The organism is Kitasatospora fiedleri, from assembly GCF_948472415.1.
Classification (GTDB): domain Bacteria; phylum Actinomycetota; class Actinomycetes; order Streptomycetales; family Streptomycetaceae; genus Kitasatospora; species Kitasatospora fiedleri.
The window spans coordinates 4,550,108-4,607,060 of the sequence record NZ_OX419519.1; the positions used below are offsets into that span (position 1 = coordinate 4,550,108).

Consider the following 56,953-nt stretch of genomic DNA (forward strand, 5'->3'; position numbering starts at 1 on the left):
TGGCGGGCTGGCTGGCCCGGCTGGAGCGGCTGCCCGCGCTGGCCTACCTGATCGGCACGGTCTGCCGGCAGTGGCAGGAGATGTACACCGAGATGTTCGCCCGGCTCGCCGCCGACCGGGCCGGCCTGGTGGCCGAGATGTGGGGCGGCACCGACCCGGGCGCGCTGGACTCCGTGCACGGCGACGCCGGCGACCGGCACGCCCAGGGCCGCTCGGTGGCGCTGCTGCGCTTCGAGAGCGGCGCGGGCGTGGTCTACAAGCCCAAGGACATGCGGCACGCGACCGCCTTCCTCGGCCTGGTCGAACGGCTCAACCGGGAGCTCTCCCTCGACCTGCCGCTGCGCACCGTGCTGCTCCGCTCCGACCGGGGCGACGACGGCCACGGCGCCTCGCTCAGCACCGACTGCTCCGGCGACTACGGCTGGGAGGAGCTGGTCCCGTCCCGCCCCTGCGCCGACCGCGCGGGCTTCGCCCGGTTCTACCGCCGCCTGGGCATGACCATCCGGCTGGTGCAGCTGCTGGAGGGCCGCGACCTGTGGGCGGACAACCTGCTCGCCGACGGCGAGCACCCCGTCCTGATCGACCTGGAGTGCCTGCTCTACCCGCGCGTCCAGGCCCCGCCGGTGCTGACCGCCGGACAGCACGGCCTGCTGGACGAGCTGGAGACCACCGTGGTGCGCACCGCGATGGCCTTCCAGGCGTGGACCCCGGCCGGACGCACCGACGCCCTCGACATCGGCTGCCTGTCCCGGGTCGGCAGCCTGGAGAGCGCCCCCGGCGTGCCCGCCCTGCCGCTGCCCGCCTACCGCCCGGTGCACGACGGGCAGCCCGCCGACCCGTGGCAGTACACCGACGAGGTGGTCGACGGCTACCGCGAGATGCACGCCGCCCTGCACCGGCTGCGCGGCGAACTCGCCGACCCCGAAGGGCCGCTGAGCGGGTTCCGGGGCATCTGGGTGCGCTACATCTGGCGCCACACCTGGGACGGCTACAAGATCCTGCGGGCCTCCACCAGCCCGTTCGCGCTGGACGACGGCGCGACCCGGGAGACCGTCATCGCCGGGGCGCTGCGCGGCGCCGTCACCGCCCGCGCGGGCGACGCGGCCCGCGGCGACCTGCTGGAGGTGGTGCTCGCCGAACTCGACTCCTTCCGCTCCTTCGACATCCCGTTCTTCCGCTCGCTGACCACCTCCTCCTCGGTGTTCACCGCCGACGGCCGGGAGATCCCCGGCCACTTCCAGTCCACCGGCTGGCAGCGCCTCCAGCTGCGGGTCGCCGAACTCGACGGCTTCGACCTGGAGGGCCACGTCGCGGTGCTCTCCGGCTGCGCGGACGCCGCCCGGGCCGGCACCGAGCGGCCCCCGGCGGCACCCGCCCGACCGCTGCGCGCGGCCCAGCCGCCCAGCCCCGGCGAACTGCTGTCCGCCGCCACGGCACTCGGCGACCGCATCCTCGCCGACCGGCGCCCCACCGGCTGGCTCGGCCAGAGCTGGTACCCGGGCACCGGCCTGCGCCAGGTCGAGGCGCTCGGCCCCGACCTGACCTCCGGCACCCTCGGCATCGCCCTGCTGCTCGCCGAACTCTGGTCCGCCACCGGCGAACCGCGCTTCCACCGGGCCGCGCACGGCCTGCTCGCCGAGGCCACCGCGCTGATCGACCCGAAGGAGCCGATGGCCTTCGCGTTCGCCGGCGACTCCCGGCTGGCCTCCGGCGCGCCCGTCCCCGGCGGCTTCTTCGGCCCCGGCGCGATCATCCACGGCCTGGCCCGGGGCGGGCTGCTGCTCGGCGAGGCCGACTTCCTCACCGCCGCCCAGGCCCTGGTGCCCGGCGCGCTGTCGGTCGCCGAGTCCGCCTCCAACCGGCCCGGCCGCCCGAGCCGGGTCCCGCACGCCGACGTGCCGCTCGGCAGCGCGGGCCTGCTGCTCAACCTGCTGCGCCTGCGCCGCGCGGGCGGCAGCCACCCCGACACCGACCAGGGCATCCGGGAGCTGGCCGCCGGCGCGCTCGACCGGCTCGCCGACGAGCACACCCCGTTCGACTTCCTGGAGCTCGTCCCCGGCGGCGCCGACTCGATCGCCGCCGCGCTCGCCCGCACCCTCGCCGAAGCCCCCGCGCTGCTCACCGACCCCGAGGACCTGCGGACCCGGCTGCACGCGCACCGCTTCGCCACCGGCACCCGCTCCGGGCGCCTCGCCTGCCTGGACACCGCCGTCTCGCTCGGCGCCGACGCCGTCGACCAGGCCGACCTGGGCGCGCTCACCCCGCCCGTCACCGGCCCCGAACTCGCCGCCCTCACCGGCCGCGCCCTGCTCTCCGCCGCCACCGAGGCGCTCACCGCCGCCGAGGCGGGCCTGGTCCACACCCTGCCCGAGGACGTGGAGGCGCTGCTGCCCGGCCCGTTCTACGACGGCCGCGAGGCCGCCGCCCTGATGGTCCGCGAACTGCTCACCCGCCACCGCCTGCACGGCACCTGGTTCCCGGACCGGGCCGCGCACGACGCCGTCAACCTCGGCGCGCTGGACGGCACCGTCGCCGTCGGCCTGCTGCTGCTGCGCCTGCACGACGCCTCCGCCGCCCCGCTCGCCACCCTGCGCTGACCGCGCGCCGCTTCGAGGAGTACCCGCCATGTCCGAACTCATCGGCTTCAAACGCCACTTCACCCCGTACGTGGTCGACGGCGAGGCCGTCTACCTGGTCTCCGAGCGCGGCGTCTCGGTGGTCGACGGCAGGCTCGCCCAGGCCCTCGCCCCGCTGCTGGACGGCACCCGCACCGCCGAGCAGATCGGCGCCGCCCTGGACGGCGTCGTCCCCGCCGACAAGCTGCGCGCGGGCGTCGACAAGCTCCGGGCCGGCGGCTGGGTCACCGCCGCCGACCCGGCCACCGACCGCCCCGGCGCGGCCTTCTTCGAGATGGCCGGGCAGGACGGCGACACCGCGATGGCCGCGCTGCGCGGCGCCACCGTCCGGGTCGAGGTGTACGGCGAGCTGGACGCCGCGCCGTTCCTGGCCGCGCTGGCCGCGGCCGGCGTCACCGTCGACCAGGACGCCGCGTTCACCGTCGCGCTCACCGAGGACTACCTGCACCCCGGCCTGGCCGAGCGCAACCGGCGGGCCCTGGCCGACGGCCGCCCCTGGCTGCTGGCCCGCCCGGTCGGCTCGATCGTCTGGGTCGGCCCGGTGTTCAGCCCGGACGCCCCGGGCACCGAAGGCGCCGAGAACACCGAGGGCGCCGAGAACGCCGAGAACGCCGAGGGCACCGGCGGCTCCGGCTGCTGGGAGTGCCTGGCGCACCGGCTGTCCGCCAACCGGCAGTCGCTCAGCTACCTCCAGCACCGCCTCGGCCAGGACCAGCCGATCTCCACCGCCGGCGCCCACCTGCCCGCCACCCTGGCGCTCGGCACCCAGCTCGCCGCCCTGGAGACCGCCAAGTGGCTGGCCGGCGCCCGACCGTCGCAGCCCGCCGTCACCACCCTGGACACCGTGCTGCTGGAGAGCGAGAAGCACGTCCTGGTGCGCCGCCCGCAGTGCCCGTCCTGCGGCGACGACGCGATCATGGAGCGCCGCCAACTCGCCCCCGTCGCCTTCGATTCCCGCCCCAAGGCGTTCACCGCCGACGGCGGCCACCGCTCGGCCTCGCCCGAGGACATGCTGGAGAAGTACCGCCCCCAGCTCAGCCCGATCACCGGCGTGGTCACCACCCTGGTCCCCGCCGCCCGCACCCCCACCGGCCTGCGGGTCTACGTCTCCGGGCAGAACCTGTCCCGGCAGAGCGGCGACCTCAAGCAGCTGCGCACCGGCCTGCGCTCGGTCAGCTGCGGCAAGGGCCGCACCGACGTGCAGGCCCGGGCCTCCGCGCTCGGCGAGGCCATGGAGCGCTTCTCCGGCGTCTTCCAGGGCGACGAGGCCCGCCGCACCGCGACCTTCGCCGAACTCGGCGACGCCGCGATCCACCCCGCCCGCACCCTGCTCTACTCCGACCGGCAGTACGCCGAGCGCGACCGCTGGAACGTCAAGCAGTCGATGTTCAACGTCGTGCCCGTCCCGTTCCGCGCGGACGACCCGATCGAGTGGTCCCCGGCCTGGTCGCTCACCGAGCAGCGGCACCGCTGGCTGCCCACCCAGGCGATGTACTACGGCTACCGGCACAGCGGCCGGTTCTACGCCGCGGGCGACTCCAACGGCTGCGCGGCCGGCACCTCCTTCGAGGACGCCGTGCTCCAGGGCTTCCTGGAACTCGTCGAACGGGACGCGGTCGCGCTGTGGTGGTACAACCGGGTCCAGCGCCCGGCCGTCGACCTGGACTCCTTCGGTGACCCGTACGTCGACCAGCTCCGCGAGGTCTACCGCGGCCTGCGCCGGGAGGTCTGGGCGCTCGACCTGACCGCCGACTTCGGCATCCCGGTGGTGGGCGCGTTCTCCCGGCGCACCGACGCCCGGCCCGGCTCGGGCACCAACGAGGACGTGCTGATCGCGTTCGGCGCCCACCTCGACCCGCACATCGCGCTCACCCGCGCCCTGACCGAGATGAACCAGTTCCTCGGCCCGGTCGCCGGGGACGAGCACGGCAAGGTCAGCTACGCGGGCGCCGACCCCGAGCAGAAGGCCTGGTGGACCACCGCCACCGTCGCCAACCAGCCCTACCTGCTGCCCGACCCGCACGCCCCGCGCTCCACCCCCGCCAGCTGGCTCCCGCTCGCCGGGGCCGACCTGGCCGACGACCTGGCGCTCGTCCAGAAGATCGTCGAGGACCGCGGCATGGAGTTCCTGGTCGCCGACCAGACCCGCCCCGACGTGGGGCTGCCCGTCGCCCGGGTGATCGTCCCCGGCATGCGGCACTTCTGGGCCAGGTTCGCGCCCGGCCGGCTCTACGACGTCCCGGTCCGGCTCGGCTGGCTGGACGCCCCGACCCCGGAGAGCGAGCTCAACCCGATCCCCATCTTCATCTGACCGACGCGCGGGGCAGCCGGGCCCGGCTGCCCCGCCCATCCGGGGAGGTCCCCATGACCGTCATCGAACACCTGCCGCCCGCCCCCGCCACCGGGGGCCACCGCCCGCTGCGCCGCCTGCTCCGGCTGCGCCCCGAGGTCGAGGTCACCGCCCAGGGCGCCGACGTCGAACTCGCCCACCCCTGGGGCCGCCAGCGCGTCCACGCGCTCGGCGAACGCACCGTCGCCGCCCTGCTCGACCTGACCCGCTCCGACGCCGACCTCGACCTGCTGGCGCTCGACCACGTCCGGCTGCTGAAGCTGCTCGAACGCTTCCCGTACCTGGTCACCACCACCGTCGCCGACCCGCTCGGCACCCCGCTGGCCACCGCCGTGCCGATCGCCCGCTCCGCCGACCTGCCCGGATTCGCCCGCCCCACCGGCCGGTTGGTGCTCTCCCGGTTCGCCTACCTGCGCCGGCTGCCGGACGGCCAGGGCCAGGACGGCGAGAGCTGCGTCCTCGAATCGCCGATGGCGCCGTTCCGGCTCACCCTCCACCAGGCCGCCGCCGGGGCCTTCGTGGCGGCGCTCAGCGCCTCCCGCACCGCCGAGGAGGCCGCCCTGCTCGCCGGAATGTCCCCCGGCGAGGGCGAGGCGCTGGCCGGACTGCTGGCCGGCGGCGGCTTCCTGGACGCCGGGCAGGGCTCCGAGGCCCCGCTCTGGGACTTCCACGACCTGCTGTTCCACGCCCGCAGCCGCCCCGGCCGGCACGACTACCCCACCGGCGGCGTCTTCGCCCACCAGGACGTCCCGCAACTGCCCGCGGTCTCCACCCCCGGCGCCCGCGAGGAGGGCGAGGGCATCGACCTGCCCGTCCCGGACTGGGACACCGTGGTCGCCCGCGACCCCGCGCTCAGCGAGGTCCTCGAAGGCCGCCGCTCGGTGCGCTCCTACGCCGACACCCCGGTCACCCTCGACCAGCTCGCCGAACTGCTCTACCGGGTGGCCCGGGTCCGCCGGGTGATCCCCGGCGACCCCGCCGACCCGCACGGCTACGACGGCGTCGAGCGCCCCTACCCGGCCGGCGGCGCCACCGGCGAACTGGAGGTCTACCTCTCGGTGGTCAAGTGCGTCGGCCTGGAGTCCGGCGTCTACCGCTACGACGCCGCCGCCCACCGGCTGCGCCCCCGCCCGTTCCAGCACCCCGGCGAGGAGGCCGCGTTCGGCGAACTCGTCACCGCCGCCTGGCGCGCCACCGCCTGCACCGTCGACCCGCAGGTGCTGCTCACCGTCACCAGCCGGTTCGGCCGGCTGTCCTGGAAGTACAGCCAGATCGCCTACGCGCTGACCCTCAAGCATGTCGGCGTGCTCTACCAGACCCTCTACCTGGTGGCCACCGCGATGGGCCTGGCCCCGTGCGGACTCGGCTCCGGCGACACCGACGCCGCCGCCCGGGCGCTCGGCCTGGACTGGACCGCGGAGTCCTCGGTCGGCGAGTTCCTGATCGGCAGCCGCCCGGCCGGGGTGCCGCGCACCGCGCACGGCTTCGCGGACGTGGTGGCCGCCGCCCGCGCCGGGGAGGGCTTCGGCGAGAACTTCTGACCGACCCGCCGCGCCGCACTGCACCCGGCCGCGCGGCGCCGTGCGCGCGACACCCGGGCCCACCACGCCCTGGCGCGCGACACCCGGGCGCACCACGCCCTGGCGCGCGACACCCGGGCGCACCACGCCCTGGCGCGCGACACCCGGGCGCACCACGCCCTGGCGCGCGACACCCGGGCGCACCACGCCCTGGCGCGCGACACCCGGACGCAGGCACGCCTGCGACCCGTCAGCGGGAATCTGACGGGTCGTCGGCGAGCCTGCGTTCTTGTCCTGCCGTGTCCTGCCGTGTCCTGCCGTCCTCGCGGCCTGCCGGGCCGCGGTCCGCCGGCCTACAGCCAGCCGCACTCGCGGGCGATCCGGATCGCGTCGCAGCGGTTGCGGGCCCGGGTCTTGGCGATCGCCGCCGAGACGTAGTTGCGCACCGTCCCCGGGGAGAGCGACAGTGCCGCGGCGGCCTCCCGCACCGTGCTGCCCGCGGCGATCTCGCCCAGCACCGCCAGTTCCCGGCGGCTCAGCGGCCCGGCCTGCCCGGTGCGCACCACGTCCAGCACCAGCCGCGGGTCGTACACCCGGCCGCCGCGGGCCAGTTCGCGCACCGCCGCGATCAGCGCGGGGGCCTGCACGTCCTTCAGCAGGACCCCGGCCGCGCCCTCCACCAGGGCCCGCCGCAGCTCCGCCGTCCGCGGCAGGGCCGGCACCAGCAGTAGCACCGCCGCGCCCGGCGCCGCCTGCTGCACCTGCCGGGCCAGTGCCGGCCCGTCCGGCTGCTCCGGGTCCAGCCCCAGCACCGCGACCGCGGGCCGCACCCGGGCCGCCGCCGCGACCGCCTCCTCCCCGCCGGCCGCCTCGGCGACCACCGCGAGGTCCTCCTCCCGGTCCAGCAGGGCCCCCAGGCCGGAGCGGAACAGGTGGTGCCCGTCGGCCAGCAGGATTCCGGTCGAGTCCGTCGCCGCCGCGATCCCGGGGACCGGGAAGCGGTGGGCCGTGGCCCGCTGCACCAGCGGGCGTTCCAGTGCGGTCGTCATCCGCGTGCCTCTCCGGTCCGCTCCGGTCCGATCAGCCCCAGCCCCAGGTCCCGGACTGCTGCGGGCCGCTCGGGCTGCCGGACGGGGTCGGGGTCGGGCTGCCGGACGGGACCGGGCTCGGGTCCGAGACGCCGCCGCCGATCACGACGTTCTGGGCCCCCGCGTCCGCGGGCTGCTGCGGACCGCCGGCGACCGCCCCGTCGGCGGTGACGACGGCACCCGGTCGAGCCGGGCCGGCCAGTTCGGCGGCGGTGGCGACGCCGCCGACCGTCAGCGCACCAAGTACCGCAATCGTGACAATTCGGATGTTCAGCGACATGGGAGTGCCCGATCCTCTCGCGTTCGGCTGATGCCCCGGGCTGCCACCGGGGCGTGTGGTGTGAGCCGTCGTCAGGTGGCCGGTGCGATCCGCGTCCCCCGCCGGGGGCTGCTCCCGCTTCCTCGCTCCGTCGTCCTGCCGACAACAACGAGAGTGCTCCCGGTGGCACCTCCGTGTCAGTAGTCGGAGCTGTCACCACAGTGCCGTGACACTGTGGTGCCAGCTCCACCACCGGGTTGTTGATGTACCGTCAGCTACGGGCGCTGTCCTGCCACGTGCCCAGCGCGATCCACGGGTCCGCCTCGCAGAGCGCCACCGACCAGCCCGCCAGCGGCCCGTCCGGCCCCACCAGCGCCGCCGCGCCCGCCCGCAGCGCCCACTCCGCCGACAGCAGCGAGGCCGCCGTCAGGAAGCACATCGCCGCCAGCCCGTCCGCGACCTCCAGCACCCGGACGTGGCACACCCGGGCCCCGTCCAGCGGCAGCCGCAGCAGCGCGGCCCGCACCGGGCCGGCCCCGGCGGACACCGCGCACCGACCCGACACGGGCGGCGGGTCCAACTCCAGGCGGATCGCGTACATCCGTCCAGCGTGGCAAATCCGCCCCCGATCCGCGCGGTACGACGGGTGTCACATCCCCGCCTGGCACGAATATGACAGTTGCCTGGCGCTCTTCACGGCTCGCCCACCTGTACGACAGAATCTCCGCAAGCCAGTTCTCGACGGTGACCGGTCAGCGCTAGTCTGACGCCCGGTCAGCAGGAATCCGGGGGGCGCGCCACGGCGCGCTGGAGGTCGACATGCGCAGAACCACGCGGACGGACTCGAGCCGGGGCACGCGGAAGAACGGATCTTGACCGCCGGCGGCCCGATCGGGCTCGACCCGTTCGGCGAGGCGGTCTACCGCGCCATGCTGCTGCACCCCGACCTCGACACCGGCGGCCTGGCCGGCCACCTCGACTCCACCGAGGCCGAGGTCGGCCACGCCCTCGACCGGCTCGCCGACCTCGCCCTCACCCGCCCCACCAGCTGCGGCACCCGCTGGCGCGCCGTCAACCCCGAACGCGGCCTGGCCGCCCTGCTCGCCCACCAGGAGGCCGAGGAGGCCCGCCGCCAGCGCGAGGCCGAGCGCAGCCGGGCCGCGATGGCCGGACTGATCGCCGAGTACGCCAGCCTCCACGCCCCCGGCGCCGACGGGCAGCGCGGCATCGAGATGCTCTCCAGCCTCGACCAGGTCCGCGACCGGCTGATCCAACTGGCCTCCGACGCCACCGCCGAGGTGCTCTCCTTCGCCCCCGGCGGCCCGCAGCCCGCCCCCGTCATGGAGGCCAGCCGCGCCCTCGACCAGGAGACCCTGGAGCGCGGCGTCCGGATGCGCACCGTCTACCAGGACAGCGTCCGCAACGACCCCGCCACCGTCCAGTACGCCCGCTGGCTGCACGGCCTCGGCGGCGCCGTCCGCACCACGCCCACCCTGCCGCTGCGCATGATCGTGGTCGACAACGCCACCGCCATCGTCCCGATCGACCCCGACGACCCCCGCAAGGGCGCCGTCCTGCTCCAGAGCCCCGGCGTGGTCGCCGCCCTGCGCGCCCTGTTCGACCAGGTCTGGGAGCACGCCCGCCCGCTCGGCGAGAAGAGCCCCCAGCGCGACCCGCACGGCCTCACCGGCCAGGAGCGCGAACTGCTCCGGCTGCTCGCCGACGGGCTCACCGACGAGCGCGCCGGCCAGCGCCTGGGCGTCTCGCTGCGCACCGTCCGCCGGATGATGGCCGACCTGATGGTCCGGGTGGACGCCCGCAGCCGCTTCCAGGCCGGCATCCAGGTCGCCGCCCTCGGCTGGCTGGAGGCCGCCGAGGACGCCCCCGCGTGACGGCAGCGGCCCCCGCCCCCTCGGCAGGGGACGGGGGCCGCCGGCACGGGCCCGGCGGACTACCGGTAGTAGCCGGTGATGTCGGCGATCAGGTCGACCGTGCCGTCGTTGTTGTACAGGTCGACCTTGCCGTTCAGCACCGGGACGACGACCAGGTTGGGGATGGTCTGTCCCGGGGTGAAGTTGAGGTTCGACGCGGACGTGCGCTGCTGCCCGTCCGGGTAGACCGCGACGTAGCTGGAGCTGGTCGGGTTGGTCGCCGTCACGTTCAGCACCACGGCCTTCGCGTCCGACGGCACCCCGGCCCGGCCCGCGACCTGCAGGGCGACCGTCCGGCCCGCGCCGACCTTGGCCTGCGGGGCGCCCAGGCCGGAGCGGGTGTCCATCAGCCGGACCGGGCCCGCGCTGACGAAGGACGCGCCGCCGCCCTGGGTGTAGTACCCGGAGACGTCGGCGATCAGGTCGACCGTGCCGTCGTTGTTGTACAGGTCGACCTTGCCGTTCACGACCGGGACGACGACCAGGTTGGGGACGGTCTGTCCCGGGGTGAAGTTGAGGTTCGACGCGGACGTGCGCTGCTGCCCGTCCGGGTAGACCGCGACGTAGCTCGGGCTGGTCGGGTTGGTGGCCGTCACGTTCAGCACCACGGCGGTGATGTCGTTCGGCACGCTCCGGCCGCCGCCCAGGCCCGCCCCCGCGACCTGCAGGGTGACCGTCCGGCCCGCGCCGACCTTGGCCTGCGGGGCGCCGGTGCCGTCCCGGGTGTCCAGCAGCCGGTACGGGCCGGCGGTGGACAGCTTCGAGGTGCCCGACGGCGAGTAGTAGCCGGTGATGTCGGCGATCAGGTCGACCGTGCCGTCGTTGTTGTACAGGTCGACCTTGCCGTTGACGACCGGGACGACGACCAGGTTGGGGATGGTCTGCCCGGTGGTGAAGTTGAGGTTCGACGCGGACGAGCGGGGCTGCCCGTCGGGGTAGACCGCGACGTAGCTGGGGCCGGTCGGGTTGGTGGCCGTCACGTTCAGCACCACGGCGGTGATGTCGTTCGGCACGCTCCGGCCGCCGCCCAGGCCCGCCCCCGCGACCTGCAGGGTGATCGACCGGGCCGGGCCGACCTTGGCCTTCGCCGCGCCGGTGCCGTCCCGGGTGTCCAGCAGCCGGTACGGGCCCGCCGGGGTGTAACCGCTGGGCGCGGGCGCGTTGTTGGCGACCACCTGGACGTCGGAGGACTTCAGGTACGCCAGCCGGTGGTTGAACCGGATCGGGTAGTAGGTGTCGGTGCCGACCACCCGGGTGCGGTCCTTCGGCGCGTCGCCGTTGATGTTCTGCGCGTAGAAGAAGTCGCTGTCCAGCGCCACCGGGCTGCCCGCCAGGTACCCCTGGCCGGCCGGGACGGTCGCGGTGTACGCCACCGGCGCCAGGTTGGCGGTGCTGATCTCCGCCGGGTACGCCGACAGCTCCGGGTAGGTGCGCCCGTACACCGGGATCGAGGCGGCCCCCGGCTTCGCGGTCAGCACCACCTGGCCGGCCCGGTCGTCCGCCACGCCCGCCGTGAAGCCCGGGTTGGCGAACCAGGCCTTCTGACCGCCGTACCAGATCGCCGTCCAGTCGCCCTGCTGGTCGGCCACCACGAAGCTGGTGCCGGCCACCGCCTTGGCCCGGACGTCCGCGGCCTGGGTGGTGCCGCCGTTGACCAGGGTGCCGCTGTTCGGACCGGTGTACAGGTAGACGAAGTTCTCCGGCCGGGCCGGGACGCCGTCCACCGGCGGGGTGTTGCTGCCGTCGAAGGCCGGGGCGATGGTCACCTTGCCGCCCGGCAGCAGCACGCCGCCGCCGTTGGCCCGCACCGGCGCGCCGAGCAGGTCCATGTAGTGGTTCCAGTCCCAGAACGTGCCCGGGTCCCAGTGCATGCCCGAGATGGTCTCCTGGGTCGGCCCCGGCACGTCGTCGTGGCCGATGACGTGCTCGCGGTCCAGCGGCACCCCGTACTTCTCCGCCAGGTAGCGCACCAGGGTCGCCGAGGACTGGTACAGCTGCTCCGAGTACCAGGGCTGGCTGCCGGTCGGGAGCGCGTAGCCCTCGTGCTCGACGCCGATGCTGTGCATGTTGACCGTCTTGTTGCCGGCCTGCCAGGCGATGTTCTTGTCGTTCACCAACTGGGTGACGTGGCCGTCGCTCGCCCGCACGATGTAGTGCGCGCTGGACTGGGACTTCGGGTCCTGGAAGGTCCGGATCGAACCGGCGTACCCGCCCTCGGTGTCGTGGATCACGATGTACTGGACCCGGTCGCCGTCGGCGGGCCGGTTCGCGATCGTGTAGTTGCCGTACGAGGTCGGGTCGGCGGGGTTCGTCAGGTCGTACGCCGCCTCCTGGAAGTCGCAGTTCAGCGCGGCCGGGCACTCGATCGGGTGCGGCTCGGGGTTCGAGGAGAGCGGGGCCAGCGCCGGTCGCGCCGAGCCGCGCGAGGCCGCGGCGGTGGCGGTGGCGGTGCCGGTGGCGGCCTTCGGCGCGTCCTTGCCGCGGACGGCCTTGTCCGCGCCCCGGGTGGGGGCGGGGGCGGTCGCCGGCAGCGCGGGCAGCGAGCCCTGGCCGTCGGAGGAGCTGCGCGGCGCGGTCGCGGTGCTCGCCGATCCCTGCGACACCCCGGTGTCGGCGGGCAGGTCGACCCGCTCGCCGTCCGCGGTGGTCCGGGCCGCGCCGAGCCGGATGGTGTTGTACACCCGGTCCGCGAAGGCGTGGCCGCTCGCGTCGTCGGTCGCCTCGCTGAACCGGGCCACCGACTCGTACCAGGCGGCGGGGTCACCGGAGAGCGGCCGCCCCGCGTCCTTCTGGTACTTCACCAGCAGCGCCGCCGCACCGCGGATCGACTGCGCCGGGTCCGACTTCAACTGCCCCGCCGGACGGTCGATCAGCTTCGCGGCGCGCGCCAGCGTGTGCAGCGCGGGGGAGTCCTCCACCGGCACCGGATCGGCCTTCGCGGCCGGCTCGGTGCCGTCGCCCCGCCCGTCCACCTCCGCCCCCGGGCCCTGGGCGAGCGCCCGGGCGACCGCGGCCGGGTCGACCTCGGTCAGGCCCATCACGTTGTAGTTGCCGGTGGTGCTCGGCTGGCCGCCGTGCTGCTCCCAGCGGCTCTGCTGGTACGACAGCGCCAGCAGCACGCTCTGCGGGACGTGGAACTCCCCGGCGGCCGCGGCGAAGGAGCCGCGCAGCTTCTCGCCGGGCGCCGCGGCGGCGGCCCGGTCGTCGGCCGAGGCGAACACGGACAGCGCGGTCGCCGAGACGACGGCGGCGGCCGTCAGGGCCAGCGGTATCCGCAACCGGTGCGAGCGGCGGTGCCGCCCGCCACCGGCCGATGGGTCCTGGTGGGCAGTCAACAGGAGTGCGCCTTCCGGACGAGTCCGGCCGCGGGACGGCCGGTGCAGGGGGGAAACGGACCCGGTACGCACGACGAGGCACCCCCGGGGCGAGCGCTGACGCTAGCACCGATCGATACGCACCCGGACGGTCGGAGGTTGCGCGGCGCCGGTGGAGATCCGGTGAAGGTCGCTCCGCCCCTGCTCCGGGTACCTGCCGCCCCTGCTCCGGCCCCCGCTCGGGTCGCCGATCCGCCTGCTCCGGCCCCCGCTTCGACTGTCGGCCCCTGCTTCGGTCGCGCCGGTCGACGGCCCGGCCCGGCCCGGGCTCAGCTCCGGCCCGGGCGCCGCCGCCCACCGCCGCGCCGCCTACCGCCGGTGCTTGCCGCTGGTCGGGGCCGGGGTCGGGTACGGGATGCGCAGCTTGCGGGCAAACGGGGCCACCGAGGCGCCCACGCCCAGCGGGCGGGCCAGCACGAACAGCGAGAGCAGCACCGCCAACGCGCCCGCGGCCAGGCCCGCCAGGCTGCCGAACAGCCCCGCGCCGAACCGCCCGGCCAGCCAGTGCGCGGCCAGCGCGCCCGGCGCGCAGGCCACCAGCAACCCCAGGTGCAGGACCACCAGCCGGCCGCCCTCCAGCCCGCTGCCGCGCCGCCCGTCGCGCCGCACGCCCAGGTCCACGGTGGCGTTCGCCCCCGGCGCGAAGGCGTCGGTGCGCAGCACCATCGTGGCGTCCGGCCCCCGGCCCGGCCCGGCCTGCGCGGGCACCGCCGCCGGGGCGGCGCCCCGGGACAGCCGGCGGCCCAGCGCGATGCCGGTCACCGCCACCGAGACCAGCGCGGCCGTGGTGTGCGCGAACGCCATGCCGACCACCTTGTAGCGCAGCGGCAGCGTCTCGTACGCCACCCAGCACATCAGCGCGTTGGTGCCGGTGGTCACCAGGGTCAGCCAGAACGGGGTGCGCGCGTCGCTCATCGCGTAGAAGCCGCGGGCCAGCGCGTACTGGGCGCAGAACGCGGGCAGGCCGATCGAGAAGGCCATCAGCAGCGAGGCCACCACCATCGCGTCGGCGTGCACGGTCGGCCCGGAGCCGTAGCCGTACGCGGCCATCGCGATCTGCGGGGCCAGTGCCAGGAAGAGCACCGCGGCGGTGACGATCATCGCGGCCGAGGAGCGCAGCATCCCCGACAGGTCCTCGCCGATCTTCCGGTAGTCGCCCGCCGTCGCGGCCCGCGACATCCCCGGCAGCAGCGCCGTCACCAGCGAGATGGTGATCACGCCCTGCGGGACGACGAACAGCTGGTACGCGTTGGCGTAGGCGGCGTAGCCGCGTCCGCCGACGATGTGCGCGTCCGCCGCCGCCTTGCCCGCGCCGGTGCCCAGGCTGGTGATCACCGCGAAGGACAGCTGGGTGGCCACCACCAGCAGCAGCGCCCAGCCCGCCGAGCGCAGCGGCCGGGTCAGGCCCGCGCCGCGCCAGTCGAAGCGCGGCCGGAAGCCGAAGCCGGAGGAGCGCAGCGAGGGCAGCAGCGCGGCGGCCTGCACCACGATGCCCAGGGTCGAGCCGAGGCCGAGCAGCAGGGTGTCGCCGGAGGTCACGTCGCCGACCTGGTAGGCGTGCCGGCCGATCACCAGGTAGATGCCGAACACGCCGATCGCCACGACGTTGTTCAGCACCGGCGTCCACATCATCGCGCCGAACCGGTCGCGGGCGTTCAGCACCTGCCCGAGCAAGGTGAACACGCCGTAGAAGAAGATCTGCGGCAGGCAGTACCGGGCGAAGTCGATCGCCAACTCGCGCTGGGCGCCGTCGAACTGCGAGTACAGGTCGACGATCTGCGGGGCGAACAGGAACGCGCCGACCGTCAGCACCACCAGGATCACGCCGCACAGGGTGAGCAGCCGGTCGGTGTACGCCTGGCCGCCGTCCCGGTGGGTCTGCATCGCGTGCACCAGCTCCGGCACGAACACCGAGGCCAGCGCGCCGCCGATCAGCATCATGTAGACGATGTTCGGCAGCGAGTTCGCCACGTTGAACGCCTCGCCGACCGGGCCGTTGGTCAGCGCCGCCACGATCACCGCGCTGCGCACGAAGCCCAGCGCCCGGGAGGCCAGCGAGCCCAGCGCCATGATCAGGCCGTTGCGGCCGGTGGAGGCGGGCTTCTTGGCCGCGGGCTCCGGCCCGTCCGGCTCCTCGCCCGCCCGCGGCGCCGGCACCGGCCGCTCGGCGCCCGGCGGGGGGGCCTGCGGCGCGGGAGCCTGCGGTGGGAAGGGCGGCCGGCCGTACTGCTCGAACGCCTGCGCGGGAATCCGGCCCAGCTGCACGGTCGGCTGGTCCTGCCCCGGGTACGGTCCGTCCGGCGGCGGGTAGTACGGGTCGCCCTGCGGGTGCGGACCGCCCTGCGGCGGCTGCGGCTCGCCCTGGCGGTACGCGGTGTCCGGCCGGTGCGGTCCGCCCTGCGCGTGCGCGGCGCCCTGCGCGTACGGTCCGCCCTGCGGGCGGTACGGGTCGCCGGGGCCGTCCGCAGTGTGCAAGGTCATCGGACCCCCCGTCGATCGGTGCCCGTCCGGCGTTGCGTGGGTGAGTGCGGGAGATTCGGCCCTGGTCCGGACTCCGCCTGCCGGTTGCAGGGTGCACCAGCCGCAGAAGTCTGCCCCACTTCGGCACCCGATGGGGAGTCGGGTGCCGACCGGCGAGCTGTTCGAGCCGGTCGCACCGGTGTCCGGGGGCCTTGCCGCACCGGCCGTGGAGCGCCGTTTGCGCCCGGAAACACGCGGAATGCTGCCCGCGGGGTTCCCCCGCGCGGAGGAGGCGGACGACACGGTGTGACGTTGCTCACGATCCGTCAGGAACGCCCCGGATCGCGCTCCGCGGCGGGTTCCGCCGGCGGCGGCGCGGCCAGCACCCGCTGCACCCGGGGCCGGTTCCGCCGGTGCAGCAGCCGCACGTCCCGGCCGAACCGGCCCGGCCGCCACAGCTCGACCGCCAGCGCCGACCCGGCCAGCACCGCGACCGCCGCCGCCCAGCCCGCCAGCACGTCGCTCGGCCAGTGCACGCCCAGCGCGATCCCGGTCCAGCCCGCCGCCAGCACCACCAGGCCCGCCACGGCGCCCGCCGCCACCCGCACCGGCCGCTCCGCCCGCGGCCACACCAGCACCAGCAGCGCCCCGCAGGTGACCGCCGAGGCCAGCGCGGGCCCGGACGGGAAGGACCCCCCGGAACCGGCGGCCACCGGATCGGCGAGGTGTGGCCGGGGGCGGTCGACCAGCGCCCCGCCCGCCCGGCCCGCGGCCCAGCCCAGCAGCGCCACCGCCACCGTCCAGCCCGCCGGCACCCGGGCGCCCAGCGCCCACAGCCGCACCGCGACCGCCCCGAGCAGCGCCCGCATCACCCAGGTCGGGCCCAGGTCGGCCAGCGTCTGCAGGGCCGCTGTCCACACCGGGTGGCGCAGCGCATAGCGGTGCAGCAGCGCCACCCAGCCCCGGTCCAGCCGGGCCAGCGGCGGCCAGCCCGCCCGCACCAGCACCAGCAGCGCCGCGAACGCCAGCACACCCGCCAGGGCGGGCCAGGCACAACGGAGCGCCCCCGGGCGTTGTACCCGTGGAGGGGCCGCAGGACGGCCGGTGCCCCGGCCGCCGCCGCCCGGGCACCCGGCGGCCGACCGGGAGGCGGGGTCGATGGGCTGGTGCATGACAGAAACCTTCCCAGCGGCAGGAGGCGAACCGGCGCTGGTCCGATCGCGATTCGGCATCGGTTGTGCGGACGTGCCGCGAAGGCCCCGCACGGATTCGGTGCCGATCGTCCGGTGCGCACCGTGCGGGGCGCGTCACGCTCCGTCTATCGTTCGAGTGAAAACCGGCAGGATACTGCATCACCGGTGGAAAGCTGAGCCACTTGGGAATGTTGTCCGTTTTCTGTGCGTTGGATCGTTACGTGTGAGCCACGAACGGGCCCACACGGTTGTGCCGAGTGGCGGAACGGAGCGCCCCCGGCAGCGTCAGTGAGGGAGCAAGCATGGCCACCCGTGCCGTCGTACGCGACAGGGCCGATCGGACTCGCACCGCCCGCCCGACCAACCTCGAAGCCGACCGCGACCTGGTCGGCATGTACCTCGACGAAATCGCCAGGACACCCCTGCTCGACGCCGCCGAGGAGGTCGAGCTGTCCCTGCGCATCGAAGCCGGGGTCTTCGCCCAGCACCTGCTCGACGAGGAGGAGCGGCCCGACGGCGTCACCACCGAGGAGCTCCAGGCGATAGCCGACGACGCCGAGCGCGCCAAGGACGTCTTCATCCGCTCCAACCTGCGCCTGGTCGTCGCCGTCGCCCGCCGCTACCCGCGCAGCGGCCTCCCGCTGCTCGACCTGATCCAGGAGGGCAACGCCGGCCTGGTCCGCGCGGTGGAGAAGTTCGACTACTCCAAGGGCTTCAAGTTCTCCACCTACGCGACGTGGTGGATCCGGCAGGCGATCACCCGCTCCATTGCCGACCAGTCCCGCACCATCCGGCTGCCCGTCCACCTGGTCGAGGAGCTCGGCCGGATTCGCCGGGTCCAGCGCGAGAAGGCCAAGGAGCTGGGCCGCGAGCCCGATCCCGCCGAGATCGCCGCCGAGCTGGACACCACCGAGCAGCGGGTCAAGGACGTCCTGGACTGGGCCCGGGACCCGGTCAGTCTCAACATGTCGGTCGACGACGAGGGCGAGACCCAGTTCGGCGACCTGGTGGAGGACACCGGCGCGGTCTCCCCGGAGGACGCGGTCATGGTGATGATGCGCCGCGAGGAGCTGGACGACCTGATCGGCCGCCTCGACGACCGCACCGCCTCCATCATCCGCAGCCGCTACGGCATGGAGGACGGCCGCGAGCGGACGCTCACCGAGGTCGGCAAGCAGCACGGCCTGACGCGCGAGCGGATTCGCCAGATCGAGAAGCACGCCCTCGCCGAACTCAAGAAGATCGCCGACCACGCGGGCTTCGAGGCGGCGTAGCCCGCCCCGGCGGGCGGGCCGCCGGGGCCCGCGGCGGTCCTACAGTGGAGGCATGACCTCCCCGGACGCGCAGAAGCCCGAGCCCCGGCCCGAGACCGGCCGCCCCCGGCCCCGACTGGTCTTCACCGACCCGTTCGACCAGCAGACCTCCGACGACACCGACCGCGGTTGGGGCGACACCTCGGAGGAGCGGGGGCTGGACTGGTACCGCAGCCAGCGGCCCCCGCACCACGGCGAGAAGTAGCGGGAACGGCGGGATCAGCCGCGGCGCACCAGCGCGTCGCGGATCTCGGCGAGCAGTTCGACCTCCTTCAGTTCGACGTCCAGCGCCTCGTCCTCCACGGACTTGCGCTTCCGCATGAAGTGGTTCATCGGCAGGATCAGCAGGAAGTACACGACGGCGGCCGTGATCAGGAAGCTGAGCGCGGCACTGAGCACCGAGCCCCAGAGGATGAAGATGCCCGAGGTGACGTTGCCGGCGTCGTCCACCGTGCACGGCCCCTTGAGGCAGGAGCTGTAGGCGGCCAGGTCCTTGGTGCCGAACAGACCGACCAGCGGGTTGATCACGCCCTTGACGAACGCGTTGACGACGCTGGTGAAGGCCGCGCCGATGACGACGGCGACGGCCAGGTCCACCACGTTGCCGCGGAGCAGGAATTCCTTGAAGCCTTTCATGCCGCGTCGAACGGCGGACGCCCCCGAAGGTCACGGGTGAACCCCCCCACCATCAGGTTGACGCCCGAGCACAGCCGACCACCCCACCCGCCGCCCCCGACCCGGGCGGCGGCGCCCCGCAGAGCAGCACGGCGGACAGCGCCAGACAGGCCACGGCAAGCAGGCCGGAACCCCGCCGCAACGCCCGCCACAAGCGGTGGCACCTCGACCCGACACCAAGGATCGGCGGGAAATCAGGCACCTCACGACGCGGCGGAACGAGCACGGCGGGCAGCACGAAAGAGGTCACGACAGGGCCCTCCAGAACGAAGCACACGACCCCGGACGGAGCCGCCACAGCCATCCTGCGACCCACCCGGACCACCCCGCCCCGCATTCCCCCACCCTGTGGAAAACCCGCCCCTGTGGAAAACCGACCTCACCCCACCGAGCGACCCCCTACGCCATCCAGCCCCATCCGCCCCTACCGTCCGGAGGAACCCGCGTAACCCGCCCCCGTCGGCAACGGATCGGCGGTTCCCGGCGGTACGTCAGACCTCGTGGAAGCAGCCGGACTTGACCGCCGTGACGAAGGCGGCGAAGGCGTCGGTGGCGAAGAGCAGGGCGGGGCCGTGGGGGTCCTTGGAGTCGCGGACTGGGACGATGCCGTGGGTGGCGCTGAACGCGGGTGCGAACTCGACGCAGTTGCCGCCATTGCCGCTGTAACTGCTCTTCACCCACCGGGCGCTGGACAGATCGATGTGGGTCATACGAGTTCCTCCCGTGGCGGGTTGCTGTGGCGGCCGGCGGAGCCGCTTGGCGCTGGCGATCGTGCTTTCGGGGCGGAGCACGTCAGGAGAGATTTCCCGACTTCCGGTGCGATGGAGCCCGCAGACGGACCGCGCCGACCTGCGAGGCCGGTGGGTCAGACCTCGGTGAAGTGGCCGGTCTTGACCGCCGTGACGAAGGCGGTGAAGGAAGCCTCGTCGAAGAGCAGGGCGGGGCCGTGCGGGTTTTTGGAGTCGCGGACCGGAACGATGCCATGGGCGGCGGTGAACTCGGGCGCGAACTCGACGCATTCTCCGCCGTCAGAGCTGTAGCTGCTCTTCACCCATCGAGCATTGGGCAGATCGATGTGGGACATGTGAGTTCCTCCTGCGGCGATCGTGGCGTGAGCCAGGGGAGGCTTCCCGGATTGGGATGCGCAGAAGCCCCGTGCGCCTGAGTGGCTTGGCTGCGCGCTACGCGGTACTGGTTTTAAGTCAGATGCCTTGGAAGCGCTCGGTCTTGATCGCCGTGACGAAGGCGGTGAAGGCGGGCTCGGTGAAGAGGAGGGCGGGGCCGTGGGGGTCCTTGGAGTCGCGGACGGGGACGATGCCGTGGGTGGCGGTGAACTCCGGCGTGAACTCGACGCAGTTGCCACCGTCGGTACTGTGGCTGCTCTTCACCCACTGGGCATTGTGCAGGTCGAGGGGTGTCATGCGAGTTCCTCCCGTGGCGATTGCAGTGGTGGGCCGGTAGGGCTGCTCGGCGCTGGCGATCGTACTTCGGGGTGGAAGCGACGGGGTGAGGTTTCCCGTTATCGGGCATGAAGAAGCCCCACGCGCCCAAGTGGCCGGACTGCGGGGCTCGGTGGTTCTGGTGCCGGGTCAGATCGATTCGAGGTTTCCGGTCTTGATCGCCGTGACGAAGGCAGCGAAGGCGTCGGTGGCGAAGAGGAGGGCGGGGCCGTGGGGGTCCTTGGAGTCGCGGACGGGGACGATGCCGTGGGTGGCGGTGAACTCCGGCGTGAACTCGACGCAGTTGCCACCGTCGGAGCTGTGGCTGCTCTTCACCCACTGGGCATTGTGCAGGTCGATGTGGGTCATGCGAGTTCCTTCCGAGCAGTTCGGATCATGGCTAGTGAAGGGGCCGTTGGGAGGGACTCCACCAGAAGCCGATCGTAGCGCTTGGACCAGGAGGCAACAGTCTCCCGGTTCCGCTCCACATGTCCTCGGGCCAGGGATTCCGCATAGCCGAGCACCGACCTGTCGGGCAGGGTGAGCAGGACTACCGACGTTCTGAACGGTGCCCACTCGCCCAGTGTGAACGGAGCGATCTGCAGCACGATGTGAGGGCTCGCTGCCATGGCCTCAAGATGCGCAAGTTGGTTCGCCATGACTTCGGGTCCGCCTATGACCCGACGGATGCACCCCTCGTCCAGCACCGCGTGGACGATAGGTGCGGTAGGGCGTTGGAAGATCTGTTGGCGGTTCAACAGGAAAGATACTCGCGCCTCCGCCTGGGCTTCGGTGATGTCTCCACGCTGCACCGCCGCCATCGCCAAGGCCGAGGCGTAGGCGGGCGTCTGAAGCTGCCCCGGAACGATGCCCAACTCAAAAGTGCGGAGCATCCGGCACCTCGCCTCTGCTTCGACGTACTCCGTGAACCCTTCCACCAGACTCGCGTTCGAGTAGAGCCGCCAGAGTTCCTGGAATCGCGAACCGGTGCCGAACACCTCGTCGGCTTTTACAGCGAAAGTAAAAGTCAGGGCCCGCTTACCTCGTTCGATGAGCGAGATGTAGCCGTTCGTATAGCCCATGTGTGCGGCCAACCTGACCTGCGACCACCCACGAGCTGCCCGTGACCTGGCAAGTTCCCGGCCGAAGCGCAGGGCGGGAGATGTCACCACATCAACTTCGTTGCCGGTTTCCATGGTTGTCCCCCTTTGACGGGCCGGAACAGTCAACGGTCAAGCTCTGGTGAGCGTAGCCGTTCCTGCCGATGCTTGTGACGCAGAGAACGCAGAAAGAAGCGGACGGTGACCGGCGCGTGGGGGCTCGCTCCAGGCGTGCGCGCGGTCCGGGCCGTCCGAGGGGGCGTGAGCGCTCTCCGAACTCCCCTTGCACAGCTCAACCAGCCGTGAGGTCGATCGCCATGCCGAACCACCAGGGCCCGGAGCCGAAAGCGAAGTTGACGATCCGGGTCTACACCGTGCGGGCCGACGGAGCCCGGGTGCAGGTCTCGTCCTGCACGTCCGACGAGGAGCTCTTCCTGCCGCTGGTCTCCGCGCTGGTCTGGCCGGCCTGCCGGTGCCCGCGCTGCGTCGACCGCGACGGGGCCCAAGCACCGGACGCGGCCTGACCGGCCGGTCGTCCCGCCCACCCGACACCCGATACCCGAACGAAGGGATGCACGTGTTGTACACCGGACAGCCACCGGAGGCGGTCGATGCCCTCCGGCGCTTTCTGCGCGCAGGGTTCGCCGACTCCGAACAGGCCGCCGACCTGCTGGAACGGGCGTTCCGGCTGGCCCGACTCGATCCGCCGCCGGGGCTGTCGCCGGTCTACCGGGCCGAGGTGCCGCCGGAGTCCGGCGGCGTCGCGCTGGGGTGCGCCGGGCTGCCGTGGGTGCAGCGGCTGGCCGAGGCGCTGCTCGAACTCGCCCTCCTGCGCGGCGACCTGTCCTTCGTCCGGCCCGGTTCCGAGGACCGTCCCGCACTGGAGGTCGCCTCATGAGCGGCGGTGAGCGTGGCGGAGCCCGGAGGGTCACGTCCGGAGTCCGGGTGGCGGCGCCGGCGGTCCTCGTCGCGTCCGGCCGTCCGCACTGATCCGGTGGGGGAGGCGGAGGCGCGGCAGGCCGCCCGGGACCGGGCGTGGGCGATCGGCGAGAAGCTGGCGGCGGCCGGTGGCGGGGAGGCCCGGCTGACCACCGTCCCCGGCGGCTACCGGGTCGAACTCCACCTGGGCGGGCCCGCGCCGGACGAACTCGGGGTGCTGGAGGCCCTCGCGCTGGGCGACCGCTGGGGGCACCGCCGCTCGCCCCCGTCGCGCAACGGCGGGGTCGCGAGGGAGACGGTGTGGAGCGAGGTCCGGGAGCCGTCCGGTTGAGAGCGGCCGCGGCGGGACGGGGAACGGCCGCCGCAGTCCGTACCGTCAGCGCGGAACACCGGGCCCGCGCGGGACCCGGTGTCCGCGGAGCGCCGCGGTCAGCTCGCGCTGGAGGCGGAGCTGCTGGAGCTGGAACTGGAGCCGGAGCTGCCGGAGCCCGTCGAGGAGGACGAGGTGCCGCCGCCGGACGAGGCAGGCGAGGAGGACGGGGACGTCGAGGTCGACGACGAGCCCACCGAGCTGCTGGAGCTGGAGCGGCTGTCGGTGCGGTAGAAGCCGGAGCCCTTGAAGACCACGCCCACGGCCGAGAAGACCTTGCGGAGCTTCCCCTGGCAGTCGGGGCACGTGGTCAGCGCGTCGTCGCTGAACTTCTGCACCGCCTCGAGGCCGTTGCCGCACTCGGTGCACTGGTACTGGTACGTGGGCACTTTCCGCTTCCTCCTGCACTCCCCCTGGCACTCTCACGCTATGAGTGCTAACGACGGTCCATGATGCGGCATTCCGCTGGAGGAGTCCAGCGGCTCAGCCGTGGCGGGCCGCACCGACCGGCTCCTCGCGGACCGCGCCTCCCCGGGCCACGGTACGGGGCGCGGGGGCCGGAACGGCGAGCAGGCGGCGCATCGTGACGAGCGCCACCAGGCCGAGGCCGGAGCCGGCCAGGGCGACGGTGAAGCCCAGCGAGGGCCCGGAGCGGTCGATCAGCTGCCCGGCGGCGGTGGAGCCGAGCGCCAGGCCCAGGCCGATCGCGCCGGTGAGCCAGGTGAACGCCTCGGTCTTGGCGCCGTCCGCGACCAGGGTCTCCACCAGGGTGTAGCCGGTGATCAGGGTGGGCGCGATGGCCAGGCCGCAGAACAGGCCGGCCGCGGTCAGCGCGGCCAGGTTGGGCATCGCCCACAGGGTGGAGCAGCCGAGCACCAGCAGCGCGTAGCAGGCGATCATCCGCCGCCGGGGGGTGGAGCGCCAGGGGACCAGGCCGTAGAGCACGCCGGCCACCATCGACCCGGCCGCGAACAGGCCGTAGACCAGGCCGCTGAGCCCGCCGGAGCCGGCGTCCTCGGCGAAGGCGGTGATCGAGACCTGGAGGGTGCCGAAGACGGTGCCGAGGCCGAGGAAGGCCCCGGCCAGCAGGCGCACGCCGGGGGAGGAGAGCGCGGAGACCCGCCGGTGGCCGGGGGCGGCGGGCCCGGTGGGCGCGGGCGCGGTGTCCCGGCGGGCGGCGAAGGCGAGGCCGCCGAGCAGGGTCAGGGCGGCCTCGGCGGTGAGCCCGACGGACGGGTTGACCAGGGTGGCGATGCCGGTGGCCAGCATCGGGCCGAGGACGAAGGTGAACTCGTCGGTGACGGACTCGAAGGCGAAGGCGGTGTTCATCAGGGCCGGCCGCCCGCCCAGCCGGTGCACCCAGCGGGCCCGGACCATCGCGCCTACCTGCGGCACCGCCGCACCGGCCGGCGCGGCGGCCAGGAACAGCGTCCAGTCGGGGGCGCCGGCGTGGGCCAGCACGATCAGCGCGGCGACCGCCCCGGCGTGCACCAGCACGGCCGGGACCAGCACCGCGGCCTGGCCGTGGCGGTCGGCGAGCCGCCCGGTCTGCGGGCCGATCAGGGCCTGCGCGACGGCGGCGGCCGCGGCGACCGCGCCGGCCAGGCCGTAGGAGCCGGTGGTGTCGTGGACCAGCAGCACGACGCCGAGGCTGAGCATGGCGTACGGCAGCCGGGCGACCAGCGCCGGGAGCAGGAAGGTCCAGGCGCCGGGGGTGCGCAGCAGCGCCCCGTAGCCGGAGCCGTGGGTGGTGGTGTCGTCGACCGGTCGGCGCGCCGCCACGGTCGGTCCTCTCTGCTGCCTGGTAGCGCCGCGGTCGGGGGTGGGGACCGGTCCGGCGCCGAGAGTCGTCCTCTCGCGCGTCGACCGGGGTTGTTACCGGGCCCGGGCGAGGTGCCGCGGGGCCCGGCCGCCGAGCGGTCGCGCCGACTCTGCATCAGGCAGATACGGAAAAGCGGGTGTATCGGATGTATCGGGGTGTTCCGGCCTTCAGCTTAGCGGTTCAGCCGGTCTTCTTCCTGGCGATGGAAGGCTTCCCGGCGAGAGAAGCCTTCCCGGCGACGGAAGGCTTCCTGGCGAGGGAGGGCGCCCGGCGGGACGTCCGCGAAACGGCGGACGGGCCTTCCGCGTGCTCCAGCCACCCGGCGAGCTTGCCGCCGCGGTCGACGGCGCGCAGCCGGCGCTCGGCGGCCTCGGAGACCTCGTCGGTGGTGACCACCAGCAGTTCGTCGCCCTCGCGCAGCACCGTCGTCCGGTCCGGCACGAAGCTGGAGCCCTCGCGGACCACCAGGGTGACGGCGGCGCCCTTGGGCATCCGCAGCTCGGAGACCTCGACGCCGGACATCCGGGAGCCGGGGGCGAGGTGGACGGAGAGCAGGTGGCCGTGCAGCTTCTCCAGCGGGGCGGACTCGATGCCCAGGTCCTGGCCGATGTCGCCCTCGCCGATCCGCAGCCACCTGGCGACCAGCGGCAGGGTCGGGCCCTGGAGCAGGGTGAAGACCACGACCAGGATGAAGACCACGTTGAACAGCTGCTGGGCGTCGGTCGCGCCGGACACCAGCGGGATGGTGGCGAGCACGATCGGCACCGCGCCGCGCAGCCCGGCCCAGGACAGCAGCGCCTGCTCCTGCCAGGGGACCCGGAACGGCGTCATGGTCAGCAGCACCGACAGCGGCCGGGCGACGAACACCAGCACCGCGCCGGCCACCAGGCCCGGCACGACCGCCGCGCCCATGCTGGTGGGCGTCACCAGCAGGCCGAGCACCACGAACATGCCGATCTGTCCGATCCAGGCCAGCCCGTCGGCGAAGCCGCGCACCGCGGGGCCGTGCGGCAGCTTGGAGTTGCCGAGGATCACCGAGGCGACGTAGGTGGCGAGGAAGCCGGAGGCGTGCAGCAGCGAGCCGCCCGCGTAGGCGAGCACGATCAGCGCCAGCACCGCGATCGGGTACAGGCCGGAGGAGGGCAGCGCGACCCGGCGCACCGCGTACGCGCCGAGCTTGCCGACCGCATAGCCGACCGCCCCGCCGACCACCAGCTCGACGATGATGGTGCCGACCAGCACGTACCAGGGGTCGAGCTCGCCGGTGGCGGCGAAGGCGACCACCAGGATCACCACGGGCGCGTCGTTGAAGCCGGACTCGGCCTCCAGCAGGCCGGTCAGCCGCTTGGGCAGCGGGACCATCCGCAGCACCGAGAAGACCGCCGCGGCGTCGGTGGAGGAGACGATCGCGCCGAGCAGCAGCGCGGTGCGCCACTCCAGGCCGACCAGCCAGTGCGCGCCGGCGGCCGTGACGAACACGGAGACCGCGACGCCCAGGGTGGCCAGCACGGCGGCGGCCGGGACCACCGGCCTGATGGACCGCCAGCTGGTCTTGAGCCCGCCCTCGGCGAGGATGACCACCAGGGCGGCGTAGCCCAGGACCTGGGTGAGCTCGGCGTTGTTGAAGCTTATGCCGATGCCGTTCTGGCCGAGGGCGACGCCGATGCCGAGGTAGATCAGCAGCGAGGGCAGCCCCGAGCGGGTGGAGATCCGCACCGCCACGACGGCGAACAGCAGGATCACGGCGGACTCGAGCAGCAGGGTGTTCAGGTGGTCAACGGTCACGCAGGGGCACCTCGGGGCAGGGAGGGGGCTTCTGGCAGATCGTTACTCATCCTAACATTTTACTTGATCTTTACGCCAGCCCCTCCGCCCGGCCGCACCCGGTAAGGTCCCTGCGGTGCCGTCGAACCGCCGGGGCGTCCCCCGTGCACGGCCGCCGGTGCGCTCGCCCTAATGTGGTGACCTGTCACGGCCGCACGCTCCCTCATACAAGGACTCGGATGCCCCGCTCGAAGAAGTTCCGGCGCGCACGTCTGATCATGATCCTGCTCGCCGTGCTGCTGGTGGCGGGTCTGGTAGGCGGCGGCTGGTGGGCGGTGGACACCGTCCGGTCCTCCTTCCCGCAGGTCAGCGGCACCGTCAAGGTGGCCGGCATGTCCGCGCCGGTGGACGTGGTCCGCGACGACAAGGGCGTCCCGCAGCTGTACGCCGACACCGACGCCGACCTGTTCCGCGCCCAGGGCTACGTGCAGGCCCAGGACCGGTTCTGGGAGATGGACGTCCGCCGGCACATCACCTCCGGCCGGCTCTCCGAGATGTTCGGCTCCTCCTCGGTCGAGCAGGACACCTTCCTGCGCACCATGGGCTGGCGCGAGGTCGCCGAGAAGGAGTGGAACGAGGTCCTCTCCGAGGAGACCAAGCGCAACCTGACCGCCTACACCGAGGGCGTCAACGCCTGGCTCGCCGAGCACCCCGGCGGGGCCGGCGCCTCGTTGGAGTACGCGCTGCTCGGCACGGTCAACTCCGGCTACCGGCCCGAGAAGTGGGACCCGATCGACTCGGTGGCCTGGCTCAAGGCGATGGCCTGGAGCCTGTCCGGCAACATGCAGGAGGAGATCGACCGCTCGCTGCTCGCCCAGGACTTCACCGCCGAGCAGATCGACCAGCTCTACCCCGGGTACCCGTACGACCGCAACGGCACCATCGTGAAGACCGGCAAGGTCTCCGCCGACGGCACCTACACCCCCGGCGCCGGCGACACCGTGCCCCCGCCGGCCGGCGGCTCCGCCCCGGCCGAGAGCTCCCAGGCCCGGGCCGCCACCCAGGCGCTGCTGAGCGGCCTGTCCCAGCAGGTCGGCGCGCTGCCGCAGTTGCTCGGCCCGCAGGGCCAGGGCATCGGCTCCAACTCCTGGGTGGTGGCCGGCGCCCACACCACCACCGGCCTGCCGATGCTCGCCAACGACCCGCACCTCGGCCCCGGCATGCCGTCCATCTGGTACCAGATGGGCCTGCACTGCCGCACCGTCTCCGCCACCTGCGGCTACGACGCGGCCGGCTACACCTTCGCCGGCATGCCCGGCGTGGTCATCGGCCACAACAAGGACATCGCCTGGGGCTTCACCAACCTCGGCGCCGACGTCACCGACCTGTACCTGGAGAAGGTCACCGGCCCCGACACCTACCTCTACGACGGCAAGGACGTGAAGTTCACCGTCCGCAAGGAGACCATCAAGGTGGCCGGGGGCGAGGACCGCACCATCACCGTCCGCACCACCCAGGACGGCATGCCGCTGATCTCCGACCAGTCCTCCGAGGAGCAGAAGGTCGGCCGGTACGCCCCGGCCGGCAACGCCGCCCCCGACCGGGCGGCCGGCTACGCCGTCGCGCTGCGCTGGACCGCGCTCGTCCCCGGCCACACCATGGACGCCGTCTTCGCGATCGACCGGGCCACCGACTTCACGTCCTTCCGGGCCGCCGCCAAGGACTTCGCCGTCCCCGCGCAGAACCTGATCTACGCCGACACCAAGGGCAACATCGGCTACCAGGCCCCCGGCCTGATCCCGGTCCGCGGCAAGAAGAACGACGGCCGCTACCCCTCGCCCGGCTGGGACCCCGCGTACGCCTGGAACACCGCCTTCCTCCCGTTCAAGTCGCTGCCCTACGCGTACAACCCGCCCGAGGGCTACATCGTCACGGCCAACCAGGCCGTCGTCGACCAGAGCTACAAGCCGACGCTCACCACCGACTGGGAGTACGGCACCCGCGCCAAGGAGATCACCGACCAGATCCAGGCCAAGCTCAAGAACGGCGGCAAGGTCTCGCTGGACGACATGCAGTCCATGCAGCTCGACAACACCAGCGTGATGGCCAAGGAGCTCGTCCCGCTGCTGCTCAAGGTCAAGATCGACGACCCGTACGTGCGCGAGGCCCAGGACCTGCTCAAGGACTGGAACTACCACCAGGACGCCGACTCCGCCGCCGCCGCCTACTACAACGGCGTCTGGCGGGCCCTGCTCACCCTCGCCTTCGGCCAGAAGTTCCCCGCCGACCTCCGGGTCGAGGGCGACTGCCTGCTGGTGCGCCAGAAGCGCGACAACACCCTGCCCGACGACGCCCTCGGCGGCGCCGCGCAGGCCGTCACCGAGTGCGGCACCCGCGAGCCCGCGCAGGCCCAGCCGGACGGCGGCGACCGCTGGATGGAGGTCGTCCGCCAGCAGCTCGCCACCCCCGACTCGCCCTGGTGGGACTACATCGACTCCGACCACCAGCAGCAGCACGGGCTCGGCAACCTGCTCGCCGAAGCGCTCAAGGACGCCCGCCAGGACCTCACCTCGCGCCTCAGCAAGGACATCTCCACCTGGAGTTGGGGCCGCCTGCACCAGCTCACCCTCCAGGAGCCCACCCTCGGCAGCGACGACTCCTCGATCGCCTCCGGCGTCGTCCACAAGCTGCTCAACCGGGGCCCCTACAAGCTCTCCGGCGGCAGCGCCGCCGTCGACGCCACCGGCTGGAACGCCGCCGCCGGCTACGACGTCGACTGGATTCCCTCCATGCGGATGGTCGTCGACCTCAGCGACTTCGACGCCTCCCGCTGGATCAACGTCGGCGGCGCCTCCGGCCACGCCTTCCACCTCCACTACAACGACCAGACCGACCTGTGGGCCTCCGGCCAACTCCTGCCCTGGGCCTACACCAAGGACGCGGTCGCCAAGGCGGGCAAGGACACCCTCACCCTGACCAACTAGTGCGGACGCCCGGCGCCCGGCGCCCGGCGGCACGCGTCTCCGGAGGCCGGGGAGCGGACCGCCGGGGGCCGCTCCCCGGCCTCCGGACAGGGCCTAGAAGCGCGTCACGCCCTCCGGCGTCACCACCGCGTGCACCGGCAGGTCGTGGGGTTCGGCCGGGAGGGCCGGGAGCAGCTCGCCCGGGTAGAGCAGGGTGGCCAGAAGCGGGCGGGCCCCGGCCCGGGTCAGGCGGGCCAGGACCCGGTCGTAGGAGCCGCCGCCCCGGCCGAGCCGGGTGCCGCGCGGGTCGACGGCCAGGCCGGGCAGCAGGACCACGTCGGCGCCCAGGACGGCGTCCGGGCCGAGCCGGGGCGCGGTGGGTTCGAGCAGGCCGCGGCCGGCGGGGGAGAGGCGGTCCTCGCCCTCGTACGGCGCCCAGTCCAGGTCGTTGTCCGGCAGCAGCACCGGCAGCAGGACCCGGACGCCCGCCCCGGCGAGCGCGGCCAGCAGCGGGCGGGTGCCGGGCTCCGCGCCGACCGAGACGTACGCCGCGACGGTGCCGCCCGGCGGCACCAGCGCGGCGGCGTGCCGGGCCAGCGCCCCGGCCGCGGCGGTGCGTTCGGCCGCGTCGAGCGCCCGTCGTTCGGCCAGCAGGCGTGACCTCAGCGCCGCCTTGTCGTTGGACAACCGATCCGCAGTCACCGTTCGATTCCCTCCAGCTCCGTTCCGTGCACTGACACGAGCCTGACACGCCCCGAGGCCGCCCCATGCCCACCCCCCTCCTGCTCCAGGCCCTGGCCGCGCTCGGTGCGGCCGCCCCGGCCGCCGCCGGCGTCCTCGCGCTGCGCCGGCGGCGGGACCGGGCCGAGCGGGGCGGTCGGGAGGCGGAACTCCTGGCGAAGATCGCGGAACTGACGGCGGAACGCGACGAACTGGTCCGCACCGCCTCCTGCGACCCGCTGACCGGGGTGTGGAACTACCGGCACCTCCAGCTCACCCTGGACCGCGAGATCGAACGGGCCCGCCGGGCCGAGGCCACCGCGATCGACCCCCGGCCGCTGGCGGTGCTGATGATCGAGGTCGCCGGGTTCGACGCGGTGGTCGCCGAGCACGGCCGGGCCCGCGCCAACGCGATGCTCCGGGACCTCGCCCAGCGCCTGGCGATGGAGATCCGCGGCTGCGACACCCTGGGCCGGTACGGCGGCGAGGAGTTCCTGGCGCTGCTGCCCGACACCGGCCCGGAGGGCGCCGCCCAGGTCGCCGAGCGGCTGTGCTGGTCGGTGCGCCGCCACCGGCTGACCGACCGTCACCCCGGCGAGAGCGCCGACCCGGGCGAGCGCAGCGGCCTGACCGCCTCCGTCGGCCTGGCCGTGCTGCCCCGGGACGGCGCGCACTCCGCCGTCCTGCTGCGGGCCGCCGACCGCGCGCTGGCCGCCGCGCGCGCCGCGGGCGGCGACCGCTGGCGCTCCACCGAGCGGCTCCCGCCCGAGCCGGCCGGTCCGGACGCTTCACCGGCGCCCGGTAAGGTGTCTTCCGGCCCCGGCGGGGGACCCCTCACCCCGCATGCGACCACCGTCGGCCCGGGCCCGACCGGTGACAGGCCCTGACCATCGTTTCACGCCGCTCCCAGCGGGGTGGGATGCCCGCCTCAGTAAGGTCGACGCATGACGAACAAGCACGCCCGCCAGCCGGTCACCAAGGCAGTCGTCCCGGCCGCCGGCCTCGGTACCAGGTTCCTCCCCGCCACCAAGGCCACGCCCAAGGAGATGCTCCCGGTCGTCGACAAGCCGGCCATCCAGTACGTCGTCGAGGAGGCCTCCGCCGCGGGCCTGTCCGACATACTGATGGTCACCGGTCGCAACAAGCGTGCTCTGGAAGACCACTTCGACCGCGCCTACGAGCTGGAGGAGCTGCTCAGCCGCAAGGGCGACCAGGAGCGGCTGCGCCGGGTGCAGGAGTCCGTGCAGCTCGCCAGCATGCACTACGTCCGCCAGGGCGACCCGAAGGGCCTCGGCCACGCCGTCTCGGTCGCCGAACAGCACGTCGCCGGCCAGCCGTTCGCCGTCCTGCTGGGCGACGACCTGATCGACCCGCGCGACCCGCTGCTGTCGCGGATGATCGAGGTGCAGCAGGAACTCGGCGGCTCCGTCGTCGCGTTGATGGAGGTCGACCCCGCGCAGATCCACCTGTACGGCTGCGCCGCCGTCAAGGCCAACGGCTTCGGCGAGGACGTCTTCCAGGTCACCGACCTGGTCGAGAAGCCCGACACCGCCGACGCCCCCTCCCACTACGCCGTGATCGGCCGCTACGTCCTCGACCCGGCCGTCTTCGACGTGCTGCGCGAGACCCCGCCCGGCCGCGGCGGCGAGATCCAGCTGACCGACGCGCTGCGCGAGCTGGCCACCCGCGACGAGTCCGCCGGCGGGCCGGTGCACGGCGTGCTGTTCAAGGGCCGCCGCTACGACACCGGCGACCGCGCCGACTACCTGCGGGCGATCGTCCGGCTGGCCGCCGAGCGCGAGGACCTCGGCCCCGAGTTCCGCGGCTGGCTGCGGCAGTTCGTGGCCACCGAGATGCAGGGCTGACCCGCGCGGGGCTGACCCGGGCGCGGGGCCGACCCACCGCGAAGGCGGAGCCGACCCACCACGAAGACCGGCGTAGAAGGCGGTAGAAGGCGAGCGTGAGGCGATGACCGGGAAGCACGACCCCTGCTGCGCGGAGGCCGATTCCCCGGCCGCGCCGCGGCTGTGGACCGTCGACGAGCACCTCGCCGACGTCCTGGCCGCGGTCGCCCCGCTGCCGCCCATCGAACTGCAACTGCTGGACGCCCAGGGCTGCCGGCTCGCCGAGGACGTGCGGGCCGACGACGACCTGCCGCCCTTCGACAACAGTTCGATGGACGGCTACGCGCTGCGCACCGCCGACACCGTGCGCGCCACCGGGCCGTACCCGTCGGTGCTCGCCGTGGTCGGCGACATCGCGGCGGGCGCCGCCGAACTGCCCAAGGTCGGCCCCGGCCAGGCCGCCCGGATCATGACCGGCGCCCCCGTCCCGCCCGGCGCCGAGGCCGTCGCCCCGGTCGAGTGGACCGACGGCGGCACCGGCACCGGGCAGGCCGCCGACGCGATGGGCGCGCCCGTCGCGGACGAGGAGGTCCGGGTGCTGCGCCCGGTCGCCGAGGGTGCGCACATCCGCCGCCGGGGCAGCGACGTCACCGCGGGCGACACCGTGCTGGAGGCCGGCACCGTGCTCGGCCCCACCCAGCTCGGCCTGCTCGCCGCGGTCGGCCGCGGCACCGTCCGGGTCGCGCCCCGCCCCCGGGTGGTCGTGCTCTCCACCGGCACCGAACTCGTCCAGCCCGGCGAGAGCGCCGGCCCGGGCCGGATCCACGACTCCAACTCCTTCACCCTGACCGCCGCCGCGATCGCCGCCGGCGCCGTCGCCTACCGGGTCGGCGGCGTCCCCGACGAGCCGGCCGTGCTGCGCGCCGTGCTGGAGGACCAGCTCGGCCGGGCCGACCTGATCGTCACCAGCGGCGGCGTCTCGGTCGGCGCGTACGACGTGGTCAAGGAGGTGTTCGCGGACTACGGCGGCGTCGACTTCCGCCGGTTGCGGATGCAGCCCGGCAAGCCGCAGGGCTTCGGCCGGATCGGCGGGGGCGCCGGGGTGCCGCTGCTCGCGCTGCCCGGCAACCCGGTCAGCGCCTACATCTCCTTCGAGCTGTTCGTCCGCCCGGTCATCCGCACCATGCTCGGCGCCCCCGACGTGCACCGCCCCGTGGTGCGCGCCGCGACCACCGTCGCGCTGCGCTCCCCGGCCGGGCGGCGGCAGTTCCTGCGCGGCCGGTACGACCCGGCGGCGGGCACCGTCGGCCCGGTCGGCGGCGAGGGATCGCACCTGGTCGGAGCGCTGGCGAAGGCCGACTGCCTGATCACCGTCCCCGAGGACGTCACCGCGCTGCCCGCCGGAAGCGCCGTCGACGTGGTCCTTCTCACGGACTGACCGGAACGGGGCTGTACGGTAGCGCGAGATTCGCACCGTGCCACTGGAGCCACTCGTGACCGACACACCCCCCGGCGACCGCCTCACGCACGTCGACCACACCGGCGCCGCCCGGATGGTCGACGTCTCCGCGAAGGCCGCCACCACCCGGGTCGCGGTGGCGGCCGGCCGCGTCCGGGTCTCCCCCCGGGTGGTGGAACTGCTGCGCGGCGAGGGCGTCCCCAAGGGCGACGCCCTCGCGGTGGCCCGGATCGCCGGGATCATGGGCGCCAAGCGGACGCCCGAGCTGATCCCGCTCTGCCACCCGATCGCGCTCACCGGCACCACCGTCGACCTCGCCGTCACGGACACCGCCGTCGAGATCACCGCCACCGTCCGCACCGCCGACCGCACCGGCGTCGAGATGGAGGCGCTCACCGCCGTCGCCACCGCCGCGCTCACCGTCATCGACATGGTCAAGGCCGTCGACAAGGCCGCCGCCATCGAGGACGTCCGGGTGCTCAGCAAGACCGGCGGCAAGAGCGGCGACTGGCACCGGGAGGACGCCAAGTGAGGGCGCTCGCCGTCACCGTCTCCAACCGGGCCTCGGCCGGCGTGTACGAGGACAGGGGCGGCCCGCTGCTGGTCGCCGGACTGCGCGCGATGGGCTTCACCGCCGACGGGCCGGTCGTCGTCCCGGACGGGGAGCCGGTCGAGGCCGCCCTGCGCGAGGCCGTCGCCGCCGGGTACGACGTGGTGCTCACCACCGGCGGCACCGGCATCTCGCCGCAGGACCTCACGCCCGAGATGACCGCCCGGGTGCTCGACCGGCCGATCCCAGGCATCCCCGAGGCGATCCGCGCGCACGGCCGGGACGGGGTGCCCACCGCGGCGCTCTCCCGCGGCCTGGCGGGCCTGGCCGGACGCACCCTGATCGTCAACCTGCCCGGCTCCACCGGCGGCGTCCGCGACGGCCTGGCCGTGCTCGCCCCGCTGCTGCCGCACGCCGTCGACCAGCTGGCCGGCGGCGACCACCCGCGACCCACCGATCCCTCCGGGAGCGCCCACTGAACGCCGGCTGGCCCGTCGAACTGGCCGAAGGGGACATCCTGCTGCGGCCCATCCGCCGCCGCGACCAGGCCGAGTGGCAGGAGGTCAGCCGCCGCAACCGGGACTGGCTGCGCCGCTGGGAGGCCACCGTCCCGCCCGCCCCGCCCGGCCGGGCCCCGCTGCCCCGGCCCACCTACCGGCAGATGGTCCGCTACCTGCGCTCCGAGGCCGCGGCGGGCCGGATGCTGCCCTTCGTCCTGCTCCACCAGGGCCGCCTGGTCGGCCAGTTGACGGTCGGCGGGATCACCTGGGGCTCGATGTGCTCCGCCAACGTCGGCTACTGGGTGGACGAGGCGGTCGCCGGACGCGGCATCGTGCCCACCGCCGTCGCGCTCGCCGTCGACCACTGCTTCCGCGACCTGGGCCTGCACCGGGTCGAGGTCTGCATCCGCCCGGAGAACCGGCCCAGCCGCCGGGTGGTGGAGAAGCTCGGCTTCCGCGAGGAGGGGGTGCGCCCGCGCTACCTGCACATCGACGGCGACTGGCGCGACCACCTGGTGTACGCGCTCACCGCCGAGGAGGCCGCCGACGGGCTGCTGCGGCGCTGGCACGCCCTCAGGAACCGGCCGCCGCAGGATAATTGAATACTTGTTCGAAATTGATATCGATATGGCATCGGGGCCGGGGCGAGCCGCCACAAATACCGGCAAAATAGTCTGAGAATCAGCTTGATCACACGACACGCCGCGCCAAATTGCTGCAGTGCCTTCGCCCGCGCCCGTACCGTGTGAAACGTGAGCAGTAGCGGCCTTATCTACGCGGTCATCGTAGGGGCCTGGGCTGCCTATCTGGTGCCGATGTGGCTCCGCAGGCAGGACGAGCTCAACGAGTCGCGTCCGACGGAACGCTTCAGTACCGCGATCCGCCTGCTGGCCGGTCGATCGGCCATGGAGCGGCGCGCGGCCCGAGCCCTCGGCGACCAGACCGCCGACCAGCAGCACCCCGCCGGGCAGGACCCGGACGGGGCCCTCGCCGATCCAGCCCCCGCCTCCGGGCGCGAGCCCGGTCCCGCGCCCGATCCCGCCGACGTGCCCACCCGGGCCGCCGGGCCGGGCGCCGGGCCCGCGGCCGAGCAGGTCGCCGAACCGGCGGCCGAGCCGCTCGCGACGGCGAAGCCCGCCGAGGGCCGCGCCGAGCGGGAACGCGAGCGCGAGCGCGAGCGGGAGCACGGTGACCGGCGCTCCGCCGAGCGGCGGGCCCTGCTGCTCGCCCGGCGGCGGCGGATGGTCACCATGCTGTTCCTGGCCTTCGCGCTGGGCGCCGTGGTCGCCGGGGTGGCCGGCTTCGCCTTCCTCTGGGTGCCCGCCGTCCCCGGCGTGCTGCTCACCCTCTACATCGGCCACCTGCGCCGACTGGAGCGGCAGCGCTACGAGGTCAAGTTCGACCGCGGCCGGGCCGCGCAGGCCGCCGAGCGGCTGCGCGAACGCGAACGCGAGCGGACCGCCCGCCCGGCCGCCGCCCCCGCCGCGGACCGCCCCGCGCCCGCCGCCGAACCGGCCGCCACCGCGGACCCGGGCGCCACCCGGGCCACCGTCCTGGCCGAGGCGACCGAGCACGAGGAGTGGGCCGACGGCGTCCGCTCCCGGGCCGCCGCCGGAACGGACTCCTGGGAACCCGTCCCCGTCCCCCTCCCCACCTACGTCACCGCCCCCGTGGCCCCCCGCACCACCCGCGGCCTCGACCTCTCCGCCCCCAACACCTGGGACTCCGGCCGCCCGGCCACCCCGCTCTACGACCAGTACGGCGGCGACCCCGCCCAGCCCCCCGCCGCCGCGGACTGGGCCACCCGCCCCCGCGCCGCCAACGAGTAGCCACCCCGCCCGCCCCCGCCCCGGCCGCAACGCTCCCCCGCGCCGGGGCGTTCGCGTCCCCCCGTCACCCCGCCGCCGGACCGCGTCGACCATGGTCACGAGGACCTCCGCGGAGGTGATAGAGTTCTTTCTTGTTGGGGCTGTGGCGCAGTCCGGTAGCGCACCTCGTTCGCATCGAGGGGGTCAGGGGTTCGAATCCCCTCAGCTCCACCCCATGGCAAAGGCCCTCCCGGGTAATCCGGGAGGGCCTTTGCGCATTTCGGAGCGGTGTGGCGATGCCGGCGGTATGGCGATGCGTCAGGGCCGCCGGGATGTGCGGCGGCGGAATTCCTGGCCCGCCCCCGGAGCCGCGGTCGGGGCCGGTCGGGGTGGTGCCGCGGTCGCTCTCGGTGGCGGTGTGCGGTTGCTATGGTCGTGCCTGACGGCGGCGTCCAGGATTCGACGGAGATGGGGTGAGGATGTGGGCGACGACACCCCCCGCGTGACTCCGGTGGTCAGCACGCCGCTGTACCAGGTGAAGGCCGAGTTCTTCAAGACGCTCGGGCACCCGGTCCGGATTCGGGTCCTGGAGCTGCTCAGTGTGCGCGCGCACGCGGTGGCCGAGCTGCTGCCCGAGACCGGGGTGGAGGCGGCGCACCTGTCGCAGCAGCTCGCCGTGCTGCGCCGGGCCAACCTGGTGGTCGCCCGGCGGGAGGGCAGCACCGTGCACTACAGCCTCACCAGCCCGCGGGTGGCCGAACTGCTCGCGGTGGCCCGGGAGATCCTGGGCGGCGTGATCACCGGGCAGGCCGAGCTGCTGGACGGCCTGCGCGCGCCCACCGGGACGAGCGGCCGGGGCTGAGGCGCACCCCTTCGCGGTGCACTCCGGGGCCGTCCCGCGCCCTGCGGTATGCCAAAACTGTGATTTGCGAAATTCGTAAAGTCCATACATGATGCCTGCTGTGGGACCGGCAGCCGGTACGCCCCGATCGGGCCGGGCCGGGCCGGGACGGCCGAAGGAGGGCGACGGTGACCGGGAGCTTCGACGGGGAACTGCGCGAACAACTCGTCCGAGCCAGGCACTCCGAGGCCGAGGCGCGCGCCGCCGGGGACGAGGACGGCGCGCCGGCCTACGCCGGGCGGGCCGCCGAACTGCTGCGGCTCGCCGGGCAGCACGGGATCGAACTCCCGCCGGACGCCCCGGCGGACCGGCCGTGACCACCGTCCGGCACCGCCTCGCGGCGGTGCTGCCCAACCGGCGGACCCTCGCCGCCATGGGCCGCTCCCCGCGCCGGGACCTGCCGGCCGGGCTGACCGTCGCCGTCGTCGCGCTGCCGCTCGCGCTCGGCTTCGGCATCTCCTCCGGCGCGGGCGCCGAGGCCGGGCTGGCCACCGCCGTGGTGGCGGGCGCGCTGGCGGCGGTGTGCGGCGGGTCGAACCTCCAGGTGTCCGGGCCGACCGGCGCGATGACGGTGGTGCTGGTGCCGATCGTCCACCGCTACGGCGTGGACGGGGTGCTGACGGTCGGTCTGCTGGCCGGGGCGGTGCTGGTGGCGCTGGCGCTGGCCCGGGCCGGGCGGTGGATGGCGTACGTGCCGGTGCCGGTGGTGGAGGGCTTCACGGTCGGCATCGCCGGGGTGATCGCGCTCCAGCAGGTGCCCGGCGCGCTCGGCGTGCCCGAGCCGGGCGGCGACAACCCGGCGGTGGTCGCGGCCCGGGCGGCCGGCGCCTTCCTCGGCGCCCCGCACTGGGCGGCGCTCGGCCTGGCGCTGGGGGTGGCCGCCGTGCTGCTGGTCGGCTCCCGGCTGCGGCCCGCCGTCCCGTTCTCGCTGCTCGCGGTGGTCGCGGCCACCCTGCTGGCCCGGTGCGCGGACCTGCCGGTGGAGACCATCGGCCACCTGCCCGCCGGGCTCCCGGCCCCCTCGCTCGGCTTCTTCGAGGCCGCGGACGTGCCCGCGCTGCTGCCCTCGGCACTCGCGGTGGCGGCGCTCGCCGCGCTGGAGTCGCTGATGTCGGCGACCGCCGCGGACGCCATGGGCGCGGGCGAACGACACGACAGCGACCGGGAGTTGTTCGGCCAGGGCCTGGCCAACCTGGCGGCCCCGCTGTTCGGCGGGGTGGCCGCGACCGGGGCGATCGCCCGGACCGCCGTCAACGTCCGCTCCGGCGCGGCCTCTCGGCTGGCGTCGCTGGTGCACGCCGCGGTGCTCGCGGTGATCGTGTTCGCCGCCGCGCCGCTGGTGTCCGGCATCCCGCTGGCGGCCCTGGCCGGCGTGCTGGTCGCCACCGCGGTGCGGATGGTCGAGACCGGCTCGCTGCGGGCGCTGGCCCGCAGCGGGCGCGGCGCGACGGCGGTGCTGGCGCTGACCGCCGCCGCGACCCTGGCGTTCGACCTGGTGACGGCCGTGGTGGTGGGCCTGCTGCTGTCCGGGGCGCTGGCGCTGGCCGAGGTGGCCCGGGCGGCCCGGGTCGAACAGGTCCCGCTGCACGAGGAACCGCCGCCCGCCGGCCACCGCGAGGAGGAGCGGGCGCTGCCCGCCGAGCACGTCGCCGCCTACCGGATCGACGGCCCGCTGCTGTTCGCCGCCGCCCACCGCTTCCTGCCGCAACTCACCGGCGCCGACCGGGTACGGGTCGCGATCCTGCGGATGTCGCGGGTCAGCGCGATCGACGCCAGCGGCGCGGTCGTCCTGGGCGACGCGATCGCCGCCCTCGAACGGCGCGGCACCCTGGTGCTGCTCTCCGGCCTGCGCGCGGAACACCACCGCCCGCTGGCCGCGCTCGGCGTGCTGGACCGGCTGCGCGAACAGGGCCGGGTGTTCGCCACCACCCCCGAGGCGATCGCCTGCGCCCGGCGGCACCTGGACGGGGCGGAGCTGCCGACGGGCGCGGGCGCGGGTACGGGTACGGGGGCGGCGGGTTGACGGCCGACGGACGCCGCCGCTGCCCAGGCCCCGCCCGATCCGCTCGCCCGCTCGCCCGTACCCGCTCGCCCGTACCCGCTTGCCCGTACCCGCTCGCCCGTACCCGCCCGCCCGCCTGTACCCGCCCGTTCGACCTCACCGGAGCAGCCATGAGCGACGCCGTCCGCGACGAGAGGAGCAGGCGCCGGGCGATGATCGTCCGCGCCCTGGTCTACATCGCCGGCACCCACCTGTTCGCCGGGTTCGTGATCCTGCTGTTCGCCGTCGGCGGCCGCCGCTGAGGGCGGGGGCTACCGGCGCCGCGGCGGAGCCTCGCCCAGCAGTTCCCCGTCCGGGCCGCGGACCTCGATCCGCAGGCCGAACTCCGCGTGCAGCGCGGCCGCCTGCTCCGGGGTGGCCAGCAGGTAGTGGTCGTCGTCGTGGCGGCGCACGCCCGGCAGGAGGTGGAAGACCCGGGGGTCGCCGCCGCCCGGGGCGAGGTCGTCGATGCCCTCCGCGATGGCGGCCAGGTCGAGGTAGTCGTCCGACTCCTGGTCGATCGGCCAGCACTTCGGCACGCCGTTGACCTTGAAGCGCAGGTTCCGAAGGGAGTCCTCGTCGCCGACCAGCTCCACGTCGGTGACGGTCACCGCCCCGCCGGACAGCCGCCCGGCCGTTCGGAAGATCGCGCGGTAGGCGTCCTCCGCGAAGTCCACGTCGTCGCTGTGGGCCTGGACCACCGCCTCGCAGAGGGCCGCCACCGCGATCAGGTCCCGTTCCCGCCGCTCCGGCGGGAACTCCGGCCAGTCGGCGGCGTACTCGATCGTCTCGTCCGCCAGCGCGCGGGTGGTCAGACCGAACTCGTACAACCGCTCGGCCATCCGCTGGTAGCCGTTCATCCCCGTGTCCTTCATGCCGGGAGTCTGACAGGCCGTCACGACAGCCCGGGGCGGGAGGGCGGGGTCAGGGCTTCAGGACGGTCAGGCGGACGGTGGTGGCGCCGTCGTCGGGAGTCGTGACGGCGGTGCCGGCGGGGGACGGGCCGAAGGTGAGGACCTGGTGGGCGGGGCCGGGCGGGAAGTCCCAGTCGACGTGGTCGCGGCGGCGCAGGACGGCGGTGTCGTGCAGGGCGGTGTCCGGGTCGGTGGTGACGGCGGTGGCGCGCAGGGCGGCGAGGTAGGCGGCGGCGGTGGCGGGCGGGACGGTGAAGCGCAGGAAGAGGACGTCCGGGCCGGCGGCCGAGTTGTCGTCGCTGTAGTAGCGGACCGCGGTGGCGCCCCCGGGGAGGGCGACGTCGTAGTAGCGCAGCAGGGTGGGCAGGTCGCGCGGGCCGCCGAGGTTGGCGCAGTCGTACTGCCGGTAGGCGCGGGCGTCGTGCGGGTGCAGCGGCCAGCAGCCGCCCCAGGCGCGGCGGGCGCCGACCAGGCCGCCGCCCAGCACGAGCAGCGCGATCAGCACCCAGGTCAGCGGCCTGCGGTGCCAGGCGCGGACAGCGGACATCCCTACCCCCGGTGTTCCGCCCGCTCCCCGTGCGCCGTCGTTCGTCGTCGGGTCCGGCCGGGCGGTAGTTCCCGGGGATCATAGTCGGCTCGAACACCCGGTCGGCGCACGGTCGGCGCACGGCCGGCGCACGGCCGGCGCACGGTCGGCGGACGGCCGCCGCCGCTCAGTCCCGCAGCAGCAGCCGCAGCCGGGGCGTCAGCAGCGGGCGCAGCAGCCGGGTGACCGGCGGGGTGCACAGCAGCAGGGCCAGCGCGGCGGCGGCGAGGGTCAGGGCCGCCTGCCCGGCCGCCGAGGTGAGGAACCCCCCGCGGTAGCCGCCCGCGCGGACCAAGGCCAGCTGGACGAAGGGGTGCACCAGGAACGCCGCCGTGCTGGCCGCGCCGAGTCCGCTGTACCAGCCGGCCCGGACCGGCACCAGGGCCAGGAACAGCACGCCCAGGACCGCCCCCGCGAGGTTGACCGCCAGCGACAGCGCCAGCCAGCGGGGCAGGCCCGCGTGCAGGCCCGCCGCGCTCATGCTCCGGTAGAACCAGGCCGCGTCCAGTCGCGGCACCAGCCAGTACGCGAGCAGCGCCGCCGCCGCGAACACCGGGGGCGCGGCGGCCCGCAGCCGCCGGTTGCCGCGCAGCGCGAGCACCCGGTCGCGGTCCAGGGTCAGCCCGGCGACGAAGAACGGCAGCAGTTGCAGGGTCCGTCCGATCGACAGCTGCGGGGTCAGCGGCAGCGCCCCGGCCAGCAGCGAGACGGCGACGGCGGTGGTCAGCGGGGCCCGCAGCCGGTGCCAGAGCGGGGCGCTCAGCCGCCACAGGAACAGCGACAGCAGGAACCAGGTCACCCAGACCGGGGTGAGCAGGTCCAGCGCGAACCGCCCCCCGTCCAGCCATGCCGTGTACGCCCCCAGCAGGGTGGTCCACACCAGGTACGGGGCCAGCACGCCGCTCAGCAGCCGGCCGAGCTGGTCCGGGCGGGCGGTGAAGGAGCGGGAGAACCAGCCGGACACGAACACGAACACCGGCATGTGGAACGCGTACACCAGCAGGTAAGCGGCGTGCAGCACCCGGTGCCCCGGCACCCGCGCCAGCGGCTCCCAGAAGTGCCCGCAGACCACCAGCACCGTCGCCAGCAACTTCACGTGGTCGAAGAACGGTTCGCGCCCGCGGGGAGCCGCGGGCCCGTCGGGGCCGGGTCGGGCGAGCGGGGGATCGGCGAGCACGGGTTCCCACAGGTCGGAAGGGGGCACGGACCGACAGGACTCTACGGGGTGCCACGGAACGGGGACCACGCGGGCACCGCGCGGGCGCCCGGGGCCGGGGAGGCGGCCGACCGCGCCGCGAGGGCCGGACGGCGCCGTCCGTCATGGCGGCGCGCCCTGGTGTCACTCGTACGGGTGGATTGCGGAATCCGGGTGGCCCAGTGGGGTATCGGTGACCGCGGGCCCGCGGGCTCGTTAGGCAGCGTGCCGGTCTCCGTCGACGGCACACCATCAGACGCACACCTAGGGGCGGGACCCAGTGGCTCAGCCGTTCGAACTGCCGGACTTCTACGTGCCGTACCCGGCCAGGATCAACCCGCACTACGAGCAGGCGCGGGTCCACACCAAGGAGTGGGCGCGCCGCTTCGGCATGCTGGAGGGCTCGGGCATCTGGGAGGAGCACGACCTCGACTCGCACGACTACGCGCTGCTCTGCTCCTACACCCACCCCGACTGCGACAGCGGGGCGCTGGACCTCGTCACCGACTGGTACACCTGGGTGTTCTTCTTCGACGACCACTTCCTGGAGACCTTCAAGCGGACCCTGGACCGCGAGGGCGGCAAGGCGTACCTGGACCGGCTGCCCGCCTTCATGCCGATGGACCTCGCGGACGGCTACCCGGAGGCGACCAACCCGGTCGAGGCCGGCCTGGCCGACCTCTGGCAGCGGACGGTCCCGCACATGTCGGCCGACTGGCGGGCCCGGTTCGCCGAGTCGACCAGGAACCTGCTGAACGAGTCGCTCTGGGAGCTGTCGAACATCAACGAGGGCCGGGTCTCCAACCCGGTCGAGTACATCGAGATGCGCCGCAAGGTCGGCGGCGCCCCCTGGTCGGCCGGGCTGATCGAGTACGCGGCGGGGGCCGAGGTGCCCGAGGCGGTGGCGTACTCCCGCCCGCTGCGCGTCCTGCGGGACGCCTTCTCGGACGGCGTGCACCTGCGCAACGACCTGTTCTCGTACGAGCGCGAGATCGGCGAGGAGGGCGAGCTGTCCAACGGCGTCCTGGTGCTGGAGACCTTCCTCGGCTGCTCCACCCAGGAGGCCGCGGACGCGGTCAACGACCTGCTGACCTCCCGGCTCCAGCAGTTCGAGAACACCGCGCTCACCGAACTCGCCCCGCTCTTCGCCGAGCACGCGCTGAGCCCGGAGGAGGTCGCCCGCGTCCTGGCCTACGTCAAGGGCATGCAGGACTGGCAGTCCGGCGGCCACGAGTGGCACATGCGCTCCAGCCGCTACATGAACGGCGGCGGCGCGGCCGCCCCGGTGCCCGGCCCCCGGGGCCTGGGCACCTCCGCGGCCAACATCCGCCTCGCGGCGGGCATCCGCGGCCTGCGCAGCTTCGCCCACGCCCCGCACCGCACGTCCGGGCCGTCCCTGCTGCCCGACTTCCCGATGCCGTACCCGCTCAGCCTCAACCCGCACCTGGCCGCCTCCCGCGAGTACGTGGTCGGCTGGGCCCGCGAGTTCGGCCTGCTCGACCCGGAGCCCGGCGTCCCGGCCTCCGACATCTGGGACGAACGCAAGCTCCGCGACTACGACTTCGCGCTGTGCGCCGCCGGCATCGACCCCGACGGCAGCCCCGCCGAGCTCGACCTCTCCTCCGCCTGGCTGACCTGGGGCACCTACGCCGACGACTACTACCCCGTCGTCTTCGGCCGCCCGCGCGACCTGGCGGGCGCGAAGGCCGCCAACGAGCGGCTGTACGCGCTGATGACGCTCGACGGCAGCCTCCCGTTCCCCCCGCGCAACGCGCTGGAGGCCGGCCTGGCCGACCTCTGGCAGCGCACCAGCGCCCCGTTCTCGCAGAGCGCCCGGGCCAAGTTCCGCAAGGCCGTCGGGGACATGATCGACAGCTGGCTCTGGGAGCTCGCCAACGGCGCGCAGAACCGCGTCCCCGACCCGGTCGACTACATCGAGATGCGCCGCGCCACCTTCGGCTCCGACCTGACGATGAGCCTGTCCCGGCTCGGCCGCGGCGAGGTGATCCCCGAGGAGGTGTACGCCAGCGGCACCATGCGGGCGATCGAGAACTCCGCGGCGGACTACGCCTGCCTGGTCAACGACCTGCACTCGTACCGGAAGGAGGTCGAGTACGAGGGCGAGTTCCACAACCTGGTCCGGGTGGTGGAGAACTTCTTCTCCTGCGACCACCCCGTCGCGGTCGACATCGTGGCCGACCTGATGGCCTCCCGGCTGAGCCAGTTCGCGCACGTGGTCAAGGGCGAACTCCCGATCCTCAAGCAGGACTTCGCGATCGAGGGCGAGGCCGCGCAGGCCCTCGACGGGTACGTCCGCGAGCTGGAGGACTGGATGGCCGCCGTCCTGCACTGGCACCGCGAGTGCGACCGCTACGCCGAGGACGTGCTGCGGCGGCACTTCGCCCCGAAGACGGCCGTCCCGGCGGACCTGGGGACGTCGGCGATGCGCATCCTGGAGACCATCGGCCGGTAGGGCGCGGGCGGCGCCAGGGGCGCGGGGAACCGCGCGAGCGGGCGGTTCCCCGCGCCCCTGACCGGCCCGACTCGGGCCGTCCTACTGCCAGTTGTGCTGCTGCGGCTGCCCCGGCGGTGCCTGGTGCGGCACCGGAGCCGGAGCCGGGTGGTGCGGGTGGTGCCGGTGCCCGCGCGGGTGCCGGGTGAGGGTGTAGCCGAGGACACCGGCCAGGGCGGCCAGCACGCCGCCCGCGACGGTCCACCACCAGCGGGTGTTCCAGCCGGAGAAGAGGTCCGAGTACCAGTGGGACTCCTCCGCCGCGGGCGCGGCCGCGTACGTCGCGCTCGCGCTCGGCGCCGGGGTGCCCGCCGCCGCGGCGGCCGTCGCGCCGGCGTTCACCGGCGGCACCAGCGGGGCCTTGAGCGAGCCGCCCTCGGGCTGGGCGTCGTCCGCGCCGCCCTTGGTGGCGACGTGCACGTGGACGGTGGCGGCCAGGCCGAGGTCGGTCTGCGGGATGTCCGTGGTGGACAGCCGGACGTAGTACGTGCCGGGCAGCGGGTCCCCGGACCAGGGCTCGGCCCAGGACCGGATCTGCCGCAGCGCGCAGCTCAGCGCCAGGGTGGTCGCGCCCTGCTCGCCGGTGCCCTCCTGCGGCCCCGCGGTGCAGGACTGCCGGCGGCGCAGGCCGTCGAAGAGTTCGAGCGTCCAGGTCTGCGGGCCGTGCCGGTCCGCGGCGTCCGGCAGGGTGACGGTGACCTGGACGGTCGCGGTCTGGCCCTCGGCGGCCGGGAACGCCCAGTACAGGTAGTCGCCGGTGGAGACCGGGACGTCCGCGTCCTGGCCGGAGGCCAGCGTGGTCGCGGTCAGGAAGCTGGTGCCGACCGAGTTCAGCACCGGCTTCGCCCCACCGGAGGCGGAGGCGGAGGCGGAGGCGGAAGCGGAGGCCGACGGCGAGGCCGCGGCGGACGGGGACGCGGCCGAGGCCGTCGCCGGGGCCAGCAGGAGCAGGCCGGTGAACGCGGCGGCCGAGGCCGCGGCGGTGCGGAGCGTGCGCATCGTCAGTTCTCCCGCCAGACGGCGATCCGCCAGCGTGCCAGCCAGCCGAAGATCAGACCGGCGAGCAGGCCGGCCAGGGTCAGGACACCGAGCAGGACCCAACCGCGGCCCAGGCCCATCGCGGGGCCGTCCGGAGCTGGGGAGGCGGCGGCGACGTCCACCGTCAGCTCCAGCGGCAGGCCCGGGTCGGCCTGCACGCCCGCCTGCGCGGCGAACGAGTTGCTGACCACCAGGCAGACCGTCCGGACGTCCGACCCGGCGCCCGCGCCCTTCGACGGGGAGGCCGAGGCCGAGGCCGAGCCGTCCCCGGTGGCGGACCAGCGCACGCCGGTCGAGGCCACGTCGGTGCGGCCCGAACCGGCGTCGCTGCCGCGCACCAGCTCCTGGCCGCCGCTGTCGGTCGCCTGGAGCAGCACCCCGTAGTCCCGGGCGACCGCCCGGTCCGGGGTCACGCTGACCGAGGCGCGCAGCTCCTCGCCCGCCTTCACCGGCACCCGGTACACCCGGTGCTCGGAGAACTTCTCCCGGTCGGTGTACACGCCGGGGGTCAGGACCGGGGCGTCCGCGCACTTCTCGGCGCCCGCCACCTGCGCCGGGGCGATGGTGTGGGTGTCCTGGGCGCGGTTGACCAGCTGCTTGACGCGCTTGGTCAGCTGCTCCTGGGTGCGGACGTCGGTGAAGGTGCCGCCGGTCGCGTTGGCGATGCAGATCAGCTGCTGCCGGGTCTTGTCGTCGTGCGCCAGGCCCAGGGTGTCCACCACCAGGTGGATGCCCTGGCTGGCCAGTTCGCGGGCCACGTCGCACGGGTCCGGCGGGGCGCAGGTGTCCTCGCCGTCGGTGATCAGCACGATCCGGCGGGTGGTCGGCCCGGTCCCCAGGTCCTGCGCGGCGGCGCGCAGCGCGATCCCGATCGGGGTCCAGCCGGTGGGACGGACGGTGGCGACGGCCGTCTTGGCCTCCACCTTGTTCGTCTTCCCGACCGGGTAGAGCTGCTGGGTGTCCTTGCACCCCTCCTTCTGGTCGTTGCCCGGGTAGGTCGCGCCCAGGGTGCGGATGCCGAACTCGGTCTCGTCCGGCAGCGCGTCGATGACCTCGTCGATCGACTGCTGGGCGACCGCCATCCGGCTCTTGCCCTGGAGGTCGGCGGTGCGCATCGACCCCGAGCCGTCCAGGACCAGGTCGACCTTGGGCGGTTCGGTCGCGGCGGGCGGGGCCCCGGGCTCGTCGGCGTGCGCGGGGAAGCCGCCCAGCACGGTGCCGACGACTATCGTCAGGGCCCCGAACAGGGCGGCCGCGCGGGCCGTCCGTCGTGGTGTGGGAGTGGTGATCACCCGCCGCATCCTAGGGACCGTCAGTTCGAATCGCCCAACGCGGGTGGTGGGCGGCGCCCGTCCCGAACGGGCGGGCGGGGCAGGCGGGGAGAGCACCTGACGGCGCGTCCGGCCGGGGCCGGGGGACGCCGTCGGCGCGGCGGCGCCGCCGGGCGCGGGGCCGGGCGCGCCGGGGCCGGCGGCGGCCCGCCGGAAACGGACACACCGCACCGGATCGGCCCAAACGCCGCCGCCCCTGGCTAAGGTGCGGGGGACGTGCCCAACGCCAGTCGGAAGGAAGCCCGCCGTGAGCAACCTGTTCGCGATCGCCTACCCGGATGTCCCCACCGCGCAGAAGGTCCGTGACGAGCTGGTCGGGCTGCAGAAGCAGAAGCTGATCGACCTGGAGGACGTCGTGGTGGTCGAGCGCCGCGAGGACGGGAGGATCAAGCTGCACCAGGGGGTCTCCAACACCGGGATGGGCGCGGCCTCCGGCGCGCTGTGGGGCGGCGTGATCGGGCTGCTGTTCTTCATGCCGTTCCTCGGCGCGGCGATCGGCGGCGCGACCGGCGCGGCGGTCGGCGCCTCCACCGACACCGGCGTGGACGACGACTTCATGCGGCGGGTCGGCGAGAAGCTGGACCCGGGCAAGGCCGCGGTGTTCGCGCTGGTCCGCTCGGCGACCCAGGACAAGGTGGTCCCCGCGGTCGCGCAGTTCGGCGGCGAGCTGATCCAGACCTCGCTCAGCCACGAGGAGGAGGAGCACCTGCGGGAGATCGCCAAGGCGGCGTACCCCGCGTCGGCGCTCTGACCCCCGGACGGCCCCCCTCCGGCGGGGTGCCGGGCGCCCGCCGCCCGGTGCCCCGCCGTCCGTGCCCCTACGAGCTGGCGAGGACGGCTGGCGGTGGCGACTGACTCCGCGACCCGGACGGCCCGGGCGCCCCGGGTGCCGCAGGCCGGGTCCGGGCGCTGGACCGAACTGGTGCTGGTGCTGGCCGCGGTGGGACTCGCGGTGTTCGGCTACGTCGAGGTCGGCGCCAACCTCGACGGCCAGGCCCCGCCGGACGCCGCCCAGTACGGCGGCGCGCTCGGCGTGCTGGCCCTGCTCGCGCACGCCGCGGTGCGCTGGCGCGCCCGCTGGGCGGACCCGCTGCTGCTGCCGATCGCGGTGCTGCTGAACGGCCTCGGACTGGTCGTCATCTACCGGCTGGACCGCAACCCCGGCAGCGCCGCCGCCCCCACCCAACTGCTCTGGTCCACCCTCGGGGTGGGCCTGTTCATCGCGGTGCTGCTCCTGCTGCGCGACCACCGCCGGCTCCAGCGCTACGCGTACGTCGGCGCGTTCGTCGCCCTCGTCCTGCTGGTGCTGCCGGTGTTCTTCCCGCCGGTGTACGGCTCGCGGATCTGGATCACGCTGGGCCCGTTCTCCTTCCAGCCCGGCGAGTTCGCCAAGGTGCTGCTGGCGGTCTTCTTCGCCGCCTACCTGGCCGCCCACCGGGACGCGCTGGCGCTGACCGGCCGCAAGGTGCTCTGGTTCCAGCTGCCGCTGGGCCGGGTGCTCGGACCGGTGCTGCTGATCTGGGCCGCGTTCGTCGGCGTGCTGGTCCTGGAGACCGACCTCGGCACCTCGCTGCTGTTCTTCGGCCTGTTCGTGGTGATGCTGTACGTGGCCACCGCCCGCACCGGCTGGATCGTGATCGGCCTGCTGCTGTCCGCGCTGGCCGCGGTCGGCGTCGGCTGGCTCTCCCCGCACGTGCACGGCCGGGTCACCGAGTGGCTGCACCCGCTGGCCTCGATCGCGGCCGGGCGGGGCGCCAACCAGATCGCCCAGTCGCTGTTCGCGTTCGCCTGGGGCGGCCAGCTCGGCACCGGCCTGGGCCTGGGCCACTCCGCGCTGATCGGCTTCGCCACCAAGTCCGACTTCATCCTCGCCACCGTCGGCGAGGAGCTCGGCCTGACCGGCCTGTTCGCGGTGTTCCTGCTGTACGCCCTGCTGGTGGCCCGGGGCTTCCGGACCGGCATCGCGCTGCGCGACCCGTTCGGGCGGCTGCTCGCGATCGGCCTGGCCGCGCTGGTGGCGATCCAGGTGTTCGTGGTGGCCGGCGGCGTCCTCGACCTGATCCCGCTGACCGGCATGACGCTGCCGTTCATCGCCCAGGGCGGCTCGTCCGTGGTCACCAACTGGATCATCGTGGCGCTGCTGGTGCGGATGAGCGACCTCGCCCGGCGGCCCGTCCCCGAGGAGGACGCGTGAGGCCGCCCCGGCCCGCGGGCACCAACGGCGGTCCGCAGGGCCTGCCCGGCATCTCCACCACCGGCCGCCGGGCCGGTACCTTCTGCATGCTGCTGATCGTCGCCCTCGCCGTCCAGGCCACCCGGGTCCAGGTGTTCCAGAAGCAGGGCCTGGACCACAACAGCGCCAACCAGCGCGCCACCATCCAGCGCTACGCCCAGCCCCGCGGCAACCTGCTGGTGGCCGGGCAGCCCGTCACCGGCTCCGCCCCCACCGGCGGCCGCTACGCGTACCAGCGCACCTACTCCGACGGCCCGCTGTACGCCGCCGTCACCGGCTACTCCTCGCAGACCTACGGCAACACCCAACTGGAGGGCGTCTACGACGACCTGCTCTCCGGCACCGACCCCAGGCTGGCCGGCTGGGCGGTCTGGGACGCGATCACCCGGCACCAGCAGCCCGGCGGCGACGTGGTCACCACCATCGACCCGGCCGCCCAGCGCGCCGCGACGCAGGGCCTGGGCAGCCAGAAGGGCGCCGTCGCCGCGATCGAACCCGCCACCGGCCGAATCCTCGCCCTCGCCTCCGCCCCCAGCTACGACCCCGGCAGCTTCGCCGGCACCTCCGCCGCCGACCAGGCCGCCTGGAAGAAGCTCCAGGACGACCCCGACCAGCCGATGCTCAACCGGGCGCTGCGCCAGATCTACCCGCCCGGCTCCACCTTCAAGGTGGTCACCGCCGCCGCCGCGCTGGCCAACGGCACGGTCACCGACATCGACGCGCCCACCGACGCCCCCTACCCGTACGTCCTGCCCGGCACCACCACCCCGCTCACCAACGACACCGGCGCCTGCGACCGGGCCGGGCTCTCCCTGGACGAGGCGGTGACGCTGTCCTGCAACAGCGTCATGGGCTACCTCGGCGTGCGGACCGGCCTGGACCGGATGACCGCCATGGCGAAGAACTTCGGCTTCAACGACGCCCGGCTCGACACCCCCGTGCGCGCCGCCCGCTCCAACTTCGACACCGACATGAACGCCTCCCAGCTGGCGCTCTCCTCGATCGGCCAGTACGACACCGCCGCCACCCCGCTGGTGATGGCGATGGTCGCCGCCGGGGCCGCCAACGACGGCCAGGTGATGTACCCCCAGCTCGTGGACCGGCTGACCAAGGCCGACGGCAGCCAGGTCCAGCTGATGCGCCCCGCCCTCTACCACCAGGCGTTCGGCTCCGCGGTCGCCCAGCAGCTGCGGCAGCTGATGGTCGACGTGGTCGAGAACGGTACCGGCCGCAACGCCCGCATCCCCGGCGCCGAGGTCGGCGGCAAGACCGGCACCGCCCAGCACGGCGTCGACAACTCCGGCACCCCGTACGCCTGGTTCATCGCCTGGGCCCGCCCGGCCGGCTCCACCGCCGCCCCGCCGGTCGCCGTCGCCGTGGTCATCGCCGACAGCCAGGCCGACGACGTCACCGGCGGCGGGCTCGCCGCCCCCATCGCCCGCTCCGTCATGCAGGCCGTGCTGAACCGCTGACCGGGCCCGACCGCCGGCCGGCCTCGACCACTGACCGGCCCAAACATCAGAAAAACCACCATTTGGTACTGTCCCGGTCTGATTCCCCACCAGAAGGACACCGATGAGCACCACCCGCCTGTTGCGGCGCAAGCCCGTGGACACCCTGATCGCCGAAGCCGGCGGCACCGGAACCGGACACCTGCGCCGCTCCATCGGCCTGTGGCAGCTCTCGGCGATCGGCATCGGCGCCACCGTCGGCACCGGCATCTTCTTCGTCCTGACCACCTCGGTGCCCGAGGCCGGCCCCGCCGTCGTCCTCTCCTTCGTGATCGCCGCCGTCACCGCCGGCCTCACCGCGCTCTGCTACGCCGAACTCGCCTCCGCCATCCCGGTCGCCGGCTCCTCCTACTCGTACGCCTACGCCACCATGGGCGAGCTGGTCGCCTTCGGGGTCGGCGTCTGCCTGCTGATGGAGTACGGCGTCTCCGCCTCCGCGATCGCCGTCACCTGGGGCCAGTACCTCAACCAGTTCTCCGACCTCGCCTTCGACCTCCACCTCCCCACCGCGCTCACCGCCCCGCCCGGCGCCGGCGGCGTCTTCAACCTGCCCGCGGTCGTCCTGGTGCTGCTGGTCACCGTCCTGCTGATCCGCGGCGTCGGCGAGTCCGCCAAGGTCAACGCCGTCATGGTGACCGTCAAGCTGGCCATCCTGGTGCTCTTCGTGGCCGTCGCCCTGACCGGCTTCACCGCCGGCAACTTCACCCCGTTCGCCCCCAACGGCTGGGACGGCGTCCAGACCGCCGCCTCCACCATCTTCTTCTCCTTCATCGGCCTCGACGCCGTCTCCACCGCCGGCGAGGAGGTCCGCGACCCGCGGCGCACCCTGCCGCTCGCCATCCTGATCTCGCTGGTCGTCGTCACCACCCTCTACCTCGCCGTCGCCGTCACCGCGATCGGCGCCCAGCCCTGGCAGCTGTTCGACGGCCAGGAGGCCGGCCTGGCCCAGATCCTGCAGGACGTCACCGGCCACACCTGGCCCGCCCTGGTGTTCGCGGCTGGCGCGATCGTCTCGATCTTCTCCATCACCCTGGTGGTGATCTACGGCCAGACCCGCATCCTGTACGCGATGGGCCGCGACGGGCTCCTCCCGCCCCGCTTCACCCGGGTCTCCGCCCGCACCGGCACCCCCGTCTGGAACACCCTGGTGGTCGGCGCCGCGGTCGCGGTCCTCGCCGCGGTCTTCCCGCTCAAGCTGCTGGCCGACATGACCTCGATGGGCACCCTGGTCGCCTTCACCGCGGTCTCGCTCGGCATCATCGTGCTGCGCCGTACCCGCCCCGACCTGCCGCGCGGCTTCAAGGTCCCGCTCTACCCCGTCACCCCGCTGCTCAGCGCCGCGTTCTGCGTCTACCTCATCACCAAACTGCACGCCGACACCTTCCTGGCCTTCGCGGTCGTCCTCGCCCTCGCCGCGGTGCTCTACTTCGGCTACAGCGCCAAGCACTCCCGGCTGGCGCGGGACTGACCTCCGGCGGGACCCGGCCCCGACACGCGAGAAGGGCCCCCGCGGGGGCCCTTCCGCCGTTCGGTCCGACTCGCTACTTGTTGCCGACCCGCAGGACCTTGGAGACCGCCGGACCGGCCGCGGTCGCGCCGTGGCCGCCGCCCTGGACCTCCGCGGCCACCGCCAGGTCGCCCGAGTAGGCGGTGAACCAGGAGTTCGCGTCGGGGCTGTTGTCCACCTCGGCGGTGCCGGTCTTCGCGCCGGAGCCGGCCGGCAGCGCGGGCTTGACCTCGGCGGCGGTGCCGGCGCGGACGGTCTGCACCATCAGCGACCGCAGGCTGTCGAGGACCCCGGGGGCGAGGTTGCGGGCGGCCTTCACCTGGTCCGTGCCGGGGATCAGGATCGGCTGGCGGAACACCCCGGACTGCACGGTCGCGGCCACCGACGCCATGCCGAGCGGGTTGGTGCGCACCCGGCCCTGGCCGATGAACTCGCTCGCCGCACCCGCCATGTTGCCCTCGGTCGGGATGTCGGTGTCGAAGTTCGACAGGCCGGTCTTCCAGACCAGGCCGAGCCCGAAGACGTCCTTGGCGATCGCGGGCAGGCTGCCCGGCTTGAGCGCGTCCTTGCCCTTCTCGATGAAGGAGGTGTTGCAGGAGTGGATGAACGCGTCGGTGAGCGTGTACTCGGGGTGCGCGCCGGGCTCGTCGTTGGTGATGGACTTGCCGGTGACCATGGTGGTCTCCGGGCAGGGCATCGGGGTGGTGGGGGTGACGCCCGCTTCGAGCAGGGCCGCGGAGGTGATCACCTTCATGGTCGAGCCGGGCGCGGTCGCGCCGGAGAAGGCGCGGTTCTGGCCGGTCGAGGGCGAGAAGGCGTAGGCCAGGATGTTGCCGCTGCTGGGCTCGACGGCGACCAGCGAGGAGGGCTTGCCGGTGGCGGCGACCTCCTGCTCGGCGGCGGCCTGGAGGCCGGCGTCGATGGTGAGCTTGAGGTTCGGGACGGGCTTGGGCTCCTTGACGGTGAACAGCTTCTCCGTGCTGCCCGATCCGCTGCCGCCGGCCGCGCCGCCCGGGGTGCCGGTCGCCGCGCCGCTGGGCGCGCCGCTCGCCGTGCCGCCGGGGGCGCTCGGGGAGATGACCACCCCGCTGCCCGCGTCCGCCGGGTCGCCGCCCTGCGGGGCCGCGGCCCGCAACTGGTTGAGCAGGCCGGTGAGCGAGGCGTAGCCGGTGAGCGGCTTGCCCTTGCGGTCGGTGACGGCGGACGGGGCGGCGTAGAGCGGCTTGACGGAGATGGTCTCGCCGGCGTCCAGCTTGGGGTGGATGACGCTGGGCGCCCAGTGCACGGCGGCGGTGCCGTCGCTCATCTTGACCACGCCGAGCACGCCGTCGTAGTTCCAGGGGGTGCCGCTCCCGGCGAACTCCAGCGACGCCTTGAAGCTCTCCAGCACGCCGGTGGGCGCGGGGCTCCCGGTGGCGGCGGCCGGGGCGGACGCCGGGGCGGAGGCGGCGGTGCTCGCGGACTTGGACGCGGCGGGGCTGGGCGCGGTGGTGGGGCCGCCGACGGTGAGGTGGACGGCGCTGGGCTTCACGCCGTCCTGGAAGGACTGCAGCGCGGCCTGCGCCTTGTCCGGGTCGTCGGTGAGCTTGGCTGCGCCGAACAGGTCGCCCTTGGCCCAGGCGTCCAGGAACGCCTTGGCGCCGGACGCGGCGAGCTCCTGGCTGGGGGGCTCGGCGACCACGGTGCGCGGCTTCTTCGCCTCGGCCCCGCCGGAGCCGCCGGAGACCAGGGCGTAGGCCCCGTACCCGCCGCCGACGAGTACCGCCGCGGCGACCACCGAGACGCCGATCTTCGCGCCCTTGTTCACGTCGTGTCCCCCATGGAGTGTCGTGGCCGTCGGAGTTCAGCGGCCACGACACCATAGGCCGACCTGCTCCGTGCACTCACGACACGGCGCTGGTTTGTGACAGTTCCGGTACACGTGTGCAGGTGTCGTGGCCGTTCGGGCGGGTCGGTCAGATCCAGGTGTCGAGCCACATCCGGGCCCGCCAGTCGTCCATCGGGATCGTCTGCCCGGTGTAGATCGGGTAGAAGTACAGGAAGTTCCACAGGACGGCGACGACCAGCAGCCCGGCGCCGGTGGCCCCGGCGAGGCGGCGGTCGGGCGAGGCGTCGGCCCGGCCCAGCATCGCGCCGATCATCATGGTCACCGCGAGCACCAGGAACGGGACGAAGCAGACCGCGTAGAAGAGGAAGATCGTCCGGGCCTGGTAGTTGAACCAGGGCAGGTAGCCGGCGGCCAGCGCGCACAGGATCGCCCCGGCCCGCCAGTCGCGGCGCAGCGCCCAGCGGTACAGGCAGTAGGCCAGCGCGACGATGCCGGCCCACCAGAGCAGCGGGGTGCCGAGGGCGAGCACCTCGCGGGCGCACTCGGTGGTGGTGCAGCCGGACTGGCCGTTCTTCGGGGACTCGTAGAAGAAGGAGACCGGGCGGCCCAGCAGCAGCCAGCTCCACGGGTTGGACTGGTAGGTGTGCGGGCTGGTCAGGTTGACGTTGAAGTGCCAGATCTCGTGGTGGTAGTGCCACAGGCTGCGGGCCCAGTCCGGCATCCAGCTCCAGGAGCCGCCGGGGTGCTGGGCGGCCCAGTCGCGCAGGTAGCCGCCCTTGCCCGGCTCGGCGGAGGAGGCGATCCAGCCGCTCCAGCTGGCCAGGTAGGTGACGGCGGCGGTCAGGCCGAGGCTCAGGCCGGACCAGCAGAAGTCCCACGCCTGGCGGGCCAGGAGCGGCGGTCCGCCGGGGGAGCGGCGCACGTCCGCCAGGCGGCGGGCGGAGGAGTCCCAGAACGCGGCCAGCAGCACCAGGGCGAGGATCGCCGGGGCGCCGCTCCACTTGGTGCCCGTCATCAGGCCCAGGCAGACGCCCGCGGCCAGGCGGTACGGGCGCCAGCCGAGGTGCCACCAGTCGGCGGCCAGGCCCCGGTCGATCCGCTCGGCGATCCGGGCCCGGGTGCGGTCCCGGTCGACCAGCAGCAGGCCGAACGCGGCCAGGAACCAGAACATCACCAGCAGGTCGAGGATGGCGGTGCGGCTGAGCACGAAGTGCAGGCCGTCGACGGCCAGCAGCAGGCCGGCCACGCAGCCCAGCAGGGTGGAGCGGAACATCCGGCGGGCGATCCGGGCCAGCATCAGCACCGACAGGGTGCCGAACACGGCCACCATGAACCGCCAGCCGTACGGGTTCATGTCGAAGAGCTGCTCGCCCAGGCCGATGATCCACTTGCCGACCGGCGGGTGCACCACGAACGCGGCCTGGGCCTGGTCGATCGGCGGGACGGCCGGGTTGGGCGCGGTGATCAGCGCGTTGGCGTCATCGGGCCAGTTGCTCTCGTAGCCGAGGTGCCAGAGCGCGTACGCGTCCTTGGCGTAGTACGTCTCGTCGAAGATCAGCGCGTGCGGGGTGCCGAGGTTCGTGAAGCGCAGCACCCCGGCGAACAGCGCGACGGCCAGCGGCCCGAGCCAGCCGGCCCACCGGCACAGCCAGGACCAGAGCGGGTCGGGCAGCCGGACGCCGAGCCGGACCAGCACCGGGGAGGGCGCGACGAGCGCCGGGGTGACGCCCGGGCCGTCCGGCATCGGCGGCACCAGCTGCTCGGCCGCGCCGGGGCGCCGGGGCGCCCGGTAGCCGACGCCGGACAGCGCGCGGGCCCATCGGGAGGTCGGTTCGGGCTCCGCGCGCGGCGCCGGAACGGCGGCCGGGTCGGCCGGTTCCAGCACGGTCACGCCGCCCCGCTCGGGGTGGTCCATACCACTCTCCATGTCGCCGTTCACGGGCCACATCGTAGGGGCAACGGCTGAGGGCACAAGGGGTCCGCGGCCCGCGCTTCCCGGCGGTCGCGCGCTCACCAGCCACGAGCCGTCCCCCGGTAGGGGAGGATGGTGCCGTGACTGGTGTTCTCGTACTGGCAGGTACCCCCATCGGCGACGTCGAGGACGCGCCGCCCCGACTGCGCGCCGAACTCGCCGAGGCGGACGTCATCGCGGCCGAGGACACCCGGCGGCTGCGCCGGCTGACCCAGGCCCTGGGCGTCGCCCCGGTGGGCCGGGTGCTCTCGTACTTCGAGGGCAACGAGGTGGCCCGCACGCCCGAGCTGGTGGCCGCGCTGCAGGGCGGCGCCCGGGTGCTGCTGGTCACCGACGCGGGCATGCCCTCGGTCTCCGACCCCGGCTACCGGCTGGTGGACGCCGCCGTCGCGGCCGGGATCAAGGTGACCGCGGTGCCCGGCCCGTCCGCGGTGCTGACCGCGCTGGCGCTGTCCGCGCTGCCGGTGGACCGGTTCACCTTCGAGGGCTTCCTGCCGCGCAAGGCGGGCGACCGCGCCCGGCAGCTCGCCCAGGTCGCCGCCGAGCCGCGCACCATGGTCTTCTTCGAGGCCCCGCACCGGATCGCCGAGACGCTGGCCGCGATGGCGCAGGCGTTCGGCGCCGACCGCCCGGCCGCGGTCTGCCGGGAGCTGACCAAGACGTACGAGGAGGTCCGGCGCGGCCCGCTGGCCGAGCTGGCCGCCTGGGCCGCCGACGGCGTCCGGGGCGAGATCACCGTGGTGGTGGCCGGTGCCCCGCCGGCCGCGCCGGAGGAGGTCGGCCCGGCCGAGCTGGCCCGCCGGGTGGCCGCCCGAGAGGAGGCCGGGGAGCGCCGCAAGGAGGCGATCGCGGCGGTCGCGGCCGAGCTGGGACTGCGCAAGTCGGTGGTGTTCGACGCGGTAGTGGCGGCCAAGCACGCGCCGTGACCGCCCGGCACCGGTCATTTTGTATGGCGATGGCCGGAATCGCGCGTACGTTGGAATGAGCACCCCAGCGGAGGGCCAATTCGGGACCAAGACTTGGCAAGCCGGGCATCGGACGGAGCCTCCCGGGCATTCCCTGGGATGGAACACCCCGCACCCGGCGGCAGCGCCGGGCGACGGGCTCCGAGCGAAGCGAGGTGGCGCATGAGCGACACGATCGACAGCCCCCGGAACGGCGGAGCACCCAGCGGCCTCGGCACGACCAGCCGTCCCGCCCCCGTGCAGACGGTCCACGAGGCGTACTCCTTCGCCTGCCTCAACTGCGGCTACGGCTGGGAGCAGGCGTACGACATCGAGCACCACACGGCCCGCGACGGCCACACC

General features: G+C 74.1%; 50 protein-coding genes, 1 tRNA gene and 1 pseudogene (2 of these 52 cut by a window edge). 29 read left to right on the top strand and 23 right to left on the bottom strand.

Annotated elements, in window-relative coordinates:
* The 3 genes in view from QMQ26_RS21065 to QMQ26_RS21075 are tightly spaced (at most 53 nt apart) and all read left to right on the top strand, a layout consistent with a single transcriptional unit that may run on beyond the window.
* A protein-coding gene (locus QMQ26_RS21065; RefSeq protein ID WP_282202328.1) for a DUF4135 domain-containing protein crosses the window boundary here: on the top strand, positions 1-2,597 show its 3' portion. It extends 646 nt beyond the left edge of the window; 2,597 of the gene's 3,243 nt are visible here — the last part of the coding sequence; the start codon falls outside the window, past its left edge; its stop codon occupies positions 2,595-2,597.
* A gap of 28 nt (positions 2,598-2,625) precedes the next feature.
* Complete coding sequence (locus QMQ26_RS21070; protein WP_282202329.1) at positions 2,626-4,947, top strand: TOMM precursor leader peptide-binding protein; 2,322 nt, start codon at positions 2,626-2,628, stop codon at positions 4,945-4,947.
* Between the two features lie 53 nt (positions 4,948-5,000).
* On the top strand, positions 5,001-6,527 hold the full coding sequence (locus QMQ26_RS21075) for a SagB family peptide dehydrogenase (RefSeq protein ID WP_282202330.1): 1,527 nt from the start codon (positions 5,001-5,003) through the stop codon (positions 6,525-6,527).
* 332 nt (positions 6,528-6,859) lie between these two features.
* Here the strand turns inward: QMQ26_RS21075 and QMQ26_RS21080 are convergent, their stop codons facing one another.
* The 3 genes from QMQ26_RS21080 to QMQ26_RS21090 all read right to left on the bottom strand — a co-directional run bounded on the left by QMQ26_RS21080 (position 6,860) and on the right by QMQ26_RS21090 (position 8,454).
* Complete coding sequence (locus QMQ26_RS21080; RefSeq protein WP_100836674.1) at positions 6,860-7,555, bottom strand: response regulator transcription factor; 696 nt, start codon at positions 7,553-7,555, stop codon at positions 6,860-6,862.
* A gap of 31 nt (positions 7,556-7,586) precedes the next feature.
* A complete protein-coding gene (locus tag QMQ26_RS21085) occupies positions 7,587-7,874 on the bottom strand; it encodes a hypothetical protein (protein WP_282202331.1) in 288 nt (95 codons plus the stop codon).
* A gap of 250 nt (positions 7,875-8,124) precedes the next feature.
* Entirely contained in the window at positions 8,125-8,454 is a 330-nt protein-coding gene (locus QMQ26_RS21090; RefSeq protein ID WP_100836672.1) for a hypothetical protein, read from the bottom strand.
* Positions 8,455-8,725: 271 nt separating this feature from the next.
* Here QMQ26_RS21090 and QMQ26_RS21095 point away from each other — a divergent pair, with 271 nt between their 5' ends.
* The gene (locus QMQ26_RS21095) at positions 8,726-9,745 is read left to right on the top strand and encodes a LuxR C-terminal-related transcriptional regulator (protein WP_318551997.1); all 1,020 of its coding nucleotides are present in this window, start codon (positions 8,726-8,728) and stop codon (positions 9,743-9,745) included.
* Positions 9,746-9,804: 59 nt separating this feature from the next.
* Here the strand turns inward: QMQ26_RS21095 and QMQ26_RS21100 are convergent, their stop codons facing one another.
* The 3 genes from QMQ26_RS21100 to QMQ26_RS21110 form a co-directional block, all read right to left on the bottom strand.
* Positions 9,805-13,119 (bottom strand): N-acetylmuramoyl-L-alanine amidase, encoded by a 3,315-nt coding sequence (locus QMQ26_RS21100; protein ID WP_282202332.1) that lies wholly within the window; start codon positions 13,117-13,119, stop codon positions 9,805-9,807.
* 348 nt (positions 13,120-13,467) lie between these two features.
* A complete protein-coding gene (gene murJ, locus QMQ26_RS21105; protein WP_282202333.1) occupies positions 13,468-15,639 on the bottom strand; it encodes a murein biosynthesis integral membrane protein MurJ in 2,172 nt (723 codons plus the stop codon).
* A 305-nt stretch (positions 15,640-15,944) separates the two neighbouring features.
* Positions 15,945-16,649 (bottom strand): phosphatase PAP2 family protein, encoded by a 705-nt coding sequence (locus QMQ26_RS21110; RefSeq protein ID WP_282202334.1) that lies wholly within the window; start codon positions 16,647-16,649, stop codon positions 15,945-15,947.
* Positions 16,650-17,113: 464 nt separating this feature from the next.
* On the opposite strand from QMQ26_RS21110, the gene QMQ26_RS21115 reads away from it, so the two are divergent.
* Both QMQ26_RS21115 and QMQ26_RS21120 read left to right on the top strand, forming a co-directional pair.
* Positions 17,114-18,085, top strand: a complete 972-nt coding sequence (locus tag QMQ26_RS21115; RefSeq protein ID WP_100836669.1) for a sigma-70 family RNA polymerase sigma factor — start codon at positions 17,114-17,116, stop codon at positions 18,083-18,085.
* A gap of 52 nt (positions 18,086-18,137) precedes the next feature.
* Positions 18,138-18,329 (top strand): hypothetical protein, encoded by a 192-nt coding sequence (locus QMQ26_RS21120; protein ID WP_100836668.1) that lies wholly within the window; start codon positions 18,138-18,140, stop codon positions 18,327-18,329.
* 20 nt (positions 18,330-18,349) lie between these two features.
* On the opposite strand, the pseudogene mscL reads toward QMQ26_RS21120, so the two are convergent.
* From mscL to QMQ26_RS21150, 6 genes and pseudogenes are all read right to left on the bottom strand, one after another.
* Positions 18,350-18,760, bottom strand: a pseudogene (gene mscL, locus QMQ26_RS21125) (large conductance mechanosensitive channel protein MscL); the annotation flags it as partial.
* Positions 18,761-19,290: 530 nt separating this feature from the next.
* Positions 19,291-19,509: a DUF397 domain-containing protein gene (locus QMQ26_RS21130; RefSeq protein WP_282202336.1), complete on the bottom strand. Its 219-nt coding sequence runs from the start codon at positions 19,507-19,509 to the stop codon at positions 19,291-19,293.
* 155 nt (positions 19,510-19,664) lie between these two features.
* Positions 19,665-19,883 carry a DUF397 domain-containing protein gene (locus QMQ26_RS21135; RefSeq protein WP_282202337.1) on the bottom strand — a complete coding sequence of 73 codons (219 nt, stop codon included), beginning with the start codon at positions 19,881-19,883 and terminating at the stop codon, positions 19,665-19,667.
* Between the two features lie 118 nt (positions 19,884-20,001).
* Entirely contained in the window at positions 20,002-20,220 is a 219-nt protein-coding gene (locus tag QMQ26_RS21140) for a DUF397 domain-containing protein (protein ID WP_282202338.1), read from the bottom strand.
* A 168-nt stretch (positions 20,221-20,388) separates the two neighbouring features.
* Positions 20,389-20,607: a DUF397 domain-containing protein gene (locus tag QMQ26_RS21145; RefSeq protein ID WP_282202339.1), complete on the bottom strand. Its 219-nt coding sequence runs from the start codon at positions 20,605-20,607 to the stop codon at positions 20,389-20,391.
* Entirely contained in the window at positions 20,604-21,434 is an 831-nt protein-coding gene (locus QMQ26_RS21150; protein ID WP_282202340.1) for a helix-turn-helix domain-containing protein, read from the bottom strand. Before QMQ26_RS21150 ends, QMQ26_RS21145 begins: the two co-directional genes overlap by 4 nt.
* Before the next feature lie 221 nt (positions 21,435-21,655).
* On the opposite strand from QMQ26_RS21150, the gene QMQ26_RS21155 reads away from it, so the two are divergent.
* The 3 genes from QMQ26_RS21155 to QMQ26_RS21165 all read left to right on the top strand — a co-directional run bounded on the left by QMQ26_RS21155 (position 21,656) and on the right by QMQ26_RS21165 (position 22,608).
* Positions 21,656-21,862: a hypothetical protein gene (locus QMQ26_RS21155; protein WP_282202341.1), complete on the top strand. Its 207-nt coding sequence runs from the start codon at positions 21,656-21,658 to the stop codon at positions 21,860-21,862.
* A 47-nt stretch (positions 21,863-21,909) separates the two neighbouring features.
* Positions 21,910-22,236, top strand: a complete 327-nt coding sequence (locus QMQ26_RS21160) for a hypothetical protein (protein ID WP_282202342.1) — start codon at positions 21,910-21,912, stop codon at positions 22,234-22,236.
* A 96-nt stretch (positions 22,237-22,332) separates the two neighbouring features.
* Positions 22,333-22,608 carry a hypothetical protein gene (locus QMQ26_RS21165; RefSeq protein WP_282202343.1) on the top strand — a complete coding sequence of 92 codons (276 nt, stop codon included), beginning with the start codon at positions 22,333-22,335 and terminating at the stop codon, positions 22,606-22,608.
* 98 nt (positions 22,609-22,706) lie between these two features.
* Here the strand turns inward: QMQ26_RS21165 and QMQ26_RS21170 are convergent, their stop codons facing one another.
* From QMQ26_RS21170 to QMQ26_RS21180, 3 genes are all read right to left on the bottom strand, one after another.
* Positions 22,707-23,036, bottom strand: a complete 330-nt coding sequence (locus QMQ26_RS21170; protein ID WP_282202344.1) for an FmdB family zinc ribbon protein — start codon at positions 23,034-23,036, stop codon at positions 22,707-22,709.
* A gap of 94 nt (positions 23,037-23,130) precedes the next feature.
* Positions 23,131-24,429, bottom strand: a complete 1,299-nt coding sequence (locus tag QMQ26_RS21175) for an MFS transporter (protein WP_282202345.1) — start codon at positions 24,427-24,429, stop codon at positions 23,131-23,133.
* 220 nt (positions 24,430-24,649) lie between these two features.
* Positions 24,650-26,254, bottom strand: coding sequence for a potassium/proton antiporter (locus QMQ26_RS21180; protein ID WP_282202346.1), 1,605 nt, complete (start codon positions 26,252-26,254; stop codon positions 24,650-24,652).
* A gap of 218 nt (positions 26,255-26,472) precedes the next feature.
* On the opposite strand from QMQ26_RS21180, the gene QMQ26_RS21185 reads away from it, so the two are divergent.
* The gene (locus tag QMQ26_RS21185; RefSeq protein WP_282202347.1) at positions 26,473-29,217 is read left to right on the top strand and encodes a penicillin acylase family protein; all 2,745 of its coding nucleotides are present in this window, start codon (positions 26,473-26,475) and stop codon (positions 29,215-29,217) included.
* Between the two features lie 93 nt (positions 29,218-29,310).
* On the opposite strand, the gene QMQ26_RS21190 is transcribed toward QMQ26_RS21185, so the two are convergent.
* Positions 29,311-29,898: a 5-formyltetrahydrofolate cyclo-ligase gene (locus tag QMQ26_RS21190; RefSeq protein ID WP_282202348.1), complete on the bottom strand. Its 588-nt coding sequence runs from the start codon at positions 29,896-29,898 to the stop codon at positions 29,311-29,313.
* Positions 29,899-29,963: 65 nt separating this feature from the next.
* On the opposite strand from QMQ26_RS21190, the gene QMQ26_RS21195 reads away from it, so the two are divergent.
* The 12 genes from QMQ26_RS21195 (at position 29,964) to QMQ26_RS21250 (ending at position 39,282) form a co-directional block, all read left to right on the top strand.
* A complete protein-coding gene (locus tag QMQ26_RS21195; RefSeq protein WP_100836656.1) occupies positions 29,964-30,803 on the top strand; it encodes a GGDEF domain-containing protein in 840 nt (279 codons plus the stop codon).
* 57 nt (positions 30,804-30,860) lie between these two features.
* Positions 30,861-31,781: a UTP--glucose-1-phosphate uridylyltransferase GalU gene (gene galU / locus QMQ26_RS21200; protein ID WP_282202349.1), complete on the top strand. Its 921-nt coding sequence runs from the start codon at positions 30,861-30,863 to the stop codon at positions 31,779-31,781.
* Positions 31,782-31,884: 103 nt separating this feature from the next.
* Entirely contained in the window at positions 31,885-33,198 is a 1,314-nt protein-coding gene (gene glp, locus QMQ26_RS21205; protein WP_282202350.1) for a molybdotransferase-like divisome protein Glp, read from the top strand.
* A gap of 115 nt (positions 33,199-33,313) precedes the next feature.
* Entirely contained in the window at positions 33,314-33,751 is a 438-nt protein-coding gene (gene moaC / locus QMQ26_RS21210; protein WP_233533806.1) for a cyclic pyranopterin monophosphate synthase MoaC, read from the top strand.
* Positions 33,748-34,248, top strand: a complete 501-nt coding sequence (locus tag QMQ26_RS21215) for a MogA/MoaB family molybdenum cofactor biosynthesis protein (RefSeq protein WP_100836652.1) — start codon at positions 33,748-33,750, stop codon at positions 34,246-34,248. Before moaC ends, QMQ26_RS21215 begins: the two co-directional genes overlap by 4 nt.
* Complete coding sequence (locus tag QMQ26_RS21220) at positions 34,245-34,871, top strand: GNAT family N-acetyltransferase (protein ID WP_100836651.1); 627 nt, start codon at positions 34,245-34,247, stop codon at positions 34,869-34,871. Before QMQ26_RS21215 ends, QMQ26_RS21220 begins: the two co-directional genes overlap by 4 nt.
* Positions 34,872-35,021: 150 nt before the next feature.
* Positions 35,022-36,098, top strand: coding sequence for a divisome protein SepX/GlpR (gene sepX, locus QMQ26_RS21225; protein ID WP_282202351.1), 1,077 nt, complete (start codon positions 35,022-35,024; stop codon positions 36,096-36,098).
* 136 nt (positions 36,099-36,234) lie between these two features.
* Positions 36,235-36,308, top strand: a tRNA-Ala gene (locus tag QMQ26_RS21230).
* Positions 36,309-36,579: 271 nt separating this feature from the next.
* Positions 36,580-36,939: an ArsR/SmtB family transcription factor gene (locus tag QMQ26_RS21235; protein WP_282202352.1), complete on the top strand. Its 360-nt coding sequence runs from the start codon at positions 36,580-36,582 to the stop codon at positions 36,937-36,939.
* A 167-nt stretch (positions 36,940-37,106) separates the two neighbouring features.
* Entirely contained in the window at positions 37,107-37,295 is a 189-nt protein-coding gene (locus QMQ26_RS21240; RefSeq protein ID WP_282202353.1) for a hypothetical protein, read from the top strand.
* A gap of 56 nt (positions 37,296-37,351) precedes the next feature.
* Entirely contained in the window at positions 37,352-39,001 is a 1,650-nt protein-coding gene (locus QMQ26_RS21245) for a SulP family inorganic anion transporter (protein WP_282206579.1), read from the top strand.
* Positions 39,002-39,150: 149 nt separating this feature from the next.
* Complete coding sequence (locus tag QMQ26_RS21250) at positions 39,151-39,282, top strand: DUF6126 family protein (protein ID WP_282202354.1); 132 nt, start codon at positions 39,151-39,153, stop codon at positions 39,280-39,282.
* A gap of 9 nt (positions 39,283-39,291) precedes the next feature.
* On the opposite strand, the gene QMQ26_RS21255 is transcribed toward QMQ26_RS21250, so the two are convergent.
* The 3 genes from QMQ26_RS21255 to QMQ26_RS21265 form a co-directional block, all read right to left on the bottom strand.
* Positions 39,292-39,894, bottom strand: coding sequence for a hypothetical protein (locus QMQ26_RS21255; RefSeq protein WP_282202355.1), 603 nt, complete (start codon positions 39,892-39,894; stop codon positions 39,292-39,294).
* A gap of 49 nt (positions 39,895-39,943) precedes the next feature.
* On the bottom strand, positions 39,944-40,480 hold the full coding sequence (locus tag QMQ26_RS21260; RefSeq protein WP_282202356.1) for a hypothetical protein: 537 nt from the start codon (positions 40,478-40,480) through the stop codon (positions 39,944-39,946).
* A 166-nt stretch (positions 40,481-40,646) separates the two neighbouring features.
* A complete protein-coding gene (locus QMQ26_RS21265) occupies positions 40,647-41,723 on the bottom strand; it encodes an acyltransferase family protein (protein WP_282202357.1) in 1,077 nt (358 codons plus the stop codon).
* 271 nt (positions 41,724-41,994) lie between these two features.
* Between QMQ26_RS21265 and QMQ26_RS21270 the strand changes: the two genes are divergently transcribed.
* The gene (locus QMQ26_RS21270) at positions 41,995-44,187 is read left to right on the top strand and encodes a terpene synthase family protein (RefSeq protein ID WP_282202358.1); all 2,193 of its coding nucleotides are present in this window, start codon (positions 41,995-41,997) and stop codon (positions 44,185-44,187) included.
* Positions 44,188-44,268: 81 nt separating this feature from the next.
* Here QMQ26_RS21270 and QMQ26_RS21275 read toward each other — a convergent pair whose 3' ends face one another.
* Together QMQ26_RS21275 and QMQ26_RS21280 are read right to left on the bottom strand one after the other, a co-directional pair.
* On the bottom strand, positions 44,269-45,225 hold the full coding sequence (locus QMQ26_RS21275; RefSeq protein WP_282202359.1) for a peptidase: 957 nt from the start codon (positions 45,223-45,225) through the stop codon (positions 44,269-44,271).
* 2 nt (positions 45,226-45,227) lie between these two features.
* Positions 45,228-46,565, bottom strand: a complete 1,338-nt coding sequence (locus QMQ26_RS21280; RefSeq protein WP_282202360.1) for a VWA domain-containing protein — start codon at positions 46,563-46,565, stop codon at positions 45,228-45,230.
* A gap of 277 nt (positions 46,566-46,842) precedes the next feature.
* Between QMQ26_RS21280 and QMQ26_RS21285 the strand changes: the two genes are divergently transcribed.
* From QMQ26_RS21285 to QMQ26_RS21300, 4 genes are all read left to right on the top strand, one after another.
* Positions 46,843-47,346, top strand: coding sequence for a DUF1269 domain-containing protein (locus QMQ26_RS21285; RefSeq protein WP_282202361.1), 504 nt, complete (start codon positions 46,843-46,845; stop codon positions 47,344-47,346).
* Between the two features lie 93 nt (positions 47,347-47,439).
* Entirely contained in the window at positions 47,440-48,789 is a 1,350-nt protein-coding gene (locus QMQ26_RS21290) for an FtsW/RodA/SpoVE family cell cycle protein (RefSeq protein WP_404813928.1), read from the top strand.
* A gap of 86 nt (positions 48,790-48,875) precedes the next feature.
* Entirely contained in the window at positions 48,876-50,300 is a 1,425-nt protein-coding gene (locus QMQ26_RS21295) for a penicillin-binding transpeptidase domain-containing protein (RefSeq protein ID WP_100838521.1), read from the top strand.
* Positions 50,301-50,403: 103 nt separating this feature from the next.
* Entirely contained in the window at positions 50,404-51,807 is a 1,404-nt protein-coding gene (locus QMQ26_RS21300) for an APC family permease (RefSeq protein ID WP_282202362.1), read from the top strand.
* 73 nt (positions 51,808-51,880) lie between these two features.
* Here QMQ26_RS21300 and QMQ26_RS21305 read toward each other — a convergent pair whose 3' ends face one another.
* Positions 51,881-53,653 (bottom strand): penicillin-binding transpeptidase domain-containing protein, encoded by a 1,773-nt coding sequence (locus QMQ26_RS21305; RefSeq protein ID WP_282202363.1) that lies wholly within the window; start codon positions 53,651-53,653, stop codon positions 51,881-51,883.
* A gap of 148 nt (positions 53,654-53,801) precedes the next feature.
* Positions 53,802-55,589, bottom strand: a complete 1,788-nt coding sequence (locus QMQ26_RS21310; protein ID WP_282206581.1) for a dolichyl-phosphate-mannose--protein mannosyltransferase — start codon at positions 55,587-55,589, stop codon at positions 53,802-53,804.
* A gap of 137 nt (positions 55,590-55,726) precedes the next feature.
* Here QMQ26_RS21310 and rsmI point away from each other — a divergent pair, with 137 nt between their 5' ends.
* Together rsmI and QMQ26_RS21320 are read left to right on the top strand one after the other, a co-directional pair.
* On the top strand, positions 55,727-56,572 hold the full coding sequence (rsmI, locus tag QMQ26_RS21315) for a 16S rRNA (cytidine(1402)-2'-O)-methyltransferase (protein WP_100836639.1): 846 nt from the start codon (positions 55,727-55,729) through the stop codon (positions 56,570-56,572).
* Positions 56,573-56,773: 201 nt separating this feature from the next.
* Positions 56,774-56,953 carry the beginning of a hypothetical protein gene (locus tag QMQ26_RS21320; protein WP_100836638.1) on the top strand. Its footprint extends 240 nt past the window's final position, so the window shows 180 of its 420 coding nt (coding positions 1-180); its start codon is at positions 56,774-56,776; the stop codon falls past the right edge of the window.

Bases quoted from the DNA above. Each gene is read 5' to 3' on its own strand.
- QMQ26_RS21160 (WP_282202342.1), top strand. From the start codon at position 21,910: ATGCACGTGTTGTACACCGGACAGCCACCGGAGGCGGTCGATGCCCTC.
- QMQ26_RS21245 (WP_282206579.1), top strand. From the start codon at position 37,352: ATGGGCCGCTCCCCGCGCCGGGACCTGCCGGCCGGGCTGACCGTCGCC.
- QMQ26_RS21130 (WP_282202336.1), bottom strand. From the start codon at position 19,509: ATGACCCACATCGATCTGTCCAGCGCCCGGTGGGTGAAGAGCAGTTAC.
- QMQ26_RS21075 (WP_282202330.1), top strand. From the start codon at position 5,001: ATGACCGTCATCGAACACCTGCCGCCCGCCCCCGCCACCGGGGGCCAC.
- QMQ26_RS21185 (WP_282202347.1), top strand. From the start codon at position 26,473: ATGCCCCGCTCGAAGAAGTTCCGGCGCGCACGTCTGATCATGATCCTG.
- murJ (WP_282202333.1), bottom strand. From the start codon at position 15,639: ATGACCTTGCACACTGCGGACGGCCCCGGCGACCCGTACCGCCCGCAG.
- galU (WP_282202349.1), top strand. From the start codon at position 30,861: ATGACGAACAAGCACGCCCGCCAGCCGGTCACCAAGGCAGTCGTCCCG.
- QMQ26_RS21300 (WP_282202362.1), top strand. From the start codon at position 50,404: ATGAGCACCACCCGCCTGTTGCGGCGCAAGCCCGTGGACACCCTGATC.
- QMQ26_RS21120 (WP_100836668.1), top strand. From the start codon at position 18,138: ATGACCTCCCCGGACGCGCAGAAGCCCGAGCCCCGGCCCGAGACCGGC.
- QMQ26_RS21135 (WP_282202337.1), bottom strand. From the start codon at position 19,883: ATGTCCCACATCGATCTGCCCAATGCTCGATGGGTGAAGAGCAGCTAC.
- QMQ26_RS21295 (WP_100838521.1), top strand. From the start codon at position 48,876: ATGCTGCTGATCGTCGCCCTCGCCGTCCAGGCCACCCGGGTCCAGGTG.
- glp (WP_282202350.1), top strand. From the start codon at position 31,885: ATGACCGGGAAGCACGACCCCTGCTGCGCGGAGGCCGATTCCCCGGCC.
- QMQ26_RS21195 (WP_100836656.1), top strand. From the start codon at position 29,964: ATGCCCACCCCCCTCCTGCTCCAGGCCCTGGCCGCGCTCGGTGCGGCC.
- QMQ26_RS21275 (WP_282202359.1), bottom strand. From the start codon at position 45,225: ATGCGCACGCTCCGCACCGCCGCGGCCTCGGCCGCCGCGTTCACCGGC.
- QMQ26_RS21145 (WP_282202339.1), bottom strand. From the start codon at position 20,607: ATGACCCACATCGACCTGCACAATGCCCAGTGGGTGAAGAGCAGCCAC.
- QMQ26_RS21310 (WP_282206581.1), bottom strand. From the start codon at position 55,589: ATGGACCACCCCGAGCGGGGCGGCGTGACCGTGCTGGAACCGGCCGAC.
- QMQ26_RS21155 (WP_282202341.1), top strand. From the start codon at position 21,656: ATGCCGAACCACCAGGGCCCGGAGCCGAAAGCGAAGTTGACGATCCGG.
- moaC (WP_233533806.1), top strand. From the start codon at position 33,314: ATGGTCGACGTCTCCGCGAAGGCCGCCACCACCCGGGTCGCGGTGGCG.
- QMQ26_RS21085 (WP_282202331.1), bottom strand. From the start codon at position 7,874: ATGTCGCTGAACATCCGAATTGTCACGATTGCGGTACTTGGTGCGCTG.
- QMQ26_RS21140 (WP_282202338.1), bottom strand. From the start codon at position 20,220: ATGACACCCCTCGACCTGCACAATGCCCAGTGGGTGAAGAGCAGCCAC.
- QMQ26_RS21250 (WP_282202354.1), top strand. From the start codon at position 39,151: ATGAGCGACGCCGTCCGCGACGAGAGGAGCAGGCGCCGGGCGATGATC.
- QMQ26_RS21115 (WP_100836669.1), top strand. From the start codon at position 17,114: ATGGCCACCCGTGCCGTCGTACGCGACAGGGCCGATCGGACTCGCACC.
- QMQ26_RS21255 (WP_282202355.1), bottom strand. From the start codon at position 39,894: ATGAAGGACACGGGGATGAACGGCTACCAGCGGATGGCCGAGCGGTTG.
- QMQ26_RS21090 (WP_100836672.1), bottom strand. From the start codon at position 8,454: ATGTACGCGATCCGCCTGGAGTTGGACCCGCCGCCCGTGTCGGGTCGG.
- QMQ26_RS21080 (WP_100836674.1), bottom strand. From the start codon at position 7,555: ATGACGACCGCACTGGAACGCCCGCTGGTGCAGCGGGCCACGGCCCAC.
- QMQ26_RS21150 (WP_282202340.1), bottom strand. From the start codon at position 21,434: ATGGAAACCGGCAACGAAGTTGATGTGGTGACATCTCCCGCCCTGCGC.
- QMQ26_RS21280 (WP_282202360.1), bottom strand. From the start codon at position 46,565: ATGCGGCGGGTGATCACCACTCCCACACCACGACGGACGGCCCGCGCG.
- QMQ26_RS21260 (WP_282202356.1), bottom strand. From the start codon at position 40,480: ATGTCCGCTGTCCGCGCCTGGCACCGCAGGCCGCTGACCTGGGTGCTG.
- QMQ26_RS21070 (WP_282202329.1), top strand. From the start codon at position 2,626: ATGTCCGAACTCATCGGCTTCAAACGCCACTTCACCCCGTACGTGGTC.